Source organism: Mucilaginibacter terrae (assembly GCF_042679325.1).
In the GTDB taxonomy this organism is placed as follows: Bacteria; Bacteroidota; Bacteroidia; order Sphingobacteriales; family Sphingobacteriaceae; genus Mucilaginibacter; species Mucilaginibacter terrae.
On sequence record NZ_JBHTMJ010000003.1, the window covers coordinates 345,610 to 403,280 of the forward strand.

Sequence of the window (57,671 nt, forward strand, 5' to 3'; positions counted from 1 at the left end):
CTCGGTAGTAGCCTGCCCACCCATCATATAGCTATCGTGCAAATAAATACCTTTAATATGGTCGTCGGTTTTGGCTTTTTTAATGCTGGCTAATATATCATTTAGGCCTATGCTCTTGTTTTCATCAAAGCCGAACGCGCTCAGGGCTGCAAATGGATTATTTGGCGTACGCTCGGGTATAGCATTTTTAAAGGATATATTTAAGATAGAATTATCGTCCACCGGTTTATCGCTGTCGCTGCTTGCCGATACTACTATACCCACTACAATTATCAGCATAATAATGCTTACTAAAAATACACCAACAATAGTGGCCAGTACGAACTTGAAAAATTGTTTCATTAACTATTTTAAATAATTTATCTATGCAAACTTAATAATCGGTTACAATATAACGGTTAGAGCTATATATATAATATTTGTTACAACATGATTAATGTTTATTTATTATTGGGCAGCAATTTAGGAAACAGACACTTGTTTTTAAAACAAGCTGCGGCTTATATTGAGGCCCAGGCAGGATCAATTGTACAATATTCAGGCATATATGAAACTAAAAGTTGGGGAAAAACGGATGCGCCCGATTATTTAAACCAGGTTTTATTGATTAATACTGTATTAAAGCCCCTTGCTTTATTAAATAAATTGCTTGAAATAGAATTGTTGCTTGGCCGTAAGCGCGACGAAAAATGGGGATCGCGCACTGTTGACATAGATATTTTATTTTACGACAACCAGATCATCAACGAGCCTGAACTCACCGTTCCACACCCCCAACTGCACAACCGCCGGTTCACCTTAGTGCCATTGGTAGAAATTGCGCCCGAATGGATACATCCCGTACTCCAAAAAGCTTTAATAAAACTTTATAATGAATTGAAAGATGATTTACAAGTAAAAAAATATATTTTTGAATAACAATAGCATATCCATGTCACACACTGTTCCTAACCCCGATCTTGACCTTTCTTTTCTATACGAAATTGCTGATGGCAGCGATGAGTTTATTGTAGAATCGATAGATATGTTTTTGCAGCAAACCCCGCAGTTACTTGCCGAAATTGGGCAGGGTATAGCCTCGCAAAACTGGAACGTAGCGGGCGCTGCCGCTCATAAATTAAAACCCAACCTGGGCTTTTTTGGAATGAATATGCTACAGGGTATGATGCAGGAAATTGAAGTAATGGCCAAAGGCGGTATCCCCGATGCCGCAGCCATTAGCCAAAAGTTTGACACCGCTAAAGTAATGATAGATGAAAACCTGGTTAAGCTGGAACAATTGAAGATTGAAAAGCAGGGATAAACTAATTGTTGTCAATCTATTCGAGTAATTCATACTCCCCGCCTGTTTAAGTGTGCACGCTTAAACAGGCGGGGAGTTGTACTTTAACCTCGCTCCCCCGCACCTCAAACACCGCAACAAATACTAAAAATTCGGTTTCAGTAAATACTTGTCGTAAAAACGGAAGATGTGCTCCACGGCTTCTTCGGGGGTATCTACCAGGCGGTACAGGTGCAAATCATCCGGGCTGATGTTTTTTTCACTTCTCAGCATTTTTTCTTCCACCCATTCAAAGAGGCCTTTCCAGTAATCAACACCCACGAATACGATAGGGAAGCGGGCGATCTTACCAGTTTGTATTAAGGTTATGGCCTCAAAAGATTCGTCCATCGTGCCAAAGCCACCCGGCAGTACAATAAAGCCCTGCGAGTACTTCATAAACATTACCTTGCGCACAAAAAAGTAATCGAACTCCAGTAGTTTATCGCGGTCGATATACTTGTTGTGAAACTGCTCAAAAGGCAGGTCGATGTTTAAACCTACCGATTTACCACCGGCCTCGTAAGCACCTTTGTTGGCCGCTTCCATAATACCCGGGCCACCGCCCGAAATTACGCCGTATCCTTGCTCGCTTAGCAAGCGTGCACATTCTACGGCCATTTGGTAATAAGGATTTTCGTCGGCAGTACGTGCCGACCCAAATATGGAAACACACGGGCCTATTTTGGCCAATTTTTCAAATCCATCCACAAACTCCGCCATGATCTTGAAGATCGCCCAGGAATCCGACACTTTGATCTCGTGCCAGTTTTGGTTTTGGAAGGCGTGTCTTATTTTTTCATCACCTGTCATATTCTCAAATTAATACAATTACAACGCTGCAACTTTGGTTTTAGCCTTCGACGTAAGCAGCAAGCCGGCAAAGGTAATTAAACCATTAACAATGATGAGTTCGTTGTCAAATACATAACCGCCCAGCAGGGTTTTTGATTCGGTACTTAAAAAGAAACATACCGCTGGTGATATGAGGCAAATAAACGGTACAAGTTTGTCGTTTACCTGCCTGCCGCTCATAAACAATCCAAAGCCATACAGCCCCAGCATGGGCCCGTAAGTGTAAGAGGCTACCTTAAATATGGCGCTTACCACTGCATCATTGTTTACCAAGTTAAACAATATAATAGTTACAAACATCAGCAGCGAAAGCCCCACATGCACGTAATGCCGGGTGCGTACCATAGCGGGTGTATTTACGTCGCCGCGTTTGTTAAAGTTTAAAAAATCTACACAAAAAGAAGTAGTAAGTGCCGTAAGGGCCGAATCGGTAGTGGCAAAAGTAGCTGCCGTTAAACCCAGCATAAATACAATAGCCGGTATTACACCCAGGTATTGCAGCGCTATAGTAGGGTATAGGTAATCGGTTTTAGCTACGCTGATGCCGTTTTTGGCGGCATAGATATACAACAAAGCACCTACACTTAAAAAGAAAATGTTGATGACCACAAATACCGCCGTAAAGCTGAACATGTTCTTTTGCGCCTCGCCTATGTTTTTACAGCTCAAGTTCTTTTGCATCAGGTCCTGGTCCAGCCCCGTCATAGCAATGGTGATGAACAAGCCACCTAAAAACGCTTTACTGAAATGAAGCTTACTGCTTAAAAAATCGTTAAAGAAAAAGATCTTAGAATAACTGCTTTCCTTAATGGCATTAACGGCCTCCAGTATATTAAAATCCATACTGCGGCAAATAAAATAGATGGATAAGAACACCGACGACACCAGGAAGAGCGTTTGTAAACTATCGGTAATGATTATAGTTTTTAACCCGCCCTTAAATGTGTACGACCATATAAGCACCAAACAAAACAGCACCGTAGCCCAAAACGGAATACCATAGCTATCGAAAATAAATTTCTGCAGTACAATAACCACCAGGTATAACCTGAACGATGAGCCGATAGTGCGGCTGATTAAAAATATGGTAGCCGCCGTTTTATAACTCCATTGGCCTAAAGCACCTTCAATATAACTGTAAATGGAGGTTAGCTGCAAGCGGTAATACAAGGGCAGCAGCACGGTAGCTATCACAATAAACCCGGCCGCGTTACCCAATACAAACTGGAAGTAAGCGAATTGGTCGCCACTGGGGGCACCTACCTTGCCCGGTACCGATATAAAGGTAACACCGCTTAGTGCCGTACCTATCATACCGAAGGCAACCAGGTACCATTTAGAGTTACGGTTGGCCACAAAAAAGGTATCATTATCAGAGGCCTTGCGCGAGGTAAAGTAGGAGATAAGGATAAGTACTAAAAAGTATCCGGCTATAAATAAAAGTAAAACTCCGGGCGACATAGTAATTAATTAAAATTGGTAAAACTTATTTAAACCCTTGCTTCCAAGTGATGATTTGGTTAGGCCTTAAAACTACAACAAAACGTTTAACCTGCCTAATGCGTAGACGGATTTTGTACAACAGCCAATAAAGAGGTTTGTCTGTTGCCCGCCCTCGCTCGGCTCCGGCCGAGTGAGTACTATATAGCGGCCTCTGGCCGCCCCGCCCAATTTACGAATCTGACATAAAGCAACGCCGGCCGGAGGCCGGATAATAGTTGCCACTCGGCCGGAGCCGAGCGGCGGCAGCAAGTGTTGCCACTCGGCCGGAGCCGAGCGGCGGCGGCGCCAAAAATGGTGCGATTAAAGTCCTCCCTTGCGTGGAGGATTTAGAAAGGGGCTAATTATGAACCTGCCCTGACCGAAAATAAGCTGTAAAAAATGTAAATTTGAATATATGAATTTTTCGTCGAAGTTGTTGGAGAATGCCGTGGCCGAGTTTTCTAAACTGCCTGGGGTTGGACAAAAAACTGCCCTGCGCCTGGTGCTGCACCTGCTTAACCAGGATATGACCGATGTAGAACGCTTCGGTTTGTCCATGATCAAGTTACGTAACGAGATTCAGCACTGCCGTGTGTGCCACAACATCTCCGACCACACCGTTTGCGAAATTTGCACTTCCCATAAACGCGACCGCGCCACCATTTGCGTAGTAGAAGATACGCGCGATGTAATGGCCATAGAGAATACAAATCAGTACAATGGGGTGTACCATGTATTGGGCGGACTGATTTCGCCTATGGATGGCATTGGCCCGTCAGACCTGCAAGTGGACTCTTTAGTGGAACGAATGAGGGCAAATGAGACCAAAGAAGTGATTTTTGCCCTTAGTGCCACTATGGAGGGAGATACCACCATCTTTTATTTGCACAAACGCTTAAAAGATTTCCACATAAACATCTCCACCATTGCACGTGGCATAGCATTTGGAGGAGAATTAGAGTACGTGGATGAAATTACCCTGGGGCGATCAATTACCACTCGCGTACCCTACGAAAACTCGCTTGCTAAATAGAATTCATGAAACTATCTGTTGTTATTGTTAACCAAAATTTGTGCAGGCCTTTGCGGCAGGCTTTAGCTGCTTTAAAGCAGGCTGTACAGCATCTGGATAGCGAGATAACGGTAATAGATAACGCATCGGCCGATCAGTCGGTAAATATGATCATCAACGAGTTTCCGCAGGTTGGTTTAATAGTTAACGAAAAAACGCTGGGCTTTACCAAAGCAGTTAACCAGGGGATTAAAGCATCAACCGGCGATTATGTACTGGTAATGCACCCTAACATGGTAACGGGCGAAGACACGCTGGATAAAGTTTTGAAATTTATGGAAATTCACCCCCAGGCGGGTGGCTTATCTGTACGGATACTGGATGCAGAGGGTAACTTCGTGCCCGAATCTAAAAAGGCTATGCCTCTTGCCTGGATTAACTTTTTTAGGTTCACAGGTTTATCCAAATTATTCTCTAAATCGCAGCTATTCAGTCATCATTATGAGGCAGGTTGGGTAGGAGAGTTTGAAAATACGCAGACCGATGTGCTGAACAACTACTTTATGGTTTTGCGTAAATCTGTTTTAAACGAGATAGGTTTGTTTGATGAACGCTTTCAAGCCTATGGGCAAGATATCGATCTTTCGTACCGCATTAGGCTGGCAGGGTTTAAAAACTTTTACTTTGCCAAAACATTTGTAATACAGCAGCCTATGCCGCAGTCATCTAAAGCCAGCTTAAACTATATCCGAAACTTTTACGGTGCAATGCTTATTTTTGGGGCTAAATATTTATTAAAGATGCCCGAGCTGCGTTTAAAAGCTATGCCGCGGTGGTCTTCCCCGGCTTATGGACTTAAACAATAAAGTAGTAATTATTACCGGTGCTTCATCGGGTATAGGCAAAGCCCTGGCTTACGAACTGGCCGGCCGCGGTGCTAAGCTGGTTTTAGGTGCCCGTCAATACGTTAGCCTTTGCGAAATTACCAGCGATATTCAAAAGCAATACAATACGAAGGCATTAGCTGTTCAGTGTGACGTAAGTGTTGAAGAAGATTGTGCTTTCCTGATCAAACAAACTATATTAACTTTTGGAAAGATAGATGTGCTCATTAATAATGCGGGCATTAGTATGCGGGCGTTATTTAACGACCTCGACCTGAAAGTACTGAAGTCGTTAATGGATGTTAATTTTTGGGGAACAGTTTATTGTACCAAATACGCCCTGCCCGAGATCATCAAAACCAAAGGTACCGTGGTTGGCGTATCTTCTATAGCGGGTTATAAAGGCTTGCCCGGTCGTACGGGTTACTCGGCCTCCAAGTTTGCCATGAACGGCTTTTTAGATGCCTTACGGGTAGAAAATTTAAAGAACGGCGTACACATCATGACCGCTTGTCCTGGCTTTACAGCATCAAACATCCGTAACACCGCACTCAATAAAAATGCACAGCAACAAGGCGAAAGTAGTTTGGAAGAAGACAAAATGATGTCGGTTGAAGAAGTGGCGAAGATCATCGTAAAAGGTATAGAAAACCACAGTCGTACACTTATTATGACGGGTATAGGGAAATTAACTGTACTCTTAAGCAAGTTTCTACCTTCATTTTTAGATCAGATGGTCTACAATAAATTTGCTAAGGAGAAAGATTCGTTGTTGAAATAATAGGTATATTTAGGTTTTGAAAAGCATTCAATACATTACAGATGAAGCAGGTTAAAAATATGCTGTGGTTATTGACCTCAACACTTACGGCGAACAGATCGAAGACTTTTTGGAGGGCTTAGAAGCATTACAGTGTTTTGAAGAACCGGCAGAATACTATAAGACTGTGATGGATAGAATTATTCAAACCCAGGAAACAGATACCTGAATATCAGATCTTCATTAAGAGATCGGCTTAAAAGGAAATTGCTTTATTACCTCTCCATATCATTAAAGCTATTGATGAAATATTTGACAGGTTGCAACTTAAACCAATACCGCATGGTGTTAAAAAACTAAATGGTCATCAAAACTTATACAGGGTTCGTGTTAGCAATTACAGAATAATCAATAGTATTAAAGATGCTCAACTTATCATTCATGTGTTAAAGGTTGGGCACAGAAAAGATGTGTGTACAAACATTTAAATTTAGCATATATAATTTCCTGTGGACATGGAAACTAAGGATGGTGTCAAAACATTTCATGCCCGGTCAAGGGCGGCATGGCGGCAGTGGCTGGCAAAAAATCATCAGTCCGAAACTTCTGTTTGGCTAATTATTTACCGTAAAGAAAGCAAAACATCCAGCGTATATTACCCTGAAGCGGTTGACGAAGCTTTATGCTTTGGTTGGATAGACAGTAAGCCTAACAAGCGGGATGAAGAAAGTTATTACCAGTTTTTTTCAAAGCGTAATGCAAAAAGTAACTGGAGCAAGGTTAATAAATTAAAGGTGGAGAAACTGCTGCAGCAAAACCTGATGATGCCCGCCGGATTGGCCATAATAGAACTTGCGAAACAAAGCGGCACCTGGAACGCGCTCCATTTGGTTGATGAAGTAATGATGCCCGATGACTTGCAGGAGGCTTTTAAACAAGATGCGGAAGCGCTGGCTAATTGGGAGAAATTCTCACGCTCGTCGCGCCGGGGAATATTAGAATGGATATTTAATGCCAAAAGGCCCGAAACACGGCAAAAACGGATAGTACAAACCGTTATACTGGCCGGCCAAAACATCAAGGTCAATCACCCTATTGCAAAGTAATTTTAGTTCATATTTGATAGTTCTTAGATCATATATAGGTGTGATTTATTGATAATAGTTTATAATACTGCACCCGTTTACCACGAACCATCATCTACGAACCATGAACCCCTTCAAAACACCTATCTTCTATATAGCAATTTAGCCTATATTCGGAGATCGCGCTGTTCCAATAAGCGCATAATAAAATGCCGGGTTTTGTGGTGGTGGGAGGTTTCTATGCTATATTTGCCGTACACCTACTTCAACCCATACTTATCGATGAAAAGCATACTACTAACTTTGTTTGTGGCCCTGGTTATAACATCGGCCAACGCTCAAACTATCAACAAAGAACAACGTGCATTTTGGAACGGATTTGTAGATTTTTTGGAGGTTAAAGGCCTGAAAGGATCTGCTAAGTTAGATAAGCCGGGTCATGAAAATTCTGTAGCTCTTTTTAACGAATACTGCAAATTAAAAGGATTAACTATCCCCTATAAAACATTTATTACACAGGTTCAAACCACAATTTCGGTATATCGTGCCGCCGCCTGGTCGCAGGTAGAAAGTGGTAAAGCAATATTTGATGGCAAAGAGGCTGACTTCATGCCAGGGTTATCTGTCATAGATGGCTGGGCCGGTTCCCACACTACTAATTATAAATTCCCTACAGATAGTGTAGCTGTGGTAGCCATAGGTAAACCTGTAGTTTACAAAAAAAATATAATTTATGAAACTATGTCCGAAATAGAAAAGAGAAAGCCTCTCCCAAACCCTCCGCAGGACGGCGGGCTTTAAGAAAGCGATATATAAAAGTCTCCCCACCTGGGGGAGATTTAGAGTGGGCTTTATCCGTTTATAATCTCACCACCATTAACATGGATGATCTGCCCGGTTATATACGAAGCATCATCTGATGCCAGGAATACATAAGCTGGGGCCACTTCGGATGGTTGACCGGCACGTTCCATAGCCACATCTTTACCAAACAGCTGGATCTTTTCCTCATCAAATGTTGATACAATGAGCGGCGTCCAGATGGGGCCGGGCGCCACGCCGTTTACCCTAATCTTCTTTTTAGCCAGGTTGGTAGCCAACGAACGGGTAAAAGTTACTATAGCGCCTTTGGTTGACGAATAATCTAACAAATGCGGCGAAGCGCGATAGGCGGTAACCGATGTAGTGTTAATAATGCTGTCTCCTTCGTGTAAATGCTTTAACGCGGCCGATGCAAAGTAGAAGTGGGAGAAAATATTGGTTCTGAAGGTAGTGTCTAATTGTTCTTCATCAATGGCTTCCAGGTCATCTTTCGGAAACTGAACGGCGGCATTATTAACTAATATATTCAGCTTGCCTAATTCGGCTACTGTTTTCTCAACGGCTTGTTTACAAAAACTACTTTGCTTAATATCGCCTTTAATTAATACGCAACGCTGGCCGGCCTCTTCTACTAATTGTTTGGTTTCTTCGGCATCGGTATCTTCATCAAAATATACAATGGCTACATCGGCACCTTCATAGGCATAGTGTACGCTAACAGCGCGGCCAATACCGCTGTCGCCACCGGTAACTAATGCTACTTTGCCTTTTAAACGTCCCACTGCCTTATAATCCGGGTTAATAAATTCCGGTTTAGGTGTCATTTCGCTTTCAATACCAGGCTGATGATTTTGTGGTTTGTCTGTAAATTCGGTTGGTTTCTGTTTCATGGTGTTTAGTAGTTTTATTACTAAACCGTGTGCTTAATTAATAGTTTATTTTCATTCAAATTATTAACTGTTTGAAATTTTTGTTGGCGTAAAATCACTGATCCGGGTAATATCCAGCGTTACCAGTCCGTTTGGCTCGTCGTAAAACGCGGGATTAAACTTGCCGCCCCAAACCAACTCGTTATACATATAGGAAGTACGGGAGTGTACCGTTTGCGAAAACGTATCATCAAAAGCCTGCAACAAAACTACAAAGCTGGCTTTGCCCGCCTCCATTATTTCGGGTGTGATGCCGTAAAGCGGGCTTTGCTCATTTATAGGATGTACCACCGTCCAGCTTAGTGTTAAAATACTTACCTGGCTACGTTCCAGTTTCAGATTATGAAACCGCCTGATGATCTTACCGTTAATCTCTTCGTTATAAGAGAAGATGATTTCCATAGTAAGATCAATAAGTACCGTACGCCGTTTACTGGCCAGCCTGAGCATTAATCCACTCCCGGTCGGCGTATAGGGAGCAACCAGGATGTTATCGCTATACTCAATTTTGGCCGATGGCCGGGAGATGCGTCCATAAAGTAAACCCGTTGCTATGGCAAAGGCCAGTAAACCCAGCATCGATTCAAAAGCAGCTACAAAATTAGTAGGTATGCCTTTGGGGCTCACATGACCGTAACCCACAGTAGATAAGGTTTGTGCCGAAAAGAAGAAGGCGCTCAGAAACTGGTGCAGGGGCGATTCCATATCGGCCCCGAGTAAGTTCTGAATACCTAAGGTTACATAAATGGTGGCAAACAGGATATTGGTAAGCAGGTACGCACTAATTACAAAAAACCAGAATTTGCCCCAGCCCATGGTGATGAGCGAATTGTAGTTGTCGAACGTGCTTAAATACGGAATTCCCTTGCGTATAATGTTGATGCTTCCATCGCGGTTAATGACTCGCTGCGTCACCGCTTTATTGCCTAAACCTAAGTCGTTTTGCGGATCATCGGGTAAATTATTGGCGGCCATTGGTGCGGAGATAAATTAATATGCGTTTAAGTATGTAAAAATAGAAGTATGATTTGCATTTAGGAAAAACAATAATCATATTTGCCCCATAAAAACAATGAAAATACAAAACAATAACTGGTGGTGGCTTAACGAGAAATCGTAAGGCAATCTTCTGTTTATATAAATAAGATATACTAAGGATTGCCCAACAGGCAATCCTTTTTTTGTGCATGCCCCCCAGCCCCCTGAAGGGGGAGCATGAAATATTCTCAGGGAGATAATAGATTGATCACTTAAAAATACTCCCCCTTTAGGGGGCCGGGGGGCATGAAAGCTATATTAAATCACTTATTCGAACATAAAACCTTTAGTCGCGAGCAGAGTAAAGACATACTCACCAACATTGCGCAGGGTAAATACAACACCTCGCAAATGGCGGCATTTATGACGGCCTATTGCATGCGTACCATTACGGTAAACGAGTTGGAAGGCTTCCGCGATGGCATGCTGGAACTTTGCCTGCCCATTAAACTGGAAGCCGATGAACTGATAGACCTGTGCGGTACCGGCGGCGATGGTAAGGACACGTTCAATATTTCTACGCTGGCCTCGTTTGTGGTGGCCGGTGCAGGATATAAGGTGGCCAAGCATGGTAACTACGGCGTATCGTCGGGTTGCGGCTCATCCAATGTAATGGAGTACCTGGGTTACCAATTTACCAGCGATGAGAGCAAGCTGAACAGCACTTTAGATAAAGCCGGCATTTGCTTTTTGCACGCGCCGCTGTTTCACCCCGCCATGAAAAACGTTGCACCTGTACGTCGCGAGTTGGGGGTTAAAACCTTTTTTAATATGCTGGGCCCGCTGGTGAACCCGGCCAAACCCAACAACCAGATGGTAGGGGTATATAATTTAGAGTTGGCGCGGTTATACGCGTATTTATACCAAAAATCGGCGGTTAATTACACTATTTTGAACGCGCTGGATGGTTACGATGAGGTTTCATTAACAGGTGATTTTAAAACGTTTTCGGCCGAGGGCGAAAAGATTAACAGCATTACAGATTTGGGTTTTGATAAACTGAACGCAGCCGAAATTACTGGCGGTCATACCGTGGCCGATTCGGCGGGGATCTTTATGCAGGTGTTGAACGGGCAGGGTACCACCGCACAAAATAATGTAGTACTGTGTAACGCCGCTTTAGCCATACGCACTATGGAACCTGCTAAAACTTTTGCCGATAGCTTTTACGAAGCAGAGCAATCCTTGTTGGCTCACAAAGCGTTAAATAGTTTTAAACTGTTATTGAATTAGTTAATAGTTATTAGTTCATGGTTGATGGGAGGAAGCATGAGTTATACCAATGTAGAGACACAATACTTTGTGTCTCCTAAAAACAGGCAATGAAAATAAAAGTATGCGGGATGAAGGACCCGGAGAATATTAAGGAAGTGGCAGGCTTATCGCCCGATTATATGGGCTTTATTTGCTATGACCTATCGCCGCGTTATGTGGCTGCTTTACCGCCCGCTGTGCTCGAAGCTTTACCCCAATCGGTTTACAGAACAGCTGTTTTTGTGAATGAAGATGCCGGCAAAATTAATTTGCTGGTAAAAGAGTATGGCTTTAATGCGGTACAACTACACGGTGGCGAAAGCCCTGAATTTTGCCAGGCTCTGCGCAGTAAAGTAACTGTTTTTAAGGCGTTTGGTATAGATGATGCCTTTAAATTTGATCAGCTGAATGCTTACGCAGGTTATGTAGATTATTTAATGTTCGATACCAAAACGGAAGTTCATGGTGGTTCGGGCAAGGCATTTAATTGGGACACCCTGAACAACTATAAACTGGATATACCTTTTTTTATTTGCGGGGGATTAAGTTTGGATAACCTGCAAAAAGTAAAGCAAATTAAACACCCTGCCTTTTATGGTGTTGACCTTAATAGCAGGTTTGAAACCGAACCGGGCATGAAAGATATAACCAAGCTTCGTGAAGCATTTAAAATATTAAGAGATTAAGATGAAATATACCGTTAATGAGCAGGGCTACTACGGCGATTTTGGTGGAGCCTACATCCCCGAAATGCTGTACCCTAACGTAGAAGAACTGCGTCAGCAATACAATGCCATTATAACTGATGCTGCATTTATTGCCGAGTTCGATCAGTTGATGAAAGATTATGTAGGAAGGCCTTCACCGTTATATTTAGCAAAACGCTTATCCGAAAAGTATGGTGCTAACATCTTTCTTAAACGTGAGGACCTAAACCATACCGGTTCGCACAAGATCAACAACGCTATAGGGCAAATATTGCTGGCTCAAAAGCTGGGTAAAAAACGCATTATAGCCGAAACCGGTGCCGGGCAGCATGGAGTGGCTACCGCTACCGTTTGCGCCTTAAAAGGCATTGAGTGTATAGTTTATATGGGCGAGATAGACATGGAGCGCCAGGCACCTAACGTTGCCCGTATGAAAATGCTGGGCGCCAAAGTGGTACCGGCCACATCGGGCAGTAAAACGCTGAAAGATGCTACCAACGAGGCCATGCGCGACTGGATAAATAATCCGGTGGATACGCATTATATTATTGGTTCGGTGGTAGGGCCGTACCCTTATCCCGAAATGGTGGCCCGTTTTCAATCCATTATTTCCCTCGAAACCAAGAAGCAGCTGCTGGAACAAACCGGCAAGGAACTGCCCGAATATGTGCTGGCCTGCGTTGGCGGTGGCAGCAATGCCATGGGTATGTTCTATCATTTTTTAGATGATGAAGAAGTAAAGTTGATAGCCGTGGAAGCAGCTGGTAAAGGTGTAAATAGTGGTCATTCGGCAGCCACATCGGTATTAGGCCGCGAAGGTATTTTGCATGGCAGCCGCACCATTTTAATGCAAACGGATGACGGGCAAGTGGTAGAACCCTATTCCATTTCGGCAGGATTGGATTACCCGGGCATTGGCCCGCAACACGCGCACTTGCATAAAGTTAAACGGGCGCAGTACGTTAACATCACCGACGAGGAATCACTGGAAGCTGGTTTGCTGGTATCGCAACTGGAAGGTATCATCCCGGCTATCGAATCGGCACACGCGTTTGCCTATCTCGAAAAAATGACGTTTGAAAAAACTGATAACGTGGTAATTTGTCTATCAGGAAGGGGAGATAAAGACTTGAGTACTTACATTAAGCATTTCGGCTTTTAAATAGCCATTGCCAGCTATACATCCTTCCCTCGGGAAGGCAGGGAGCGGTTTAACAAAGCGATTTGAAGCGGCGACAAACCCCTCCCTACCATTACACAAACCCAACACACCCCTCCCCAAGGAGGGAAGAAAACACTAAACCATGAACCGGCTTAACCAACTTTTCAATACTAAAAATAAAAATCTCCTCTCCGTGTACTTTACTGCAGGTTACCCGGAACTTAATACCACTGTAGACATCGCCGAAGCATTGGAAAAAGCCGGTGCCGATTTCCTGGAAATTGGTTTCCCGTACAGCGACCCGGTGGCCGATGGACCTACTATTCAAAATAGTTCGCAAAAGGCGCTCGATAACGGCATGAACCTTAACCTGCTGTTTGAACAGCTGGCCGACCTGCGCAAGCGGGTAAGCATCCCTGTATTGTTAATGGGCTATGCCAACCCTATGGTGCAATATGGTGTGGAACGTTTTTGCGCCAAAGCTGCCGAGGTAGGGGTAGACGGTGTAATTGTACCCGATTTGCCTATGTATGAGTACGAAACGCTGTACAAAGACTGTTTTGCCCAGCACAAAATCAGCAACATATTTTTGGTAACACCGCAAACTGCCGAAGCCCGCATCCGTAAGATAGACGAACTGAGCAGCAGTTTTATTTATCTGTTATCATCGGCTTCCATAACCGGTGGCAGTTTGGAATTGGGTGATGTGACCGAAACTTATTTTAAACGCATTAAAGATATGGAGCTGAAAAACCCGCTTGTGATTGGCTTTGGTATTGGTAATAAGGCGGCTTTTGATAAAGCTACAGCTTATGCCAATGGTGCCATTGTAGGCAGTGCCTTTGTGAAATTTTTGGCCGAGGATAATTACCTGCAGCGAATACCTGAGTTTGTGAAAAGCATAAAGGGATAGGGGAAATAGAGACAAGAAATAAGAAACAAGAGACAAGATTTTTTTATATGGTTAAGCGGCTTGCTTGATCGGACATAAGAAAAAGTCTTGTCTCTTGTTTCTTGGCTCTTGCGTCTACTGATTACAAATACATTTCCAAATCGCCTTTACCTTCCCGTATTACCTCAAACTCGCCTGAGGTTACGTCAACAACGGTAGAGGCAATGTTGCCGCCGTAGCCGCCGTCTATAACCAGGTCTACCAGGTTTTCATATTTTTCGTGGATCAATTCAGGATCGGTCGAATATTCCATAATATCGTCATCATCTTTAAGAGATGCCGACAGAATAGGGTTACCCAATTCCCTTACTATCTCGCGGGCTATATTATTATCGGGCACACGTATGCCTACCGTTTTTTTGTTAGAGCTTAACAGTTTGGGCACACTGCCACTGGCATTCAATATAAAGGTGAACGGACCAGGCAGGGCTTTTTTGAGCACCCGGTAAGTGGCATTATCCATAGGTTTGGTATATTCGCTCAAATTGCTCAAGTCATGACATACAAAAGAGAAGTTGGCCTTATCTGGTTTAATTTGACGTATGCGGGCAATAGTTTCTATAGCTTTTTGATTTTTAATATCGCAGCCTAATCCATAAACCGTATCGGTAGGGTATATGATCACACCGCCCCGGCGTAGTACCTGCACTACCTGCTCAATGGCTTTTGCGTTAGGGTTTTCGGGATAAATTTTAATAAGCATAATAGTTAAGCAATTATAGGCATAACTTGGTTTTAAAAAAGAAAAAGCCCCACTCCGGCCCTCCCCGGGAGGGAGGGAGGGAGAAATGAAGCTTTTCTTGATTATTTAAGTCCTCCCTCCCGGGGAGGGTTTGGGTGGGGCTTTTACGCTTGCTTGGTAAACTGCGCGTTAATGATCAGTTTAATATCTTCGCCAACTACTATGGAACCGGCTTCAGTAATGCCATCCCAGGTTAAGCTAAAATCTTTACGGTTAATTTTGCCGGTGATTTCAAAACCTGCTTTGGTTTGTCCGTAAAAATCAGCTGCCGATCCGCCAAATTCCACATCTAAAGTAACCGGTTTGGTTACGTCTTTAATGGTAAGATGACCATCAAGCTTGTAATCGCTGCCGCTTACTTTAGCTAATTTAGTTGATTTGAAGCTGATTTTTGGATAAGTAGCCGCATCAAAAAACTCGGCACTTTTTAAATGCTCGTCACGGGCTTCCTGGGTGGTATCAATACTGTTTACATCTAACGAAAAGCTAACTTCCGAATCGGTGAAGTCTTCGCTTTCGGTATGCACTTCGCCTTCAAATTTGCGGAACGAACCGGTTACGGTAGAAATTACGAGGTGCTTAACCTTGAATTGTACTTCTGAGTGCATTGGGTCTAATACCCATTTTGTAGTTGCCATAGTTTTATGATTTTTAGATGATTACGCAATTATAAACATTTATATGTTTAAACACGCAAATATTTATTCTTAAATTTATGATACAAAAAAAGGGAACTTTTTAGGTTCCCTTCATAATGTAGATTAAGAAATAATTTTTTATGCTAAAACTTCTTTAACTTTTTCGGCAGCTTCTTTTAATAGAATGGCCGAGAAAACTTTTAAGCCCGAGTTATCGATCAGTTCTTTAGCTTCGGCAGCGTTTGTGCCTTGTAAACGAACTATAATAGGTACAGGGATGTCGCCAATTTCCTGGTAAGCGTCAATTACACCCTGGGCAACACGGTCGCAACGAACAATACCACCAAAAATGTTAATCAAAATTGCTTTAACCTTAGGATCGCTCAGTATAATGTTGAAACCTGCTTTAACAGTTTGTGCATTAGCGGTTCCGCCCACGTCTAAAAAGTTAGCAGGCTCGCCACCGGCAATCTTAATAATATCCATGGTAGCCATTGCTAAACCTGCACCGTTAACCATACAGCCTACGTTACCATCTAATTTAACATAGTTAAGGTTAGAGTGACTGGCTTCAACTTCAGTAGGGTCTTCCTCTTTAGTATCGCGCATGGCTGCAAAATCAGGATGGCGATATAAAGCATTATCATCGATATTTACCTTAGCATCAACCGCTAAAATTTTATTGTCGGATGTTTTTAATACCGGGTTAATTTCAAATTGTGAAGAATCGGTAGCATCGTATGCTTTGTATAAGGCAGCAATAAACTTCACCATATCCTTAAACGCATCGCCGCTTAAACCTAAGTTAAACGCAATTTTACGAGCCTGGAAACCTTGTAAACCAACTTTAGGATCAATTTCTTCCTTAAAAATAAGGTGAGGAGTAGAGTGAGCTACTTCTTCAATATCCATACCGCCTTCGGTTGAGTACATGATAATGTTACGGCCTTTAGCACGGTCTAACAATACGCTCATGTAATATTCCTTGGTTTCACTATCACCAGGATAATAAACATCCTGTGCAACTAATACTTTGCTTACCAGTTTACCTTCGGGACCAGTTTGCGGGGTAACCAGCTGCATGCCTAAAATATCGCTTGCTCTTTGTTTAACCTCATCGAGGTTTTTTGCCAGTTTAACACCACCACCTTTACCACGGCCACCAGCATGTATCTGGGCTTTAATAACTACCCAGCTCGAGCCGTAATCTTCTTTCATTTTTTGGGCCGCTTCAACAGCTTGTTCCACAGTGTCGGCTACAATGCCTTCCTGTACTCTGACGCCAAAACTTTTTAGTATGGCTTTACCCTGATATTCGTGAATATTCATGTCTTGTGAAGAATTTGCGGTAAATCTACAATTTCAGTTGGAGTTATAAAATTGAAAACACATTTTATCTTTAATAAAGCCCCTCCCAAACCCTCCTCAATAGGGAGAGCTTTAAAATCATATCAAAATATTGTATAGAGTAATATTAAGAGTTTAGTCTTGGTTCTTGATTCTTGGCTCTTGCTTCTTATTTAGTTACATTTGTATTATGCTAAAAGCACTGGGTATCCAAAAAAAGTACGGTGATCTTCAAATTCTTAAAGGCGTTGACCTGGAGGTACAACAAGGCGAAATTGTGACTATTGTAGGTGCCTCGGGTGCCGGAAAAAGTTCGCTGCTTAATATTATTGGTACGTTAGATAAACCCGATGCCGGTGATTTATATGTAAATGATCAGCAAATTAATACCTTAAACAGCAAGCAGCTCAGCCATTTCCGCAATACGCAAATTGGGTTTATCTTCCAGTTTCACCATTTACTGGCCGAGTTTAATGCTATTGAGAATGTATGTATCCCTGCTTTTATTGCCGGAACACCAAAGGCTGAAGCCGAAAAACGTGCCATTACTTTGTTAGAAATGTTGGGTTTAAGTGGCCGTATTCACCACAAACCCAGTCAGCTATCGGGCGGTGAGCAGCAGCGTGTGGCCGTGGCCAGAGCACTGGTGAATAAACCTTCACTCATTTTGGCCGATGAACCTTCGGGCAACCTGGATTCGGCCAACGCTCGCGATCTGCATGAATTGTTTATTAACCTGCGTAACGAGTTCAACCAAACCTTCATTATTGTAACCCACAATGATGATTTGGCTGCCTTGAGCGACCGCAAGGTGATCATGAAAGATGGTTTAATAGTTCAATAATAAAGATAGTGTACAGTTTAATTACAGCCGCCAGTACGGCAAAAGCATATCAGTTAAAAAATAAGCTGCAAAATGGTCATGTGTTGCTGGGTGATCATTTGGATTTGCCCGATGTAATGGTTAAAGCCGGTAATATGCTTCAATTGCCTAATCCGAACAAAGAGGCTTACCCGCATCAAATGCTGGCATTATGCCTCGACCATGAGGTAGATACTTTGTACATAATACGTAGCGAGGAAGCTATTCCGCTGGCCGAATCTGAGTTGTTATTTGACGAATATGGCATTAAGTTAGTATTTGTAGATGATCAGGTACAGTGATATAGACCCGCGCATTAAAGCTTTTATTTTTGAGCTTGATGATGTGTTGTTCGCTGAAAAAGAGTACCTGTACCAGGTTTATTACCTGTTTGCAGGCTTTTTAGAATATACAGAACTGCTGGACGCCAAAGTAATGGTAAACCTGATGGTGCAAACACATGAGCAGGAGGGAGCCGGGTTTGTATTTGATACGCTAAAAGACCGGTTTAAGCTGGATGAAAAGTATCGCTTTAACTTTGAACACCTTCATACCGCGGCGCAGCTTCCTTTAAAAATTTTATTATACCCGAGTATGCTAACTCTGCTTCAAGATATTGTGGTAGACCGCAAGCAAATCTTCCTTGTTACCAATGGTAACCCGCAACAGCAGCTTAACAAAATTAAACATACCGATTGGCAGGGTTTGGAGCAATATCTTACCTGCTACTTTGCTAACGAAATAGCTCCCAAGCCCGAACCCGATATGGTGCACCTACTATTGAACAAGCACCAGTTACAGCGCCGCGATACTTTAATGATAGGTATTACCGATACTGATAAACTATGTGCAGAAGCCTGTGGTGTTGATTATATAGGGCTGTAAATTTACACAACTTTTAGCGCTGGCAATTTGTATAATATATTGTTATATTGCACGTTATAAAGAAAAATTATTAATTTTTAGATGAAAAAAACTTTACTTTCCATAGCCTTTTTAGCCGTTGTAATTAGTTCTTGTAAAAAGGATAAAACCAGTGAAATTGATGAGCTGAAAGATAAGGTATATGAATACGCACAGGAAGTGTACCTGTGGTATGATGCCTTGCCCGCTGCCAACTCTTTTAACCCGCGACAATTTAGTGGTAGTTCCGATTTGAATGCATTGCAAAATGAAATTGATGCGCTTTCACAAATTAAAATCAATCCATCAACAGATAAACCTTACGAGTATGATGCCAGTTTTCCGGGCACGGCAAAGTATTCTTATATTGATGGGGGAGAGGCCGCAACATCCATTGGCGGTACCGGTACCGATTTTGGCTTTTCCCTGTCTTATGCCAATGCCAGCTACAATGATCTGAGAATACGTTATGTGTACCCTAATTCATCGGCAGCTACCCAAAACCTGTTACGTGGTTATAGAGTGCTGGCTGTTAATGATGGTTCGGTAACAGCCACTACCGGTAGTAATTCCGATCCGGTTATTATTAGGTTAAACCAGGCTTTAAGCAGTAATTCCATGAAATTAAATGTACAGCGTTTTGATGGTACTACATTTACCACTACGGTAACCAAGGGAAGTTACACCACTAACCCGGTTATTAAATATAGTACTATTACCAGTGCTACCGGTAAAAAAGTAGGGTATTTTGCTTTTAGCCGCTTTACCGTATTAGATAATGCAAAGCCAAAAATAGATGAGGCTTTTTCCAAATTTGCTGCAGATAATGTAACTGAATTGGTTATTGACCTGCGATATAACGGCGGCGGCTCAGTTGAAACGGCCGAATACCTGGCCAACTATATGGTGCCTGCAGCCATGAACAATACCATAATGTTCACCGAATATTATAATAACAAGATGCAAAGCGGCAATCACCCGGTGTTATCAAAAGATTATAATGTAAAAGCAGGGCAGTTTAGCCTGGCCTCAAACACCTATAAGTTTTCTAAAATAGGAGGTTTAAATTTAAACCAGGTATTTTTTATTGTAACCAGCCGCACGGCATCAGCCAGCGAACTGGTGATTAACAACCTGAAGCCGGCTTTACCACAGGGTGTAAAACTTATTGGCCAAACCACTTACGGTAAACCGGTAGGCTTTTTTGGAATTAAAATAGGTGATTATGATATGTACCTGGCCGAATTTGAAAGCCGTAATGCCGAAGGTAAGGCCGATTTTTACCAGGGTATGATACCGGGTAGTAATTTTGCGGGCTACATTGCCAGTGATGATGTAACTAAAGATTTTGGTGACCCGACCGAAAATTTATTATCGCGAGCTATAAGTTATATTGATAAAGGGACATACATAGTAACCAATGTTAAAGGGCAAAACAGTATATCGGGTACCGAGGAGGCGAAATTAAGGGGTGTAAACCAACTGCTGGATAACAAGCACGATTTTAGCGGTGCCGTACATGATAGTAATTTGAAACGTATTCAATAAATAGCCTTTAATATTTCGGTAAGGTGCTCTGCATCATGTTTGCCATTATTTTACTTATATAATAAGCACTCTTTTTTGTAAAATAATAAAGCCGCACCAACTACAGTGCGGCTTTATTATTTTATTGGCAGTAATTACTGCCGCATGAGCGGAGAGAACTTGGTTTGGTAATGGGCCAGGTGTTGCTTTATGCGGGGGTTAACAGTTAGTTGTTTATACCGGTTACCTAATATGGCCATCTCATTTAGCAAGGTCAAACCCATTTGCACATCGCGCAAATTTACCGTATCGGCATCTTTTTGTAATTGATGGTAATTGTAATCCAACTGATCTTTCAGGTACGCATCAATACTGGTCAGCATTTTGTTGGCTAATTTAAAATCTTGCAGGTGGCAAGCTGTATCGGCAATATAAAACTTGCGTGTGGCAACGTCAATGTATGGGTAAATATCGGGCATTACCTTATCGTATTTTCGCAGTGCTTTTGTCGCCAGGTCTGGGCGCCCTTCGTTAGTTAAGTTTTGGCTCAAGGTTAAAAATGTGGTAGCTACAAAAGGATAGAATAATGCAGTTGACTGCTGATCTAAATAGGTGGCGTTCTTCATGTTCCCCCATTTAAATTTGTTCATCACGTTGTTATACATCACCATGGTATTGGTTTTATCCAACTGTTGAGCCGAGGTGTCAGGCTTCAAAGGCAACAAGCGATAGGCGAAGCCTTCGTTGTACAAATAGGGGCGTAAGCCAATAATGCTTTCATCAGGGGCCGAGTTGGTAAAATAGACCGGCCGTTTCCAATTGTTGTGCACCAAAATATCCATCAGTGCTAAATGATCTTTAGTTACATAATTAGCCGGATATTTCCATTCCATAGTTTGGGCAATACGGTTGCTCTGACTGGCGGGAACAGTGCCTGTACTCACTACCTGCTTAGCATTAATGCTCATTTTAAAGTTTTTGGTAGGCAGGTAATTACTGGTGGTGCCGTTTTGGTATTGTAGTTTCGCGTCGCTGTTCTCCGATGTTATAAAGTCGAAGATCTCTTTCAGTTCAACCGAGTCAGGAATTTTAGCATCCTGGTAAGAAAGGTAATCGCGCACGCCATCCTTAAACTGCTCATCGTTCATGCTAATAGGCAACGGTGCCGATTTGTTCATACTTTTTTTCATTTGTCGGATATACCAGTCGGTACCAAACAGGCTTAAATTTACCAATCGTACATCGGGTCTAATGCCTTCTACTTCCTGGCAATACCATAACGAGTAAGTATCGTTATCGCCATAGGTAAACAAGATGGCGTTAGGTGCGCAAGAGTTTAAGTAGTTGAATGCCATATCATGCGGCGTGGTCTTCGTAGAACGGTTGTGCGCCCCCCATTCTTGCACAGCCATTAATGCGGGTGCCGCCAGCAGGCATAAAACGGTAGCAGCCATGCCGGCATACCTGGCGTTAACTTTCTGCTGCATAAATTGTGCAACACCGAGTACACCCAAACCAATCCATATAGCAAACGCATAAAATGAACCAACGTAGGAGTAATCGCGTTCGCGGGGTTGTACCGTTGGCTGGTTAACATATAATACGATGGCTATCCCCATAAAAAAGTAAAGCAGGGCAATAACCGAAGCATCTCTTTTGCTGCCCTTAAAGTGATAAACCATACCAATTAACCCTACAATAAGCGGCAATGCATATAATGGCGTATAGGTATTGCTTTGGGTAATAAATTTTGGCAGATGCCTGCCGCCATCGAACCAGCCCGATGTCCAGTTGCCATCTAAATCCTTAGTGCTGGTTTGGCCGTCCTGGTCATTATAGCGGCCTACAAAATTCCACAAAAAATAGCGGAAATACATTTGATACAATTGCCAGCTAAACAGGAAGTTGATGTTGTCTTTAAATGTTGGAGCCTGACCTTCGCCTAATTGCAGCCACTGCTTGTAAAATTGCGCATCACGGTCTTCGTTGCTGTAAATACGTGGCAAAATGGTGTTATGATCGTACTCGAGTTTTTGCTTTTTACCCACCACTTCATATTGGGTTTTGCCCTTACGGTAAATGGTAGCACCCTCTGTTTGATCAATTGCCTGGGCATCAAAGTATGGACCATACACCAGTGGAGGCGCAATGTACTGCTCGCGGTTAAGATAGCTTTGCAGCTTAAAGGCATTATCGGGGTGGCTGTTATTTAAGTTAGTACCCGCATGCGCTCTGATTGGGATCATTACAAATGATCCGTAACCCAGGTAAATAAAGGTTAGGCAGATAAATATGAGATTAAGTACCGGCTTGTTTTTACGGATGCTAAAGATGATACCTGCCAAAAGAACACTCATAAGCACTAACAAAAATACCAAAACACCGCTGCCAAAGCCCATGTGCAACGTGTTCACAAAAAACAGATCGAAGTAAGCGGCTAATTTAACGGTGTATTGTATAACACCAAATTGTACCAGCGCTAACAGGCCTATCCCGGTAAAGAGTGCTACAAGGGTGCCCTTGGTGCTGGTTTGATTACTTCGGCGGAAGTAATAGACCAATGTTAATGCCGGTATGGTTAATAAGTTAAGCAGGTGAATGCCGATGGAAAGTCCCATTACATAGGCGATCAATACCAGGTAGCGGTCGGCACCGGGTTCATTGGCATGAGCATCCCATTTTAAAATGGCCCAAAACACAACCGATACGCATAGGGCCGCCTGGGCGAACACAATAGTTTCTACGGCCGAATACCAAAACGTATCACTAAATGTAAAGGCCAGCGCGCCAACTAAACCGGCCCCCATAATTAATAGCTGGTTGGGCCGACTCATTTCAGCACTGCGCTTAACCAATGCTTTTTTAGCCAGAGCGGTTATGGTCCAAAATAAAAACATTACCGTAGCGGCGCTTGCCAGTGCCGAAGCCATGTTGGTAAAATAAGGCACCTTGGCATTGTTACCCATCGATAAGAGGGAGAATGCTTTCCCTATCATGGCAAACAGCGGATAGCCCGGCTGGTGCGATACCTGTAGCCTGAAAGCACAGGATATAAATTCACCACAGTCCCAAAAGCTTACGGAGGGTTCTAACGTGAGGATGTAGGTAGTAGAGGCTACGGCAAAACATAGCCAGCCCAGGAGGTTGTTAATTTTATTGTAATGCATAACATAAGGAGTAAAGGTGTTACCATATTGCTAATAGTAAGCAAGTTCAGTTTTATTACTTAAAGCGCCATGAGCCTTAACAATCTTTAACATTGATGAATAAAGCAGGGGATGCAGCAGGTATCAGGTATATGAATTTCGGTACAAAAAATAATTAAGATAATTTTGTTTCGTGTTAGCGGTTGACTATCAAATGTATAAGAGGTTAAAGTTACCTGTTATACTTATCTATAATGTAAACTACCCAAATTGCATTTGCATTTATACAATTCTGCGCTATATTTGCAGCATATTTGTGAGATTGATTAACAGCAAAATTGATTTTAGATCTCTTATAATTAGTAAATCGGATAAATAATTGTGTTGTTAATCGGGAATTGATTTTTTAACAATATAAGTTCTTAAAAAGTATTTGCAAGTGTGTTAATTAATCATAACTTTGCAAACCCAAACGGGATGTAGCGTAGCCCGGTATCGCGCCACATTTGGGATGTGGAGGCCGCAGGTTCGAATCCTGCCATCCCGACTAAAGCGATACCAACCAGTATCAAAAAGCCTTTAAATCTATGATTTAGAGGCTTTTTTGTTTTATTCCAGCCCAATTCATTCAAGTTATATCAAGGAAAATGTGCCCTATTCGGTGCCCCAAATTTTAAATTTATATTTGGGCACAAATAGCATATTAAGTATTTGATAGTCAATTGATTACTTAGTTTATTTTGATTGTTTTTAGCCCTTTTTGATATGGGTTTAGAAACCCGGCAAATTGCCCAATTGCAAAAGCCGCTAAAGACCGTCAATCTGATACTATTTGTAACTTAATAATTGACGAATATGAAAACAATGAACAACACCTTTGGCGTTATCTTTTATTTGAGAAAGTATAAAGCCACAAATGACGGCAAAGCCCCCATCTATGCGAGGATCACAGTAAACGGCAGTAGAATTGACTTATCGGTTAAACGCTCCATCGAGCAAGATAACTGGAATGCCAATAAAGGCATGGCAAGAGGCAGCAGGGAGGAAATTGTAAAACTCAACAACTATTTGGAGCAATACCGTTCCGGCATCGTAGAAAGCTACCAACAACTTTTATTGCAGAAGAAATTTATTACCACGGAACTCCTAAAAGAAAAATTTACAGGGGAAGATCAAGCCAAGTTTACACTCTGTAAATTAATGGAGTATCATAATTCCGATCAAGGGCAGTTATTGGAGCCAGGCACGATGAAGAACTATTATACTACGCAGAAGTATATTAAAGAGTTCATCAAAGAACGGTTTAAAACCAGTGATAAATACCTGTCCGAGTTGAGTTACAAGTTTATTACGGACTTCGAGTACTACCTGCGCAACAGAACGCCGGAGAAAGGCCAAAAAGGCCTAAATAACAACGGCCTTATGAAACATATTGAAAGGTTTTGCAAGATGATTAATCTTGCTGTAAGGTTGGAATGGATAGACCGTAATCCCTTTCACGCTTACCAGTTGAAATTTGATAAGGTAGAACGGGAATACTTAACCAAAGACGAACTGGCAAGGGTTGAAGCCAAGAAATTTAACATTGTACGGTTACAAGTAGTTCAAGACCTTTTTATTTTCAGTTGCTACACAGGGCTGGCTTATATTGATGTGTTTAATTTAACGCCCGCTAACCTGATCGAAAAATCCGAGAATACCATTTGGATTGCGACCAACAGGCAGAAGACGAACGAACCTGTAAGAGTGCCATTGTTACCTAAAGCTCTGGCGATCATAGAAAAATACAAAGGGCATCCACAGGCATTGGCCGAGGGCAAGGTATTGCCAACGCTAAGTAATCAGAAGCTAAACAGCTATTTAAAGGAGATTGCCGATACGTGCGATATTATCAAACCCCTTACCTTTCATATTGCCCGCCACACTTTCGCCACTACGGTAACATTAACCAATGGCGTACCTATAGAAACGGTAAGTAAATTATTGGGACACAGTAAGCTGACTACAACACAGATTTATGCCAAGGTAGTAGAGAGCAAATTAACAGATGATATGGCGCAGCTTAGTAAGCGACTACAAGCCTAACCACAAAAAGCAATGATAAGCCCTGCACCTAAAAGCGCAGGGTTTGTTTTTATAAACCGTTTTGGTAGCTTTATACATAGCCTGGCTTTTTCAGCAATAACAATGCACAAGAAATAGGCATCTTGTTTAAGGCCGGTTGTTTTAGCTTAATTTATTATTAACATACCAAAGCGATATGAGGCCACAGTATTTTAAGCATAGAGCTTTATTCGACTTCGATCAGCAAACTAATGATGTAGGTTTCCCATTGCCCTGGACGAAAGGCAATGAAGATAATCACTTCCTTTTTCGTTTGTATAAGAAGAATAAAGAGCAATACGAACCTTTCTATCAATACCAGCTTAACTTCTTTTTGGGCCGTTATGCAGACGCAAGTGAAGAGGAGTTCTTTAATCACGTCAAACAAATTATCAGCGATGCCATCAGCGAGCTTATAAACAAAGACCGTTATACCTCAAAGCATGTGCGGGAGCGTCAAAACCGCTTGAAGTTGCAGGAGTTTTTGGATTACTTGAACTCAATTGACCAATGGTTCATTCAGTCAACCGATCAGGAAACAATCAAACGCCAATTGGAAGAAATCGCCAAACTGAACGCTGAAAATAAAAAACTTAAAGGGGAAAATAAGAAGCTTCGGGAACTGGAAACCAAAGACTATATCGACATTCGCGAGGGCAGACACAGAACGCTTTACCATCTGATATTACAGATCAGGGAACTTAAACTTGACGATAATAAAGAACTGGTCAACGCAACGACATTGAATATTTGGAGTAAGATGATCGCTAAGTATTTTAGAGCCGGAGGTAAGGAAATCAGCATCGAGAGCGTAAAGCGTTATTTCCCGCCTGATAACAACACCGACAATACCAAGTACAAGGATGTACCACAAAAAGACAAGCATTTTACCATTGTTCCGGCGAAAAAGAGAAGTTTGTAAAAATAGCACTTATCCATCTCTATAACAACTCCCACCATTCAATAACTAATTGTATTATAACCCATTAGTTATTGTTCTATCTTGTCAATAACCTCTCCAATATGACCTCCAAATTTTTGGAGGTCAGTCTTGCGCTGCTTTTCTGCCTTCATTTGCAGCATGGAAATAATCAACCACGAAGTCCTAAGCCGGTGTATCAGGGATGCAGTCAGGGCAGAATTACAGGAACATTTTAAAACGGGTGGAAGCCCACCGCAGGATGAACGGCTACTATCCAAACAAGAACTGTCCGAAGAATTAGGCGTGTCGTTAGTAACGCTTACGGACTGGATGAAAAAGGGGCTGCCCTTTTTGCGCCTGCACAAACGGGTGTATTTCAAAAAGAGCGAGGTACTCGCCATTATGCAACAAAAAACTAAAGGTTAACAAGGAGGGAAAGATGAACATCGAATTTATCACTAAGGATGATTTAAAAAAGTTGGAGAATTTACTTTACGAGATCAAAGGGCTTATAAAGCCTGGTCAGGGTCAAAGTAAACAATGGCTGAAAAGCTATGAGGTCAGGAAGCTGCTAAACATATCGCCAGGCACCTTACAGAATTTGAGGGTCAACGGAACGCTGCGTTATACCAAAATTGGCGGGCTGCTTTACTACAAGTTAGAGGACATTGAAAAGCTATTGGAGGGGAACAGCAAGTGAGGAGAAAAAGAGCAGCTTCGATGCGAAGCATCGGGAAGAACAACGTGTGAATATCAAAGCCGTCCGCCAATTCGGCGGCGGTTACAGTTCTAAAACGCGTCCTTTTCTTTTAAAAGAAAAGGAGCAAGCGGAAGTTGGGCAGAGCCCTACTTTGCTTGCCCTACGCGTCGCTACGGGGGTTTTACGTATCCTCCGGGGATACTTTAGGGCGTTTTTGCTGGTGAAAGAAAAGAAAACAGGATACTTAGGGGTATCCTGTATATCGGTACAGCGGCACAGCTGTGTAAACAGCCATGCCAGTTAAAAGAAAGGATTTACAATGGAAGATATAAATGTGAGATCAGTGAGATACCCTATTACGGTTGATCAGAAGTTTGAAAAGATCGCCCTTAAACTGGGGCGTACGAAGCGCCAGGTCTTTATCCAGATGGTCGATTACTTTTATAAAAGCAAGAAAGACCCGCTAGACCTAAATGATGAGCTCTTGAAGAATGCGCTGATGAAGAACCACAAAGATTACATCGGCTTCATCAGAAAGCAGGAAGACATGCTGCTGATCCCGATCAAAACAGAAACGGACAGGATGATCGCCTCGCAGAGCCAACTCATCGACCGCTTCAATACTCAGGTGCTTAAAGCTAACGTAGACCTGCTGAATAATCAAAATGCTCAGGTCCGAAAGTTCACCGAGATGGATACGCTGATGGAGACGATCAGGAAAAACCAAAAGGGCAAGGAACAGCTGAAAGCGCAGTTCCTGTTTATCATGGACAGCTATATCAAATCCAGGGATGCGTTTGGCATGATGACCCCAGGCAGGGAAAAAGAAGAGCTAATCTCGGTTACCAAATCGCAGATCAGCTTACTCTAACCATAGATGCATTTTCCCTTTAGGGAGTTAGGAGGCTTTATGTTTATCAATATATCAGACAATAAAGAAGCGGCGAACAAAGGCAGCAGTAGCGGGCTGGTGCACTACCTCGAAAAAGAAAACAGGCAGGATCATAAACAACAGCCTGAGTATTGGTTTAACGGTCAGCAGATCAGGGTCGAACCGTATGAGGTCATGCGGAAGATCGATGGTAATATTGCCAAACTGGGTAAGGACGATGCCAAATTCTTCCTGGTCAATATTAGCCCGAGCCAGAAAGAGATCGCGTTTTTAAAAGAGCAATACGGCGAGGACGGGGCTAAAGAACAAATGAAAGGGTTTGCCGTCCGCGTAATGGATACCTACGCACAGAACTTTAATCGGGATGGTGTGAACAGCCATGAAGACCTGGTATGGTTCGCCAAGCTGGAAAACTACCGTTATTACGGTCACAAAGATCCGGAGGTGAAACAAGGGATTAAAAAGCGCGGCGATCGTAAAGATGGCGAACAAATGCATGTACAGGTTATTGTCAGCCGTAAGGATGCGACCAATAATATTAAACTCAGCCCGATGAATAACTCACGGGGGAAAAATGTAGAGCACTCTAAAAAGATGGGGCAGTTTGATCGGGTAGCTTTCAAGCAGAGCGGGGAAACGCTTTTTGACAGCTTGTTTTCGTTCGACCGGCAGCTAAAAGATACTATGGCCTACGCTAATGTCCAGAAGAATGGCAAACTGGCGCAGCGGGAACAGCTGAACATCTTGACCGAGGGTACTTCGCAGAATTATCAGAGCAAATCGGTCGCTAACGAGCTTGCCCAGGGTGTTGCTGAAGGTTTGTTTCAAACTACTGGTGATATGCTGGCAATGGTAGGCAAGACAGCGGCGGGTTTCCTGGAGGTAATGCTGGAACCGGTGTACATGCCGGGAGCTAATATCGTCCCGGATCACGAAGACTGGCAAAAGAAAAAAATGAAAAAGAAGTCCACAGGGCACCAGTATAAGCCTTGATATTCCGCCGGACACCGTAGCTGCCAAAATAGGAAGTTGTGAAACGCGCTACGCTTGTAATGTACTGCTAGGCCACACGCACAATATGCATAGACTTAAACGTAGCCACAAATTAGCACCGCTGGGAAACCGTCAAGGGTATATGAAATGGTCAGATATTTTTTGAGCCCCATCCTTGATAGTTTCTCTGCTTACTACTGTCCGGTTAATTAAGCGTTGTAATTTGTTATGTATGCAGATCGTTTCGAAAAAAGATTCTAATCAACTACAAAATTGATGTCTATCCAGTTTGTAGTTGAATTTAAAATAAAATAAAATGGAGTAATTATTAAATAATAAATATTTGCTAAATTAAGCCGAAATTAAATATTAAGCATAATAAGATTTAAATATCGCTATCTTAAGTTAATCGACTTTATTGCTGATTTTAGTAAGCTTAGTTTACACTTGTAATAGGTGTCTCTTTATAATTTTTTAGGTTCTATGTATTTGGCGGGAGTGCATTCATTAAATTCCTGTTTTGTTTTTATCTAAAGACACTTGTAAATAATTGTCTATTGTATTCTCAAGTATTTAATAATGTATAATTAAATATTGTCACATGCTAAAACGCTACTATCTGTTGTTTTGGATGGCACTGATGCATTTAGGAAGCATTGCATCCGCCCAAAAACTCACCTTCAGCTATGATGCCTCCGGAAACCAAACAGAGCGCCGATGGGTATGCATTAATTGCCCTGTTGCGCGTTCGACATCTTTAGCCAGCTCGAAAATCAGTAGCACCGATAGTGGTGGCGAACTGGTAAGTGAGGTTATCACGTCACGCTCTTTAAAAATTTCGCCCAATCCAGTTGAACAGACACTTAGAGTGATGTGGAAAACCCCGGATAAGCTGTATATCAATAAGATTGAGATTTTTAGTATGAGCGGCGTCCGTGTCTATGGAGCGAATTATAAGCAGGATCAGCGCGAAGATCAAATTTTCTTGTCAAAATTACCTCCAGGTGCCTATATACTTGTCGGCTACTATTCCGATAATAAAACTGAAACGATCAAATTGATAAAGATCTAAACCGTAACTCCTGAACCATGAAATTGCAATTAACTTTCGTTTTTTTGGTCATAGCTATCTGTCATGGACTAGCGCAAACACCAACCTTTACAAAGATTGATACGGCCAAGCTAAAACCCGGCTGGGCTGCCATACAGCAATCGGAAGAGATTAAATCTGAAAAGAAATCGGCTCCTGAATTTAAGGTCAATTCACCGGAAATTAAAGCAGGAACAGGGGCTAAAAACGGAGTAACCCAAGGAGTTAAGACAAATGGCTCAGCATCCTCCAGGGTTTCTTCCGCAACCATAGATGCGGGAAGAACCTCTTCATCAATAGATGTTTCCGGTATGGGCGGCTCTGTTTTCAATATTCCTATTACTTTACCTCCGGGTATCGGGAATATTGTGCCTCAAATAGGACTTTCTTACAATAGCCAGGCAGGAAATGGAAATGCCGGGTATGGATGGAATGTTTCAGGGCTTTCGGCAATTACGAGATTGACATCAACGAACTATCATGATAATATGATCAAAGGTGTGAACTTTGACCAGAATGACCGCTTTGCATTAGACGGGCAGCGATTATTGTTGAAAAGTGGTATTTACGGTGGAGATGGAGCAGAGTATCAAACAGAGAATTATTCCAATGTACGTATCATCTCACATGGTATATCCCCATACGGCGCCAATTATGGACCTGAATCTTTTGAAGTACTTTACCCGGATGGGTCGAAAGCATGGTATGGCTATGATGCTTATTCCAAAACACAAACGGACTATGCCATTTCCTTTATGGAAAATCCGCTCGGTGTACGGATAAATTATAATTATATGATTGTTGAGAATGTCATATACATCTCGGGTATCGGTTACGGTGGTATCGGTGTAAATGGACTTAACCTGAATTATATCTGGTTTTTATACAAGGAGGCAAGCAGGGCTGAGCATGTGTTCACGGGTGGACTTTCGTTACGTAGAAGTCAGATCCTGGATAGGATCCAGGTATCTGCAAACTTTGGCTATTATCGAATGTATGTGCTCAGTTACGATGAGATGACTACGTTGAAATATCAAAGACTGACCAGTTTGCAGGAGTTGACGGGAGACGAAACCAAGGGTTTTGAACCTATCTATTTCAGTTATGAGAATACCGGCGATGTGATATCAAGCCATACGATAGCTAACCTCAGCCTTTCGGGCATTGCTGCCAATAACTCCCAGGTAGTCACCGCCGACTTTACCGGTAATGGTACGATGGACTTTTTGCTATATCCCAATGCAAAGAATAAATTCTGGGCCTTTTATGATATAGAGCCCGGATCTCCATACATGCAGTTGGGTTATGAAATTAATACCGGGCCTTTCCGGGAATTGTTTCCTGCCACAGAACTGACTTACAATAATAAGATACTTCCCGGGCAAGGTATGGCCTTGGTGAAAGATAATGGTTACAACGGATTGAAATTCAGTGTCTATTCATCAGGTACGGTTGCCCCGGTTTATTATCAGTATGAAAAGGAATGGAATGATATTCCACTTGGTCAGGGTTATTATTCAGCCTGTGATGATCAATATCATGACGGCAGCCCGGTAAATTTCGATTTTATTTCTGGAGACTTTAACGGGGACGGGATGACAGACGTTATCAGCGTTGGAAAATCAAATTCAGTTATAGTTTATGAATACATGGACGATACCGGCAATCCTGGGGAAAATTGGCGTTCAACTCCTGATCAACTTGATCGACCGATTGGTATCGGCAACTGTGTTCAACAATACAGTGAGTCAGGCTCTCCTGTTCACTTCATCAATCTTGATCGCAGGCTCACAACCAATTTTGTGACAAATCTGGGGCAAATCTACCCGTACTATCAATCCGGTGACAAAATTTATGCAGCCGATGCCAACGGCGACGGCAAAACAGATCTTATACTCGTTAAAAGCGGGGTAATGACCGTTTATACGCTTAATCAAAACAATTACCTGGAATACCTATGGCAGACCAATGACAGCCGCATCACTAATGCTCAGCCGTCTGTCTTGGGCGATTTCAACGGTGACGGTAAGATTGATATCATGTTCTCTACTGGCAATAATAACCTGTATGCATTTTTCATGTCTACAGGTAAGGGGTTCTTTAAGCACGAGGGCTACCAGCCTTTTGCTAATGTTGCCGGTACTTGGGATGGAACTCCGGGCGTGGAGCGTTTGCAGTTGCACTATATTATAGCCAATGATGTAAACGGTGACGGAAAGGCCGATATTATATCAGCTCAAACCACTACCCGTAATAATAACGCTTATGGGGTAATCGATGTTACGGTACATCATAACCTTGGCAATTCTTATACTTCAGCTCCGTCCTTTAGTTCAGGAACAGGGAGTAGTACTTATACTAATTTAAGGCACTATCCCATTCCAATCTTCCTAAACCCGTCAAGGCCAAATAATAATTTGGAGTTTGGATTTATGAGTGACAATAGTGTTTCCCTGTTTAAATTTGGAAAAGATTTTAAAACAGAATCGCAAATAGCTTATATCTCTCAGGATGGCGTTTCTCATCATATAGAATACAAAGATCTAAGAGCTGACGCCAGCAATGAGGATATTACCTTGTACCAGAGTAGCTATGACCGAACTTACCCGTACATAGATTTGCATGACGTACCGGGACTTAACGTAGTCAGTAAAATTACCCGCTACTTCGGTTTCGAGCAAGTGAGTCAGATCTTTGGTTATGGTGGAGCAGTCAGTCATGCAGAAGGACTTGGCTTTTTAGGTTTCAGTGAACTGATAAGAAGTAATTGGCATACGAGTAATGGTGACCAAAGCCGAATTTTCAGTACCAGCATACAAGACCCTCTGTTACGTGGAGCAAATGTTAGGTCATTTAATTCTAAATCAGCCTACATTAATCCGTCAATTAAGAATATGGCGTTTACAAGTATGCCTTCGTCGTCTGGAATCGCAGACGGCGCTTCGATAAACGACTACATCAGCCGTAACGATCAACTATATTCAACACAGCTTCTTCCTAATAAAGTCTTTCTTAACCAAGCGATTGCGTCATCAACCAAAGATATGTTGACAGGCATTTACACCACGCAGTCATTTGAATATGATGTATATCAGAATCTCACAAAAACAACCAGTAATTTAGGAGGGAATGCAACGAAAATGGTGGAGACGTCCTATGATAACAACCCTAATGGGTATTATATCGGTAGGGTATTATCTCAACGAACTTCTTTGAATAATGGTGCAGATGTCTTTAGCAGTTTAGTTGAATACACTTACAACGGATCACTACCGACGGAGATAAGGAAGAAAAGCAATAATGCCCCATGGTTGACCGAAAATCTCACTTACGATTCATTCGGTAATATTGTTCAAAAGATTACTACAGCACCGGGTGGGGCTCAGCGCACAGCTTCATCGCAATATGATCCTACAGGACGATTCGTTATTCAAGAGACAGATGTGAATGAAGTACAGACGTCGTACACGATCGATTCGCAGACGGGAAATGCAATGACTAAAACAAGTACCTCTAATAGTAATGAGAGTTACCTGTATGACGCCTGGGGTAAGCAGATACAAATTACAGATCATCTTAATCTGGTTACCAATCGTGCATACCAGAAAAATGGCAGCAACATAGAAATTGTAGAAACTGATACCGAAGGGCGTTATACTCTTACATCTTCAAACGCCTTAGGCCAGATTACAGAGACGAGAAACAAAAATGTGACAGGGCAAATTATAGGTTCGGCATTTCAATACGATGTCTACGGAAGAGCCATTGGACAAAGCCAACCCGGACAGCCGGGCAATTACAACCAGTGGAATACCACGGAATTTGATGAATACGGAAGAATTAAGCGGGTTGGTGGATACACTGGTAAAATGATCAATTATAATTATGCTGGTCTGAGTAGGACTGTAAACGACGGAACAAAGAGTGTAACGACCACCAAAAATGCACTAGGTCATACAGTCGGTATTCAGGATCCTGGGGGTAATATAAGCTATGAATATTTTGCTAACGGAGAACTTAAAGCAGCTCATTATGCAGGTATGACAATGAGTATCGAGCGGGATGATTGGGGACGAAAAACCCGCTTAAATGACCCGACCGCTGGCGTATTTACCTATGAATATGACGGCTTTGATCAGTTAACAAAAGAAAGCTCTCCAAAAGGTGTGACACAGTATACTTACGACAATGTTGGAAAAATATTAGAGAAAAAGGTAACAGGGGATGAAACCAGCTTACAGATGAACTTTACTTATGACCTGACTTCGAAGCTCGTCACTGGAATGACGCTGATTAACGGAGATGGTAACAATGCAGGATATACTTATTCCTACGATGCCCAAAAAAGACTTAGCAGTCGTGTCGAGGATAATCTTCATGCACGTTTTCAAAAAAATCTAACTTACGATTCATATGGAAGGATATTCACAGAAACACTCATCGCCACTAATAAATTAAATAATATTACGGCCCAAAAGACCATCGAGTATACTTATCAAAATGGAGAGCTCATCCAAAAGACCCTACAGGGGACAGGTCAAATTCTATGGAAACTAGGAAGTGTTAATAGCAAAGGACAGTTGAGTGGTGATTTGCAAGGTAGTAACTTAAAAACTACCTATGTGTATGATGCGTTCGACTTCCCACAACAGTATGTTGTGGAGAAAGTAGCTGGCGGCGTACAATCGTTGATGACCTTGAATTATACGGTTGATGCACCAAGTGGCTTAATGACAAGCCGTAGTAATACTGAATTAAGCTGGAGCGAGAATTTTGGATACGATAACCTTAATCGCTTAACGTCATACAATGATAACAATGGTAATAATTCACAAAGCTATGATGCAAAGAGCCGAATAAGTAATAATAGCCAATTAGGTGATTATTATTATGATGGCGACAGCTATAAACAAACCGAATTAAATAATATCAGTGCCACCGCTGATTCCTACTACCAAAGCCGGGCATTGCAGCAAATCACATACAACACATTCAAAGCTCCGGTTGAGATTATTGAGCAAGGGCATGAGCGTTTAAGTTTCCAATATAACGCAATTCTTGGCCGCGCTCATATGTATTATGGTGATGAGCAGGCGGATAAAATGACTCGCCGGTTCCGGAGGCATTATGCAGAGGATGGCAGCGTTGAAATTACTAATGACATACAATCAGGTACTACGAGCTTTGTATTTTACCTGGGCGGTGACGCTTATACAGCGCCGGCTCTTTATAAGGAGGTTCATACAGGTGTTTCAACATCAAGTGCACTTTATTTTCTTCACAGAGACAATATAGGAAGTATTGTTTTGATCAGCAACGAACTTGGCGATGCTGTAGAAAAAAGGCAGTTTGATGCATGGGGTAATATCGTAAAAATAACAGATGGAGCCGGAAATCCACTCTCTGCATTTGTTATCACTGATCGGGGGTTCACGGGACATGAACACTTGTTAGGCGTTGGTCTTATTAATATGAATGGTCGCTTATATGACCCTAAACTTCATCGATTCCTATCGCCAGATAATTTTATTCAAAATGCCTTGAGTACTCAAAACTATAATAGATTCGGTTACGCATTAAATAATCCATTAATGTATACCGATCAAAATGGAGAATTCCTTCATCTTATTATTGGCGCTTTGGTAGGTGGAATAGTGAACTGGGTCGCACACGGTGCTCAGTTTTCATGGAAGGGACTAGCTTATTTTGGAACCGGAGCTGTTTCCGGGGCTCTTGGGGCAGGAGTTGGTGCAGGCATAAGTTCTGCTCTGGGTGGCGGCTCCTTCGGCGCCGGGTTTATCGGCTCATCGGCGGCAAAAGCAGTTGGTACAGGATTTTTCTCTGGTGCCGTTATCGGTGGTGGGGCAGGGTTAGCAAGCGGTTTCGTATCTGGATTTGGCAATTCGGTTTTTGATGGCCAATCGTTCGGTTCGGCTTTGCGATCAGGTCTGAGGTCGGGAGGAATGGGAGCGTTAGGTGGTGCTTTTGTAGGCGGCATGGTAGGCGGCATCGATGCCGCTATCGATGGACGTAATTTTTGGACAGGAGAAGGCATTAAAGTGGAAGAATTCTCTTTGTCATCAAATTCGTTTGGTGATGGCGAACAGTATACCAGCACAGAGGAAATGAGGACAGATTATAACAATCAGATTGGAAGTCGAGACAATATGCTTATAGAAGACGTAGAGGCTAAATTGAACACCTCCGTATCTCTAGCGGATAATAAAAGTTTAGCCAATGGCTATAATCTTAATCTTGACGGGTCAATTAGCACTCCTTCAGGCCAGACTGCCGGAGCTGTAACTCAAAAATCGTATAGTGGTTTGTTTACAAAAAGCACAACCAGCAAGGTGCTAATAGCTCCAGGCGTGAAGCAATTTGAACTTGCAGGTAAAAACTTGGTTTTCAAGCATGAGTTTATGCACGCGTGGCACATGAATACGCAAAGTACATTTGCGTATAACAAGTATTCAGAACCGGCTGCATCGTCATATTCTTACGCGTATATAAAAGCTCTTGGTGCACCTATGGCTCATTTCTCGCTGGCAGAATTTAAATCAGCTATTATACCCTATCCTTCAAATTTCTCTTGGTTGAAGTTGAATAAAATTGTACCCTTATGGTTAAGAAAGTAAGATTACTGATCTGTTTGATTTGTATGACAGGCTGTACTTTTCAAAACAGTAAAAATGAATATAAGACTGGCAATTACAATATTTGGTTTTACTACAATGACTTTATTAAAGTCGATTTGAATTCGAAGAAGATTGTAGTGGATTATGATGACTTACATTATAAAGCGAACCTCCGCTTGTCCGTTTCTGATATTCACCTTATCGAAAAGGCATTTAACAAATATAAACTTTATGAAGCTTCTGGAAAGGTTGATTATCATAGTGATGAGTATGAAATAATGCCTACATCCTTTCTTGTAATCAAAATTTTTGAGAGAGGGAAGGGTACAGCGGAAATACGCGTAAGTGACCAACTACAGCAACATTGGCTCTACAACTCCGAGACGAAATATGAGATGGCTTCATTCAGGGATTTGGTTGTAAATATCTTAAGTAAAAATGATGGCTTTAAACAGGCGGTTGCTATCTTAAAGAAACAACGACTAAAGCAACCGTCACTTAACTTGTGAAAAATCAATCTAAAGCAACGGCTATAGTTTAAGTTTTAGAATCGATAGTAAGTCTTAATAATGATAACCCTATGAATAATGCAGTACTGATTTTGATTCTAATACTGTTTGGTTCTGATTATATAGTCGGTCAGACAAAACCTACCACCCGTGTAGATGGTAGCCGACAAAGCAATGTATTAACGGCCGTGCCGTTTTTACTTATTACCCCACACCCCAAAGCCGGAGCAATGGGAAATGCTGGAGTTGCTGTTGAAGCTGATGCAAACGCAGCGGCAGTAAATAGCTCTTCACTTGCTTTTCTACCCGAGGGTACGAAAGGCGTATCCGTTTCTTACAGCCCCTGGCTTCGAACTATAGCGCCAGGAATGAGTTTATCCTACTTAGGAGCCTATGCTCGGTTAGACAAACGCAGTACTATTGCAACATCCTTACGGTATTTTGATGTTGGAGATGTAAATTTTACTGACAATAATTTTGGAGATCTTGGCTTGTTGAGTCCGAGTGAATTTGCTTTTGATGTAAGCTATATCAGGAGTTTCGGACCACGGTTTGCTTTAGGGGGAACAGTACGCTACATCCATAGCAGCCTGTTCAGCGGACAGGCCGCGTCTGGTCGATCAGTAGAAGCTGGTAAAGCAATCAGTGTTGATGTGTCTGGCATATACAAGAACAACAGTTATTTTCTATCCTTACCTGCTGCTTTTTCAATAGGACTTAATTTATCCAACATTGGTACAAAAATAAACTATGGTATAGGAAGAGAATCATACTTCTTGCCAGCAAATTTCCGGCTTGGAACGGCTGTGGCATTAACAGGAGAAGACGGGGTATTTACCGTAGCACTGGATATAAATAAGCTAATGGTACCAACACAGCCGATATATGATCAGGAAGGAAATATTGTAAAGGGAAGAGATCCAAACCGTTCAGTTACTTCTGGAATCTTTAGCTCATTCATAGACGCCCCTAACGGGTTTTCGGAGGAGTTGAAAGAAGTTGGCATATCAACAGGCATAGAATATAAGTTTAAAGATCTTATTGCATTCAGGACAGGTTACAATTATCAAAACCCTCAAAAAGGGAATAATAGTTATTTCACAATAGGAACAGGTTTAAAATATCAAGCATTAACATTCGATTTCGCTTATCTATTGGCTTCAACATCTACTAGTGCATTAGCCAACACGTTAAGATTTGGATTGCAAGTAGACCTTAGTAGAAAGGTTAAGTAGATCGCTTAATCTTTTACCGATATATAAGATCACTTTGCTTGATTCTATATTATAATATATTCATGTCAATCACATAGTTGAAAACTATGTGAGTAAATTAATGCGCTATTCACAAAGCACCATCAACTAATTGATATATAGCTGCTTGTAGAAAACCAATCATCCTGCAGCCCGACTAAACCAAAAAGAAATGGATAATCCTTTTAATTAACAAATAACTAGCGGGTCTTTTTGTCTTTAAACCCGGTAGCCAATATGGTTATGGAGCAAAGCGCTATAATCGCAGAGGGTAATTATTAACAAAAAGTCAATTGGACTGCGAAACTCCGTAGTTGTAATCAAATAAAATTTTGCAATGTTTTAATTTTATATCAGTTTGGTTGACTAGCTAAATTTTGGAAAATTATAAATTTCAGATGATATAGATATGATTGGGTGGAACTTGAAGCCGAAAAATGATTATCTATCCTTTAACAAATCAATTTTTTCTTTTTCAGCCTGTAATAGACGTTCAAGCAGCGCAACTTTCTCATCGTACAAGGCTACAATTTTATCAATTGGATTGAATGTAGGAAAGTAATTAATGCCGTTCACGGTAGAATGGGTAAATGTATTTGCAATAATATTAATCATTGCTTCCTCTGAAAAGTTTTTGATCGCATCCGCCGGAACGCCAAGCACTTTAGCCACCTTTTCCAAAACATCATCCTCTATAGTTTCGCTTTGCTCCAGGCGTGAAACTGTCTGTTGGCTCACGCCTAAATCAGCGGCAAGCGCTTCCTGCTTGATACCACGCATTTCGCGAATGCGACCGATTTTCCTACCGATATGATTGTTTGAGGGTTTAGCAGATGTTTCCATAACCAAATATACAAAGAATTTATAACGGTAAAGATAATACCCTTGTGAGTATAACACACGCTGTTTGGGTTCGGTTTACATAGACCTCTGCTATTAACCGAATCAAGCGACCGGACGCTATTGATAAAGCCAGGAGATAATTCAGTGAACGCTTACGCTTTGTGCTTTGCACCTGATGTTTACCGTAACCGTAACTACCCGATAGTCATACGATTTCATGGCAAGACTGATAAGAGCGGGTTAAAAGTAAGTGCCTTTACAAGATTCAGCCTACCTGATAAGGAACAGAAGCTATCCGAAGATCGCCCAAACGAACAGCAATTAGATGAGAACAGTAAAACCATGTATGAAATCATGAGGCCGCTAACCTACAAAAGCGAGTTGCGGGATGAACCAGTTTGGTGCGAGGCAAAAGCGACGATCTTTACTTTATGGAAGAAAGCTTTGCCCTTACTTACTGATAATCCTTATAATCACACATATCTATTATACTGGCTTAAATATTTAAGGGAAAAGCCAACCAAATCATTTATGTAGGCATGTAGATATAGTTTGGAATGCCCCACGTTGTCATTTATGTTAACATTTCACAAAGACCGCTTTAATCTTTCAGTAGAGGTTATTATTGGTAGTAGGATAATACCAGTAAAGCATAAACCGCATTTTTTCATTTTTGATGAGCAGACAGGTACTTGTTACCTCATGAACAGCATTGAGAATGACAGTTTGCTAAACTTGATGCTTGATAACAAAACTAAGATCACCGTTCTAAAGGAGAATTTTAAAAAATTTAACGAAGATTTTCTAAAGCGTCTTGCTGGATGCTATCCGATATTCTTTGCAGATGAACGAAGATGTAGGACGGCCTACGATTATAATCTCCTAAAACCAAAGTTAGACTGGTGAAAAAAAGAAAATCAGCTGCGGCAAGCGGCTCCATACTTACGCCGCCAGCCTCGCTGCAAGAGCAAATCGCAGTTGCCGTTTGCAGAAAAAGCAATGGGTTTCCACCCAATCACCATAGCCGCAAAGGTAGCCCACGCCGGAATGAAACGTAAAGGCTATACAAGCGGGCAAGTGTGTTTTGTTTTTAGCGGCTTGCCCGTATTCTAAGACTTTACCAAATGAAAAGTAAAAAATAATTTTAGTATTATGTGAGAACGCTAAGGGATTTCAGGGTGCCTGACCAGTTAAATAAGTACCTATTTATTATAAGCCTAAATATATAGGCGATAATGCCCACACTCGCTGTTTGGGGACTTTCTTATAAATAATCAATAAATTTCCCGGCGTGAGCTTATAATATTTGAGAATTTGTAATTTGCAAGTATTAATTAATGGCAGGCATGATATCGCATGAATTTAACTTAACTTTTTCAAAGTCATGGTCAGAGGCTAAAGGAATAACTTATCATGTCAGCACTGAAGACGCACGTCGGACTGAATTAGCTATTCATCTGGAAAATAGCAGCTTTGAAAATACGGTTAGCCAGATCGAGGTGCTGAACCAAAAGAGTGACATCAAGCGCATCGCGAAACAATGGCGCGAAGTTTCAGGTTCTAAATCCTTGATTTATCTTAAGAACAGTACTATTAAGATCGGAAATTCAACTATTTCTGTGGATGAACTGAAACATATTCTACAGGACTGGTTGACACATATACAACCCTTCAGCGTTGAAAATGAAGCTACTAAGGTATCAAAGTATCTTATGTTGCCTATTACTCAGATAACGTTTGATGACCGATTTCCTTTAAATGAACCTTACGTCGATGAGAACTGGGACTTTATAAAGCTTAGGGCTAAGCTTTATTCTCAGGAACAATATATTGGAGAGATTCCATATATGATCAGCCACTTTGGACCGATGTATGATACCGGTGAACGGGAATTGATTGACTGGGAAGGGCTTACCGGGATGTTTAGGCAAGAGTTATTCGCAGTGATATTAAAGCAAGAACCCGCCGCTGTTGCTTTAGAAAGCAGTAGTTATGGCACCTTATTGGTAAAAGATGGGGACGGAAAAACTCTCAAGTTAGCCTATTGCCAATATATTGATAGCCAATGGCAAGTCATCCTTACGGATTTAGGTAGCGTAGTAAAGAGTAAAAGTATCTCAGTCGTGCTAAAAGTCCCACCTCCGCTAATTCTTTAATTAGGGGGAACATTTCTTCATCTTAACTCGACAACAAAATTCTCATTTTGGCCGGAACCCGTCAAGGGTGTATGAACAGCGCAGCCGCACAAGCCCGCCCTTCGCTGCCCTTGACAGAACCCGTCCAAAATAAGGAGAGTTGTTTAAGAGTTTAGATGATAAACCCTAAGCTGCATATTTCATCAGATCCACATAGCCCGAGCCGCGATTGACAACAGCAAACATTCTGGAAATGATCTTATTGCGTATAACATTTAGTGTACTCATCTTATTTTTCCCCTCGCTCACTCTTCTTTTATAATAGCTTTTCATCTCTGGATTATATGCGCAGGCACTAATGGCTACCATGTGGATTAATTTTTTTAGCTGCTTGTTGGATAAACTGCTGACTCGCGTTCTTCCCTTTATACTGGTACCAGACTGGTGCTCGAAAGGAGCGGTTCCCACATAACAGGCGAACTTCCGCCAAGTAGAAAAACGGGTGAAATTGTGCGTATAAGCAATCATATTTGCGGCCATCACTGGACCTACGCATTTAATGCTGGTTAGCAGTTGATAGTTGGTTTTAACTGCTTCATCACTTTCTATAACCGCCTTAATTTGTTGTTCAATCTTTTTAATTTGAACCGTTAGGCTCTGTATCAGACTTTTATAAACTTGAAATATCTCTTTATGCTCTTTTCCTTCTAATGCCTTTTTCTGTTCTTTCCATGTGGCTTCATACCCACCACGATCACATACCATACGGTTCCGTAATGTCAGCAGCGATTGAAGCTTGAGAATACTTTTGGCTGGTAATACAGTTGCCTGAATGGTTTCGCGATGTAACCAAGCATATTCAGCAATTCTTTGCGCATCAATTTGGTCATTCTTTCCTCTTCTGATCCCGATAGATTGTTTGATCTGAAGCGCAGGAAGCATAGCGAATGGGATTTCGATATAATTTAGATAGGTGGCAAGTTTAATTGAATACATACCGGTATGCTCGAAGCATATGATCATTTCCGAATGTTTACTATGCTTTTTTACCCAACTCAAAAGTGAAGCAAATCCTTTTTCCTCGTTACTGAATGTTTTGGAAGCCCCGATTGCATGCAGGTGGGCATCAATAGTAAGCTTTGATACATCGATGCCGACAAATACTTTGTATTTCATACTAAATAAATTAATGTGATGTACTCAGACTAAAACCTTTATCAGACCTGGTGTCTAAAATTCTAACTTGTCATTGACATCAACTTGTGACTCGGAACAGGGACTAATACGGGCCATAGGTCTTTAGCCTGGGCCTTGACTTGGTTCACCCCATTCTTTGTCAGCAAGATAGTTCTAATAGTAATCACAAATAAATCATCTCAAGGACTTGGAAAAGGGACTAATACGAAGCATAGGTCGTTAACCTGGGCCTTGACTTGGTTCACCCTTTCTTTGTCCAAGATATTTTAATAGTAATCACAAAGCAAATCTAAAGGGCCTTGACATTTCATCCGCCTTTCGCTTTTGGTGCCTAAGCGTTGAAAATGGGGTGGTATGTTTGCATTTTCATGATCGTATAAAATCATCGATTTACATAGAAATAAAAAATTTAATCATTTATTAAATTTACATTTGAATAGTATTCTTTCGAATCGCTCTTTCACTTTTCAAATCACTCTCATGGCTAAAATTAATGATAACCAGTACATTATAGCCATTGGCGCTTCTGCCGGAGGATTGGAGGCTATTTCCGCTTTTTTCGATTACACCCCGCTTGATGCGGTTTCTTACATCATCATACAACATCTTTCATCTGATTTTAAAAGCCAGATGGCTAAAATCCTTGCGCCCCACAGTAAATTAAAAGTGATAGAGGCGGTTGAAAATGCAATGATCGAGCCTAACACCGTTTACCTTATTCCAAGTTCTAAATTCATGGTTGTGGAGAACGGCAGGCTGTTATTATCAGATAAAATAGAACAGCCGCGGCCTTACCTGACCATTGATTACTTTTTCACATCTCTTGCAAAGGAGCGCGGCAACAAAGCCATAGGCGTAATATTATCCGGCACTGGCAGCGACGGTTCAAAAGGTATCGAGGCGATAAAAAAAGCCGGAGGCATCGCTTTTGTCCAGGACCCTAATACCGCAGGATACAATGGTATGCCGTTGGCAGCAATTGCAACGGAATGTGCAGATATGATCCTGTCTCCAGAATCAATGCCTCAAATTATAGAAGACTATGTGAAAGACGGAACACTTGAATTACTTACAGACGATAAGCAAGAACATATCAGCGAAGCGGAGCTTGCAAAAATATTTGATTTAATCAAAGGAAATTTACCACTGGATTTTTCCGAATACAAGCGACCGACGATCATCAGAAGGATTAAAAGGCGGATGATCGAGCATAATTTCTCTAAGGTTAATAAATATTATGATTTTCTGAAGGACAATAGCGTGGAGGTAAAATTACTGGCTAATGATTTTTTGATCAGTGTTACCGCATTTTTTAGAGATACTGAAGCCTTTAAGATTATACAGGAAACAGTTATACCAGACATTATTGATAAAAATGAAAATGATGTTTTAAAAATATGGGTGGCTGGTTGTGCGACTGGCGAAGAGGCCTATACGATGGCCATTTTGGTTAAAGAATATTTGATTCGTTATCCCAATAGTATTGAAGTAAAGATTTTTGCCACGGATATCAACAAAGCAGCTTTGGACACAGCATCTAAAGGCATTTATGCTGAACACATAGAAAAATCTGTGTCAGATGAACGTTTGAAACAATTTTTTACAAAGGAAGGCAATTCTTACAAAGTAAAACACGAGATCAGGAAAATGCTGATTTTTGCGCAGCATGACCTGGTTAAAAACCCACCTTACTGTAATATAGACCTCATCAGTTGCCGTAATTTACTTATCTATCTTAATACGACGCTCCAAAATAAAGTGTTTTCACTGATGCATTTCGGCTTAAAAAAAGGTGGCTATTTGTTTTTGGGTCCAAGTGAAAATGCCGCGATAATAAAAGATGATTTTGAGGTAATCAACATTAAATGGAATATACTAAAAAGTATCAAAACGGGCCGTACTGTTAAGTTTGATAACTTTTCATCCCATTTGATAGCTGGGATAAAAACAACTACACTGGAAATGAGTAATAATATCCTTTCACCAGTTTCCAAACCCGTTACTGATAAGATCAGCTCAGGTGTGCTTGCGGCTTTGGATTTTGTCGGTGTGTGCACTGATGAAAATTTAATTGTCATTCAGTCTTTTGGCGATACCAGCCCTTATCTTAGGAACATTAATTTCAATCATAATCTGATTGATTTATTGCCGGAAGACATTTCCATTGTTCTTAAAGCGGCTACACACAAAGCTTTAAAACTAAATGAAAAGATAACATTGAACAAATTGGCTCTGCCAAATAAACAAAAATCTAAAGCGAGATCATTAACAATCAACATCAGTCCTTTTTATAGTGAAAAATCTGAAAGATTATTGTTCATCAATTTTACGGAAACTATAACTAAAGCCTCTGTAAAAAACATAATCAATATCAGCGATATCATTGAGGTAACTAACGAACATGTGATCAGCCTTGAACAAGAGAATGCAGAATTAAAGCAACTTCTTTCGATAGCTAAGGAGCGAATTGAGACATCAAATGAAAACACACAGTCGTATAATGAAGAATTGCAATCAGCTAACGAGGAAATGCAGTCTGCAAATGAAGAAATGCAAAGCACGAACGAAGAATTACAGTCCGTTAATGAAGAACTTCAAACCATCAACAAAACTCACCAACTAACTATTGATGAATTAACCGATCTGAATGATGATTTAAACAATTATTTTAGGAGCAATATCAATGGGCAATTATTTGTTGATAGGGATTTATTACTTAGAAGGTATTCGCCGGGAGCAGTTAAGCATATTAATATAAGGGAAAGTGATATTGGACGCCCGTTAAGTGAAATTACGACCAATATTAAATTTGAGACATTAATTGGCGATATCGAGGATGTTATATTAAATGAAAATACTATCACAAAAGAAGCAGAAGCCACAAATGGTAAAATTTATCAGGTAATGACCATGCCTTACCTTAAAAAGAATAGCAAAAAGGCAAATGGTGCAATTGTTAGCTTTTATGACATAACAGAATTAAAAAAGCTGTTAAAAGAATTAAATATCAGAAATGAAAGTCTCCGCAGAATAAACGACGACCTCAATAACTTTGTTTATGGGGCATCACATGATCTCAATGCACCGCTCTTAAACATAGAAACGGTAATGGGCATACTTAACAAGAAACTTGATACCTCAAACCCTGATGTAGTTAACCTGTCAGAAATGATGAATACAGCTTTGATCAATTTCAAAGAAGTTATTAAAGAATTGGGGAAAGTAGGTGCCCTGGAAGCTGAAACAATGGAAGAAGCAAACTTGGAAAGCTTTGAGGTTATATTTAAAGAGATTGAAGAATCTATATCTGAAAGAATTAAACTCGCTGAGGCCAAAATCACTACAGATTTCGGGGTGAAAGACGTTCGGTTCTCCAAAAAGAACTTAAGAAGCATCTTGTTAAACCTGACCACGAATGCTATAAAGTTTCATTCTCCGGACAGGTTACCCGAAATCTCGATAGCAACAAAAAAAACCGATGGTTTTGTAATGTTAATGGTGACGGATAATGGGATGGGAATTAAAAAAGAAAGACTCGATTTTGTGTTTAAAATGTATAAGCGGATTAGTGATGATATTGAAGGCCAGGGTGTGGGACTTTATTTGGTTAAGAAAATCATTAATGCATCCGGTGGTAAGATAGAAGTAGAAAGTGAAATAGGTAAAGGCAGTACATTTAAGATATATTTTAAAATTTAAGCAGATGGATATGGTGAAACGGATACTTGTTTTTGATGACGATAAGAATATTTCTTCGATCATTCAATATATTCTGGAAGAAAAGGGATGGGAAGTAGTTTGTAGCCACAATAGTAATGATGCGGTAGAAAAAATAAAAACAACACAACCTGCCATCATTATGATGGATAATAATATTCCTGATATTGGTGGCGTGGTTACTGTTCAACGGATAAAACTTGAAGAAGAATTGCAACATATTCCTATCATTTTTTTTACAGCAAGTTCAGATGCGGAATCCCTGGCTAATGAGGCTGGTGCGGACGCTTGCCTACCTAAGCCATTTGATCTGGAAAAACTATACCATGTAATAGAATCATTATTGCCCCTGCCTGTCGATGGTAATTAGGCAATAGGTAGATTGATAAGATTAGGCTGCTCCTTTAATAGTGATTTGACCTGAATTCTAACTCTTGAAATATCCTCACTGATGATTGCCTTTAATTTCTGATCGAAACGTCCCATCAATAAACGTGAGCGATGATACTCTAACTTCTTAATTACTGCATCTATACTTTGCATAGGATAATCTTTCAGATTTATTATTGGATAATTAAAGGAACTAATGGTGTTATTGGATAATTTACATCTTCTACTGTTTTCTGACTTTCTCTATTAAGGTGAATAGGATTATCAATATGCTTTACAACATTCTTTGATAAATTCCTGGCAATTGAGATCATCCAGGCATAGATACCACCAGGCTGAGACTGATATTGGTCAATAGAATTCCAAATCTTAATAAAGGTCTGTTCTAAAATATCTTCTGCTAATTGCTGATCTTTTACGTAGCAATAAATTACTTTAAATAGTGTAGCAGCATAGTTATCATATAATGTTTCAGCACCTATCCTTGTGCGGGTTTGAACCACAGCAATCAAATTTTTTTCAGATAATCTGGCTTTCATTGCTACAGTCTTTTAATCATTAAACTATTGCCAAAGGAGTGCCAAAATAACAAAAATCAATTTTTAACCTCCATGAAATAAATTATCGGCGTAATACATTATTCGATTCTGATAGTTGTATTCTGGCGACTAAATTAAGTCGTCTCTTTAGGTCGTTTACTGAATTGGATTTTCTTTTATAGTCGATATAATCAATTGATTTTCAAAAATTTATATATTTTGATATTGAAACTTAATTGCAAACACGATGTTGTTCACTCATATTAATTAAAACGTAAAAAAATGAAAAAAGGATTAATGGCCTTATTGGTTATGGCGATCAGCTTTAGCACAATGGCACAAACGAAAATGAGTAATTCAAAAATGCACGATGGTGTGATGATGAAGCACGGAAAAATGATGATGATGAAAGATGGTAAATCCATGATGATGGACAAAGACATGACGATGTCCAATGGCACTATGGTGATGATGGACGGTACCGTTAAAATGAAAAATGGTAAAACCATGAAGATGAAAAACGGTCATGGAATGGACATGAGCGGCATGATGATGCCGATGAAAATGAAAAGCATGAAAATAAAGAAAGATACTTCGATGAAAATGTAATCGTTCGAAGGCTGTTCCAGGATGGATGGAACAGCCTTTATTAATTACTTTTATAAATTAATACACACCCTCTTGTTTCTGTCATGAAAAGTTTGAATAGGTATTCGGCTATTTCTTAGTTGGTTAAATTCCTTTTCAGGTCCTCTCTTTAAAACAAAATTTGTAATAAATTGTCTATACAAAGGATTGAAAAATTCATTGTTAAGAATACACAGGCCAAGGTAAAGCGATATAAATACCTGCTCCGATCACAATAATTACTTCAATACGAGGAAAGAAAGCAAATTAGCGAAAGTTTGTTTTTTCATTTTTGTTGATTCAACAACTACAAAAAATGAAATATGAACACTCCTGATTATAAAGCTTTATTCGATAGTTCTCCTGAATTATTATTAATTATTGATGCAAATCTTACTATCATTTCCGCAACGTGTGCCTATTTGAAAGCGGTTAATAAATTAGATCAAGCGATTGAAGGGGGAAATATATTTGACTTGTTTACGAATGAGGCTGCCCACGAAACAATTGGCGGTAGCATAGATAATATAAGGGCTTCTTTAAAACGTGTGCTTAAAGATAAAACAGACGACACTTCAACCATACCTTTTTATAGCGTCGAAAAACCTGGAGCAGCTATTAAATTAAAGCATTATCGACTTACTCACTCACCTGGATTGACCGAGTCGGGCAATATAAAATATATCACCCAGCGCCTTGAAGATGTGACAGAAATAGAAACATTGAAGGCACTGGTCGAAAGAAAAATAAAATCCATAGAGCAGATAGCGGCCAGCGAGAAGCGGTATTACATGATGCTAATGAAGTCTCCATTTGCATTTTGTATTATGAAGGGTGAAGACCTCGTGATCACCCTTGCAAATGACCTGATGAAAGATTTTTGGGGTAAAGGCAGGGATGTGGAAGGTAAAACACTGCTCCAGGTGTTGCCTGAAGTAGAAGACCAACCATTTCCGGGTATGCTACTGTCTGTTTTAAAAACGGGAACTCCTGTTTATGTGAACGAAATACTTGCCCGGCTAAAGTATCAGGATAAAATGGAAATCCGGTATTTTAATATTGTTTACCAGCCTTATCACGAAGAAGATGGAGCTATTTCGGGCGTAACCACTATCGCTTACGATGTAACCGAACTGGTAACATCCCGAAACAAAATAGAAGAGAGCGAACACCGTTATCAGGAAATGATATTTTCCTCCCCTTCCCTGATTGCGATTTTAAAAGGGAAAGAAATGATAATCGATATAGCCAACGATGCTATTTTAGAAACCTGGGGGAAAGGAAAAAATGTGATAGGCAAGCCATTGTTAACTGCTTTGCCGGAATTGGTTGGACATGGGTTTGATGATTTATTTAACGGGGTTTATACAACCGGCCAACCCCATTATGCTTACGAAATGCCGGTTTATTTTCTGCGTAATGGTCAAAAGGAATTATCCTATTACACCTTTATCTATCAGGCGCAAAGAGATACCGGGGGCAATATAAATGGTGTGGCGGTTATCGGCAGGGAAGTAACCCCGGAGGCACTGTTAAACCAAAAGATAAAAGAAAGCGAAGAGCTTTTTAGGAAGCTCTTAGATACCATGCCTCAAATAGCCTGGACAAATACAACTGATGGCGAAATAACTTTTTACAATCAACGATGGTATGACTATACCGGGTTAGATCATAAGCAAACCAATTTATTAGGATGTAAAACGGTCATTAACCCTGATGATTTACAGATTGCTTTAAACGAATATCGTTCAATTCGTGAAACAAGCGATGGCGGGGAGTTTCAAATCCGTGGTAAGAGTGCCGACGGATCTTACAGATGGCATTTGATCCGTTTAATGCCAATAAAAAATAATAACGGAGAAGTACAATTATGGATAGGTACAGCAACTGATATACAAGAACTTAAGTTGCTGCAACAACAAAAAGATGATTTTATCAGCATTGCCAGCCATGAACTTAAAACACCTATCACCAGTTTAAAAGCTTCCCTGCAATTCATGAATAGAATAAAAGATACTCCTACTAATATAATGTTGCCTAAACTTATTGTACAAGCAAACGAAAGTTTAGATAACGTTATCGTACTGATGGATGACCTGTTAAACGCAAGTATTGCAAATGAAGGCCAACTCCATATCAATAAAAAACTGCTTAACCTCTCTGAAATTATAGAAGAGTGCTGCCCGCATGTGCGCGCCGAAGGTATTTATACCATCAAAACTGAAGGGAACATGGATGTTGAGGTGTATGCTGATGCTGCGCGAATTGACCAGGTGGTGATTAATTTTGTTAACAATGCCATAAAATATGCGTCTGATTCAAAAGAGATCAGGATTGTTATTGAAAGAGTAAACGATTTGGCCAAAGTATCGGTTATAGATACCGGGCCCGGCATTCCACCAGATAAATTACTTCATTTATTTGATCGTTATTACCGGGTAGATAGTAGTGGAAGTCAATATTCGGGATTAGGGCTTGGGCTATATATATCAGCGGAAATCATCAAAAAACATAATGGCCAGATTGGCGTTGACAGCGAATTGGGCAAAGGAAGCACGTTTTGGTTTACCTTGCCTGTTGCCTAAGTTGAGATAATATTTGTTCCTTGTAATGCCCAATAGTATTACCTAAACCCTTGTTCCCTATTCAGTGCGGTCTCCACCGTCACGTAATGCCTATCGTTGACGAGCAGACCCCATTACCGGCGAAGTTCAGATTTGACAATATGAACGTGCTTAGTATTTTGATTAGCTAAATCTCTTTTGCCATATACCAATTCTTCTTTTCAGTAAGCTGATTATATTTTTTTAATTAATGATAAAATATCTCCAACTTGTTTCATATAAATTTTTGTTAATGGTTTTTATTTAAAAAAAGGATTTTTCTATAATACATTCATTATATTTGTTTAACGAGTTCATTGACTATCGTTATCCTGTAAATAGGCTGCAAAAGTCACCAAACTAAAGCACATTAAATGTGCCCAATTCGGTGCCCGTTCCTGTTTTATTTTGATATAACGTGCTGAATATAATAGATTTAAATGACTGGACTATCGTCCTGCCATCCCGACGAAATGCGATACCATCAAGTATCAAAACCCTGTAAATGTCTCATTTACAGGGTTTTTTGTTTTATTCAAATCCTTTTCAGTACATACTATTCCTTGCTTTATGTGAACAATAAGGTGAACAGAATCCATTTTTTAGATTTGTTCACCAGAAAGGGTCTAACCTACTGATGTAAAGTAATTTGCATCAATAAAATTTAGATCAAAAAGGGCGCATTTAGATCACTTTTTTTCTTTCCGGTGAACAGTTTTGGCTATAAGAGTTCAAAACAATTTATCTATTAATCTAAAAATCTGGAAAAGATGAGGACAAGTAATACATTCGGAATTCACTTTGTATTGAGGGAAAACCGTGGAAAGAATGGATTATCAGCTATTTACATGCGGATCGTGGTTAACAAAAGCCGCTCAGAAGTAGCATTAAAGCGGCAGGTGGCTGCTACTGACTGGAGCGAAGCCAAAGGTTTGGCGAAGCCTAAAAACGACGAATTGCGTAAATTAAATACGCACCTGGAACAGCTTCGCGGCATGATGGCCGGCCATTACCAAGAACTTCAGTTACAGAAAAAAGTAGCGACTACCGAAGTTTTGAAGAATCTTTTTGCCGGTGTTAAAGATTCGGAACACCCCTTAATAATATTGTTGCTTACCACAATGCCACCATGAAAGATGTGCTGGCCCCCGGCACTATGAAAAATTACTACACTACTGCCGGGTATCTTAAAGAGTTTGTGCAGCAACAATTCAGGCGTTCTGATATTTACCTTTCAGAACTTGATTACAGTTTTATCAGCAAATTGGAACACTTCCTTAGAAGGCGGCAACCGGATGATCATCAAAAGAAACTGGAAAATAATGGGCTTATGAAACATTTGGAACGTTTTCGCAAAATCATTCGACTTGCCGTTAAAATGGCCTGGCTGGATAAAGACCCGTTCTCCATGTTCCAACTCAAATTTAACAAAACGGAGCGTGGTTTTCTGACCATCGCAGAATTGAATAAGATTGAGAATAAAAAGCTGACGATAGAGCGTATAGCATACGTACGTGACCTTTTTGTATTAAGTTGCTATACAGGACTTGCATACATAGATGTGATGGAATTAACACCTAATAAACTGGTTCAGGGAATAGACGAATATCAATGGATAAAAACCACCCGTGAGAAAACGAGAATTCCTGTTAATGTTCCTTTACTCCCCCAGGCAGCCAAGATCATTGAGCGTTACAAACAGCATCCAAAAGCTATTGCAAATGGAACATTGCTGCCGCATATCTCCAATCAGAAGCTGAATAGCTATTTGAAGGAAGTAGCCGACATCTGTGATATTAATAAGACACACTGACCTATCACGTAGCCCGGCATACCTTTGCAACGGCTGTAACGCTATCTAATGGCGTTCCTATAGAAACAGTAAGCAAGATGCTTGGGCATACAACTATCAGAACCACCCAGATATATGCCAAAGTCGTTGAACGAAAGGTTAGTGACGATATGAATGTGCTACGGGATAAACTAGGTCCTGCGCCGGTACGTCGCTAATCGTAAACCTAAATTCAAAACCAAACTTAAAAAAGTCAGCTGATGAAACCCATAGAAATTAAGACGCTTTTTCAAACAGTCAAGGAATTGATTGAAGACTCACGCAGTCAGGTGGTGCGTAATGTTAACACGATCATGATCTATACTAATTTTTCGATTGGTAAAATGATCGTTGAAGAAGAGCAAAATGGAAGCATACGCGCAAATTATGCAGAAACCATTGTAAAGGATCTAAGTAAATCATTATCCAAAGAATACGGTAAAGGATATTCACAACGAAACCTGGATTACTTTAAACAATTCTATTTATTATACCATGACCGAATTGCGCAGACACTGTCTGCGCAATTCGGAGAAACGGATCAACATCTCGGTCAGCGTACTTTATTGATCGTTTTCGCTGATCAGTTCAAAGTCAGTTGGTCGCTTTATATTCAGTTAATGAAAATCCAAAACCTTGAAGAGAGACACTTTTATGAAATTGAAGCTATTGAATGTAATTGGTCTTACCGTGAGTTTCAGCGGCAATATCATTCAGCACTATACGAAAGATTATCAATAAGTAGGGATAAAAAAGGTTTAAGGAAAATTAATGAAAAAGGCAGAATTAACGAAGACGCCATTAATGTACTAAAAAGTCCTGTTGTACTAGAGTTCCTTGATCTTAAAGAAGACAACCGATACTCTGAAAATGATTTAGAAACGGCCATCATCAATAAACTTGAGCATTTTATGATGGAGTTGGGAAAAGGATTTCTGTTCGAAGGTCGTCAAAGGCGTATTAGTTTAGACGGTGATCATTACTGGGTCGACTTGGTATTCTATAATAGGCTTTTAAAGTGCTTTGTATTAATCGATCTAAAAATCGGCAAACTAACCCATCAGGACATTGGGCAGATGCAAATGTATGTCAACTTTTATGATCGTAGGATAAAACATAATGATGAGAAGCCTACTTTAGGCATCATCCTTTGCAAAGCGGACAATAAATCTGTTGTCGAATTTACATTGCCGCTGGATAATGAACAGATTTTTAGCAAAGAATACAAGTTATATCTACCAAGTAAAGAGGAATTAAAAAAACAATTAGAATAGTTTTTTTAGAATAATTGCTGCAAATGATCTAAATATTTGCATGTCTCCACTTTTCAAGATTGTTAAGGATTTACCTGAATGGCACATATATTTGTCAGTTTAAAAATCACCAATCAACTTACGTTTTAAAAAATTACAGCGTACCAAAATATTTTAAGGGGTCACATTTGTAACCCCTTAAAATATTGTCATCAGTTTTTCAAGGTATTCACAGTTAATCAGCAATCGCCTCACTACTAAAATTCAAGAGGCTAATTCCCGTCAACGCCATCAGTCCTTATATTGTGAGTAGATGTGCTTTCTATTCACCAATCGTTAAGAGAAAGATTAATCAGCTGGAACCAGAACTTTCATGACATATTACCATGGACTGATTCCCGTATCCGGAGCGTTGTCGTCGCTGAAAAATTGACCGGTTAGCCCATCTACACCCAGTGTGGCTGCTTTTACTACTCTCGCAGCGGCTTCAGGAATGGTTCCGGGACCGGTGTGGTTGTTAAAATCTGTTGCAGTGTAGCCCGGATCAACGGCGTTTACTTTAAAAGCAGTATCGCGCAGTTCGTAGGCCAGCACAATAGTATAAGCATTTAGCGCTGCTTTTGACGACACATAAACGGTTGGCTTTACTTTATAATAATGCCATTCAGGATCATTATGTAAGGTGAGTGAACCAAGACCAGAAGTAACATTGACTATTCTTGGTTCCGGCGATTCCTTTAGCAGGTCGACGAAAGCCTGCGTTACTGTTATGACGCCAAAAAAATTGGTTTCGAACACGTGCCTGAACAAGCTGATTTCCGTATCCAGCGGTGCCTGCGGCATGCTGCCGGAAACGCCGGCGTTGTTGATCAATACGTCCAGTACGTTAGTTTTATTACCAACCACTTCGCGGGCGGCCTGTATGGAATTGATGTCATCTACATCAATCTCTACAGGCTCTACCTGGTTTAAATTCTCTGCCTGCAGCAGTTTAACCGCCTCGCGGCCTTTTTCAATATCACGGCATCCCAAGTACAAATAGTATCCTTGCCGTAATAATTGCCTGGCTGTTTCAAAGCCAATGCTTTTGTTCGCTCCTGTAATCAGTGCTGTTTTCATGGTATGTTTATTTTAAATGTTTATTGTTCATTTCATCAGCCGTTTAAGTAATCCGGCGATTGCTGATGGTTCTCTGGGTTGAGCCGAAGGCGAATCAATCAGTTAAACGACTGTCTGAAATTAAGCGGTGATAAGTTTGTTTTAGCTTTGAATAACTTACTAAAAGATGGCAGGTGCTCAAAACCTAACTGGTAAGCGATCTCGCTGACAGATAAACTGGTAGATGAGAGCATTTCTTTCGCTTTTTCAATAAGTTTTTGGTGTATGTGCTGTTGCGTGTTCATACCTGTCAGTACCTTTAGCAATCCACTGAGATAATCTGGCGATACATGCAATTCATCGGCAACAAAGTGTACGGTAGGCAGTCCCTTATCAATTATATCCTCACGCTCAAAATAAAGATCAAGCAGGTTTTCTAACCTGGCCAATAATTGATGATTGACTATTTTTCGCGTAATAAACTGGCGCTGGTAATACCTTTCTGCATAAGAAAGCAATAATTCAAGTTGCGCAATGATAATGTTTTGACTAAAGACATCAATGTTAGCGTGGTACTCTTGCTGTATATACTGCATAATACCCGTTACTATGCCTTCTTCTTTTTCGGATAGAAAGAGGGCCTCATTGACAGCATAATCAAAAAATCCATATTGCTTGATGGTCAAAGCTAAAGACGTATTCCAAAAAAAATCAGGATGGATCAATAATAACCAGCCGGAATGATTTACGGGCTCATCTTTGTTTATTTCAATGCGGAGCGTTTGCCCTGGCGACATAAACGTCATAATGCCTTCATCAAAATCATATTCCTGCTGTCCATATTTTATTTTACCGTTAAAATCATGCTTCAAGGCAATGGAATAAAAGTCAAACACCCTGCTTACAGGATTCTCGTCTGGCAAAGGCCTGATGAGGCGAAAATCGATCACACTGATCAGCGGGTGCTCTGGTTTGGGTAGGTTATGTTCCTGATGATATTCCCTGATCGACTTTATCCGTTTTGGCTGCTTCTTTTCCATGACCTATTGTTATTTCGCGTTAAAGGCAGCAGCAAACTCTTTTGCAAAATCAGCCAATTTTATTTTTCCCATGCGCAACGGCGGATGCAGGTCATAGTCTTCCCGCATGATGCCGCTATGTATAGCTGCGCCCAATTCGACCAGCATTTTTGCCACATGTTCGGACATGCCGGTTTTTTGCAGCCCTTCCATTGTTTGCTCATCAGTAAGGGTTACCCATTTTAATTCCGGTTTGCCGATGGCTTTGCCTAAAATTCGAGCCGCTTCAGTGGCGGTTATATCCTCGCTTGCAATATAGCGCACTTTATTGCTACCCGCTGTATTGATTAATTCTTCCGCAGCCGCATCTGCGATATCGGCCGGGGCAGCCATTACCACTTTATCATCGTCACCATAATTTGACCCGATAAAGCCGACCTGTTTGATCATATCGGCAAAACTATAAAGGTTATAAAAAAATGAGCCGGGACGCAGGTGGGTAATTTCAATGCCGGATAGTTTATTCAAAATAACTTCCACATCATGAGAGCCGCCGATAAAGCCAGTACCTTGCTCCAGGTGCGCTCCCCAACTGCTGAGATGGACGATACGTTTAACACCCGCCTGTTCAATGGCCCTGGCATAGCTATGGCCAACGTTTTGGTAATGCGCCCTGGCATCAGGCGCAGCATAATTTGAAGGTACCATTAAATAAGCGGCATCCGAACCTGCAAAAGCAGATTTTAGGAAATCGGGATCTTCTACTGAACCAATAGCTGCTATAGCGCCTAAAGCTTCGATTTCCTTTCTTTTTTCCGGGTTATTGCTGATAACGGTAACCCCGTGACCCTGGGCGATGAGCTGGCTGGCAAGCGGTTTACTAACGTTGCCTAACGATCCTGTTAATGTAATTTTCATAGTTTCAAAATTTGATATAACAAAGGGACCTAAAAAAATGCAAAAGAATTTAGTCGAAACCGTCATTATGTTAGTTGAAAACCTGCATATAAAAATTTAATACGTCGATTATAGACTTTTAAAAAAGCAAGGGCAGTCAGATATTAAATCTTAACTGCCCTTACATATCCAAGTCCGTTTGATTATCAACTGAGACTTATTTCCAATTCTGGAATCGAAAGAACTTTATACAACAGGAAGCGAGCCACCGTCAATGGAATAGATGGTTCCAGTAAGGTAAGCAGCAGCCGGTGATACCAAAAAATGAACCAAAGAGGCCACCTCTTCCGGCTCCGCCATCCTGCCCATAGGTATGCCGCCGGTTTGACTTAGCAATTGCTTGAGTGCTTGTTCAGCAGGAATTCCCGATGATGCAGCAAAATCTTCTATAAATTTTTCCATTGGCGGGGTTTTGGTCGCGCCCGGCGATACGGTAAGTACACGTACACCTTTATCAGCAAGTTCCATAGCCAGTGCTTTGCTGTAATTATTTAAGGCCGCTTTCGAAACCGCGTAGGCCAAATTGACATTCCACAAAGGCTGTCTGCCAGAAATTGAAGAGATATGAATGACCACACCACTTTTCTTTTCAATCATTTTGGGCAACAGCGCTCTATCGAGTCGAATTCCAGAAAGTAAATTTAATTGCAACTCGCTCTCCCAATCTTCATCAGTTAAGGCACTAAAGCCTCCGCTTGGCGCGGTAAGCCCTCCGACGTTGTTAATCAAGATGTCAATACCGCCAAACTTTTCGTTGATCTCCTGCGTCAGTTTAGCAACCTGTGCTGGTTGGGTCAAATCTGCCACTATAAAATGATTGGACGTGTCAGACTCCTCCGGCTGATTTCTGGCACTGACAATTACCTGCGCACCTGCTTTCGTTAATCGCTCGGCAATTGCTTTTCCAATGCCTTTGGTGCCACCTGTTACCAAGGCG

54 protein-coding genes, 1 tRNA gene and 1 pseudogene (2 of these 56 only partly in view) are annotated in these 57,671 nt (G+C 40.9%); 39 read left to right on the forward strand and 17 right to left on the reverse strand.

From position 1 onward, the window contains the following. Positions 1–342: the start of a signal peptide peptidase SppA gene (gene sppA / locus ACFQ3S_RS03595; RefSeq protein ID WP_377161328.1), read on the reverse strand. The gene continues 1,443 nt to the left of window position 1, outside the view; only the first 342 of its 1,785 coding nucleotides appear in the window; the start codon lies at positions 340–342; its stop codon lies beyond the left edge, outside the window. An 87-nt stretch (positions 343–429) separates the two neighbouring features. Here sppA and folK point away from each other — a divergent pair, with 87 nt between their 5' ends. Both folK and ACFQ3S_RS03605 read left to right on the forward strand, forming a co-directional pair. After that, the gene (gene folK / locus ACFQ3S_RS03600) at positions 430–918 is read left to right on the forward strand and encodes a 2-amino-4-hydroxy-6-hydroxymethyldihydropteridine diphosphokinase (RefSeq protein ID WP_377161329.1); all 489 of its coding nucleotides are present in this window, start codon (positions 430–432) and stop codon (positions 916–918) included. A gap of 13 nt (positions 919–931) precedes the next feature. After that, complete coding sequence (locus tag ACFQ3S_RS03605) at positions 932–1,303, forward strand: Hpt domain-containing protein (protein ID WP_377161331.1); 372 nt, start codon at positions 932–934, stop codon at positions 1,301–1,303. Between the two features lie 123 nt (positions 1,304–1,426). Here the strand turns inward: ACFQ3S_RS03605 and ACFQ3S_RS03610 are convergent, their stop codons facing one another. Both ACFQ3S_RS03610 and ACFQ3S_RS03615 read right to left on the reverse strand, forming a co-directional pair. Next, positions 1,427–2,134 carry an LOG family protein gene (locus tag ACFQ3S_RS03610; protein WP_377161333.1) on the reverse strand — a complete coding sequence of 236 codons (708 nt, stop codon included), beginning with the start codon at positions 2,132–2,134 and terminating at the stop codon, positions 1,427–1,429. An 18-nt stretch (positions 2,135–2,152) separates the two neighbouring features. Continuing rightward, positions 2,153–3,637, reverse strand: coding sequence for a sodium:solute symporter (locus ACFQ3S_RS03615; protein ID WP_377161334.1), 1,485 nt, complete (start codon positions 3,635–3,637; stop codon positions 2,153–2,155). Between the two features lie 436 nt (positions 3,638–4,073). Between ACFQ3S_RS03615 and recR the strand changes: the two genes are divergently transcribed. The 6 genes from recR to ACFQ3S_RS03645 all read left to right on the forward strand — a co-directional run bounded on the left by recR (position 4,074) and on the right by ACFQ3S_RS03645 (position 8,200). Beyond that, entirely contained in the window at positions 4,074–4,691 is a 618-nt protein-coding gene (recR, locus tag ACFQ3S_RS03620) for a recombination mediator RecR (RefSeq protein WP_377161336.1), read from the forward strand. 5 nt (positions 4,692–4,696) lie between these two features. Beyond that, positions 4,697–5,536 (forward strand): glycosyltransferase, encoded by an 840-nt coding sequence (locus ACFQ3S_RS03625; protein WP_377161338.1) that lies wholly within the window; start codon positions 4,697–4,699, stop codon positions 5,534–5,536. Beyond that, on the forward strand, positions 5,520–6,335 hold the full coding sequence (locus ACFQ3S_RS03630; RefSeq protein ID WP_377161340.1) for an SDR family oxidoreductase: 816 nt from the start codon (positions 5,520–5,522) through the stop codon (positions 6,333–6,335). Before ACFQ3S_RS03625 ends, ACFQ3S_RS03630 begins: the two co-directional genes overlap by 17 nt. A gap of 269 nt (positions 6,336–6,604) precedes the next feature. Next, positions 6,605–6,802, forward strand: a complete 198-nt coding sequence (locus ACFQ3S_RS03635) for a type II toxin-antitoxin system RelE family toxin (RefSeq protein WP_377161844.1) — start codon at positions 6,605–6,607, stop codon at positions 6,800–6,802. A gap of 27 nt (positions 6,803–6,829) precedes the next feature. Next, positions 6,830–7,420: a YdeI/OmpD-associated family protein gene (locus tag ACFQ3S_RS03640; protein WP_377161342.1), complete on the forward strand. Its 591-nt coding sequence runs from the start codon at positions 6,830–6,832 to the stop codon at positions 7,418–7,420. A gap of 261 nt (positions 7,421–7,681) precedes the next feature. Then, the gene (locus tag ACFQ3S_RS03645; protein ID WP_377161344.1) at positions 7,682–8,200 is read left to right on the forward strand and encodes a hypothetical protein; all 519 of its coding nucleotides are present in this window, start codon (positions 7,682–7,684) and stop codon (positions 8,198–8,200) included. A 50-nt stretch (positions 8,201–8,250) separates the two neighbouring features. Here the strand turns inward: ACFQ3S_RS03645 and ACFQ3S_RS03650 are convergent, their stop codons facing one another. Further along, positions 8,251–9,111 carry an SDR family oxidoreductase gene (locus tag ACFQ3S_RS03650; protein ID WP_377161346.1) on the reverse strand — a complete coding sequence of 287 codons (861 nt, stop codon included), beginning with the start codon at positions 9,109–9,111 and terminating at the stop codon, positions 8,251–8,253. 63 nt (positions 9,112–9,174) lie between these two features. After that, positions 9,175–10,125 carry an ion channel gene (locus ACFQ3S_RS03655; protein WP_377161348.1) on the reverse strand — a complete coding sequence of 317 codons (951 nt, stop codon included), beginning with the start codon at positions 10,123–10,125 and terminating at the stop codon, positions 9,175–9,177. Between the two features lie 309 nt (positions 10,126–10,434). Here ACFQ3S_RS03655 and trpD point away from each other — a divergent pair, with 309 nt between their 5' ends. The 4 genes from trpD to trpA all read left to right on the forward strand — a co-directional run bounded on the left by trpD (position 10,435) and on the right by trpA (position 14,224). Next, positions 10,435–11,421 carry an anthranilate phosphoribosyltransferase gene (trpD, locus tag ACFQ3S_RS03660; protein ID WP_377161350.1) on the forward strand — a complete coding sequence of 329 codons (987 nt, stop codon included), beginning with the start codon at positions 10,435–10,437 and terminating at the stop codon, positions 11,419–11,421. Between the two features lie 89 nt (positions 11,422–11,510). After that, positions 11,511–12,128 carry a phosphoribosylanthranilate isomerase gene (locus ACFQ3S_RS03665; protein ID WP_377161352.1) on the forward strand — a complete coding sequence of 206 codons (618 nt, stop codon included), beginning with the start codon at positions 11,511–11,513 and terminating at the stop codon, positions 12,126–12,128. A 1-nt stretch (position 12,129) separates the two neighbouring features. Continuing rightward, positions 12,130–13,311 carry a tryptophan synthase subunit beta gene (gene trpB, locus ACFQ3S_RS03670; RefSeq protein WP_377161354.1) on the forward strand — a complete coding sequence of 394 codons (1,182 nt, stop codon included), beginning with the start codon at positions 12,130–12,132 and terminating at the stop codon, positions 13,309–13,311. A 142-nt stretch (positions 13,312–13,453) separates the two neighbouring features. Continuing rightward, entirely contained in the window at positions 13,454–14,224 is a 771-nt protein-coding gene (trpA, locus tag ACFQ3S_RS03675) for a tryptophan synthase subunit alpha (protein ID WP_377161356.1), read from the forward strand. 121 nt (positions 14,225–14,345) lie between these two features. Here trpA and ACFQ3S_RS03680 read toward each other — a convergent pair whose 3' ends face one another. The 3 genes and pseudogenes from ACFQ3S_RS03680 to sucC form a co-directional block, all read right to left on the reverse strand. Next, entirely contained in the window at positions 14,346–14,966 is a 621-nt protein-coding gene (locus ACFQ3S_RS03680) for an L-threonylcarbamoyladenylate synthase (protein WP_377161358.1), read from the reverse strand. Positions 14,967–15,109: 143 nt separating this feature from the next. After that, positions 15,110–15,643 carry a YceI family protein gene (locus tag ACFQ3S_RS03685; RefSeq protein ID WP_377161360.1) on the reverse strand — a complete coding sequence of 178 codons (534 nt, stop codon included), beginning with the start codon at positions 15,641–15,643 and terminating at the stop codon, positions 15,110–15,112. A 138-nt stretch (positions 15,644–15,781) separates the two neighbouring features. Next, positions 15,782–16,975: pseudogene (gene sucC / locus ACFQ3S_RS03690) on the reverse strand (ADP-forming succinate--CoA ligase subunit beta); the annotation flags it as partial. Between the two features lie 205 nt (positions 16,976–17,180). On the opposite strand from sucC, the gene ACFQ3S_RS03695 reads away from it, so the two are divergent. From ACFQ3S_RS03695 to ACFQ3S_RS03710, 4 genes are all read left to right on the forward strand, one after another. Continuing rightward, positions 17,181–17,834, forward strand: coding sequence for an ABC transporter ATP-binding protein (locus ACFQ3S_RS03695; protein WP_377161362.1), 654 nt, complete (start codon positions 17,181–17,183; stop codon positions 17,832–17,834). A gap of 8 nt (positions 17,835–17,842) precedes the next feature. After that, positions 17,843–18,154, forward strand: a complete 312-nt coding sequence (locus ACFQ3S_RS03700; protein WP_377161364.1) for a hypothetical protein — start codon at positions 17,843–17,845, stop codon at positions 18,152–18,154. Next, a complete protein-coding gene (locus tag ACFQ3S_RS03705) occupies positions 18,138–18,737 on the forward strand; it encodes an HAD family hydrolase (RefSeq protein WP_377161366.1) in 600 nt (199 codons plus the stop codon). Before ACFQ3S_RS03700 ends, ACFQ3S_RS03705 begins: the two co-directional genes overlap by 17 nt. 81 nt (positions 18,738–18,818) lie before the next feature. Further along, positions 18,819–20,303 (forward strand): S41 family peptidase, encoded by a 1,485-nt coding sequence (locus ACFQ3S_RS03710; protein ID WP_377161368.1) that lies wholly within the window; start codon positions 18,819–18,821, stop codon positions 20,301–20,303. 134 nt (positions 20,304–20,437) lie between these two features. Here the strand turns inward: ACFQ3S_RS03710 and ACFQ3S_RS03715 are convergent, their stop codons facing one another. After that, complete coding sequence (locus tag ACFQ3S_RS03715; protein ID WP_377161370.1) at positions 20,438–23,449, reverse strand: glycosyltransferase family 117 protein; 3,012 nt, start codon at positions 23,447–23,449, stop codon at positions 20,438–20,440. Positions 23,450–23,901: 452 nt separating this feature from the next. On the opposite strand from ACFQ3S_RS03715, the gene ACFQ3S_RS03720 reads away from it, so the two are divergent. The 12 genes from ACFQ3S_RS03720 (at position 23,902) to porV (ending at position 38,507) form a co-directional block, all read left to right on the forward strand. Further along, a tRNA-Pro gene (locus ACFQ3S_RS03720) sits at positions 23,902–23,975 on the forward strand. A gap of 308 nt (positions 23,976–24,283) precedes the next feature. Beyond that, positions 24,284–25,513, forward strand: coding sequence for a site-specific integrase (locus ACFQ3S_RS03725; protein ID WP_377161372.1), 1,230 nt, complete (start codon positions 24,284–24,286; stop codon positions 25,511–25,513). 175 nt (positions 25,514–25,688) lie between these two features. After that, positions 25,689–26,453 carry a hypothetical protein gene (locus tag ACFQ3S_RS03730; protein ID WP_377161374.1) on the forward strand — a complete coding sequence of 255 codons (765 nt, stop codon included), beginning with the start codon at positions 25,689–25,691 and terminating at the stop codon, positions 26,451–26,453. A 159-nt stretch (positions 26,454–26,612) separates the two neighbouring features. Beyond that, entirely contained in the window at positions 26,613–26,879 is a 267-nt protein-coding gene (locus ACFQ3S_RS03735) for a helix-turn-helix transcriptional regulator (protein ID WP_377161376.1), read from the forward strand. A gap of 13 nt (positions 26,880–26,892) precedes the next feature. After that, complete coding sequence (locus ACFQ3S_RS03740; protein WP_377161378.1) at positions 26,893–27,153, forward strand: helix-turn-helix domain-containing protein; 261 nt, start codon at positions 26,893–26,895, stop codon at positions 27,151–27,153. A gap of 46 nt (positions 27,154–27,199) precedes the next feature. Then, positions 27,200–27,457, forward strand: coding sequence for a hypothetical protein (locus ACFQ3S_RS03745; protein ID WP_377161380.1), 258 nt, complete (start codon positions 27,200–27,202; stop codon positions 27,455–27,457). Positions 27,458–27,472: 15 nt separating this feature from the next. Further along, the gene (locus ACFQ3S_RS03750) at positions 27,473–28,024 is read left to right on the forward strand and encodes a BfmA/BtgA family mobilization protein (RefSeq protein ID WP_377161382.1); all 552 of its coding nucleotides are present in this window, start codon (positions 27,473–27,475) and stop codon (positions 28,022–28,024) included. A 39-nt stretch (positions 28,025–28,063) separates the two neighbouring features. Beyond that, positions 28,064–29,038 carry a DUF5712 family protein gene (locus ACFQ3S_RS03755; protein WP_377161384.1) on the forward strand — a complete coding sequence of 325 codons (975 nt, stop codon included), beginning with the start codon at positions 28,064–28,066 and terminating at the stop codon, positions 29,036–29,038. A gap of 601 nt (positions 29,039–29,639) precedes the next feature. Then, on the forward strand, positions 29,640–30,110 hold the full coding sequence (locus tag ACFQ3S_RS03760) for a T9SS type A sorting domain-containing protein (protein WP_377161386.1): 471 nt from the start codon (positions 29,640–29,642) through the stop codon (positions 30,108–30,110). 17 nt (positions 30,111–30,127) lie between these two features. Then, entirely contained in the window at positions 30,128–36,763 is a 6,636-nt protein-coding gene (locus ACFQ3S_RS03765; protein ID WP_377161388.1) for an FG-GAP-like repeat-containing protein, read from the forward strand. Further along, on the forward strand, positions 36,748–37,272 hold the full coding sequence (locus ACFQ3S_RS03770) for a hypothetical protein (RefSeq protein ID WP_377161390.1): 525 nt from the start codon (positions 36,748–36,750) through the stop codon (positions 37,270–37,272). Before ACFQ3S_RS03765 ends, ACFQ3S_RS03770 begins: the two co-directional genes overlap by 16 nt. 71 nt (positions 37,273–37,343) lie before the next feature. After that, positions 37,344–38,507, forward strand: a complete 1,164-nt coding sequence (porV, locus tag ACFQ3S_RS03775) for a type IX secretion system outer membrane channel protein PorV (RefSeq protein ID WP_377161392.1) — start codon at positions 37,344–37,346, stop codon at positions 38,505–38,507. Between the two features lie 459 nt (positions 38,508–38,966). Here the strand turns inward: porV and ACFQ3S_RS03780 are convergent, their stop codons facing one another. Next, positions 38,967–39,368, reverse strand: a complete 402-nt coding sequence (locus ACFQ3S_RS03780) for a helix-turn-helix domain-containing protein (RefSeq protein ID WP_377161394.1) — start codon at positions 39,366–39,368, stop codon at positions 38,967–38,969. Between the two features lie 120 nt (positions 39,369–39,488). On the opposite strand from ACFQ3S_RS03780, the gene ACFQ3S_RS03785 reads away from it, so the two are divergent. The 3 genes from ACFQ3S_RS03785 to ACFQ3S_RS03795 all read left to right on the forward strand — a co-directional run bounded on the left by ACFQ3S_RS03785 (position 39,489) and on the right by ACFQ3S_RS03795 (position 41,524). Continuing rightward, positions 39,489–39,905: a hypothetical protein gene (locus tag ACFQ3S_RS03785; RefSeq protein WP_377161396.1), complete on the forward strand. Its 417-nt coding sequence runs from the start codon at positions 39,489–39,491 to the stop codon at positions 39,903–39,905. 365 nt (positions 39,906–40,270) lie between these two features. Continuing rightward, the gene (locus ACFQ3S_RS03790; protein WP_377161398.1) at positions 40,271–40,426 is read left to right on the forward strand and encodes a hypothetical protein; all 156 of its coding nucleotides are present in this window, start codon (positions 40,271–40,273) and stop codon (positions 40,424–40,426) included. A gap of 279 nt (positions 40,427–40,705) precedes the next feature. Then, positions 40,706–41,524, forward strand: coding sequence for a hypothetical protein (locus ACFQ3S_RS03795; RefSeq protein ID WP_377161400.1), 819 nt, complete (start codon positions 40,706–40,708; stop codon positions 41,522–41,524). Between the two features lie 165 nt (positions 41,525–41,689). Here ACFQ3S_RS03795 and ACFQ3S_RS03800 read toward each other — a convergent pair whose 3' ends face one another. Beyond that, the gene (locus tag ACFQ3S_RS03800; protein ID WP_377161401.1) at positions 41,690–42,679 is read right to left on the reverse strand and encodes an IS110 family transposase; all 990 of its coding nucleotides are present in this window, start codon (positions 42,677–42,679) and stop codon (positions 41,690–41,692) included. Positions 42,680–43,180: 501 nt separating this feature from the next. Here ACFQ3S_RS03800 and ACFQ3S_RS03805 point away from each other — a divergent pair. Then, entirely contained in the window at positions 43,181–46,399 is a 3,219-nt protein-coding gene (locus tag ACFQ3S_RS03805; protein ID WP_377161403.1) for a CheR family methyltransferase, read from the forward strand. Positions 46,400–46,403: 4 nt separating this feature from the next. Beyond that, entirely contained in the window at positions 46,404–46,787 is a 384-nt protein-coding gene (locus ACFQ3S_RS03810; protein ID WP_377161405.1) for a response regulator, read from the forward strand. Here ACFQ3S_RS03810 and ACFQ3S_RS03815 read toward each other — a convergent pair. Further along, a complete protein-coding gene (locus ACFQ3S_RS03815) occupies positions 46,784–46,960 on the reverse strand; it encodes a hypothetical protein (protein ID WP_377161407.1) in 177 nt (58 codons plus the stop codon). The two genes, ACFQ3S_RS03810 and ACFQ3S_RS03815, sit on opposite strands and share 4 nt — an antisense overlap. Before the next feature lie 20 nt (positions 46,961–46,980). After that, the gene (locus ACFQ3S_RS03820; protein ID WP_377161409.1) at positions 46,981–47,346 is read right to left on the reverse strand and encodes an RNA polymerase sigma factor; all 366 of its coding nucleotides are present in this window, start codon (positions 47,344–47,346) and stop codon (positions 46,981–46,983) included. A gap of 333 nt (positions 47,347–47,679) precedes the next feature. Between ACFQ3S_RS03820 and ACFQ3S_RS03825 the strand changes: the two genes are divergently transcribed. The 6 genes from ACFQ3S_RS03825 to ACFQ3S_RS03850 all read left to right on the forward strand — a co-directional run bounded on the left by ACFQ3S_RS03825 (position 47,680) and on the right by ACFQ3S_RS03850 (position 53,681). Then, on the forward strand, positions 47,680–47,955 hold the full coding sequence (locus tag ACFQ3S_RS03825; protein WP_377161411.1) for a DUF6799 domain-containing protein: 276 nt from the start codon (positions 47,680–47,682) through the stop codon (positions 47,953–47,955). A gap of 341 nt (positions 47,956–48,296) precedes the next feature. Further along, positions 48,297–50,558 carry a PAS domain-containing protein gene (locus ACFQ3S_RS03830; RefSeq protein WP_377161413.1) on the forward strand — a complete coding sequence of 754 codons (2,262 nt, stop codon included), beginning with the start codon at positions 48,297–48,299 and terminating at the stop codon, positions 50,556–50,558. Positions 50,559–51,346: 788 nt separating this feature from the next. Then, a complete protein-coding gene (locus tag ACFQ3S_RS03835; protein WP_377161415.1) occupies positions 51,347–51,709 on the forward strand; it encodes an Arm DNA-binding domain-containing protein in 363 nt (120 codons plus the stop codon). Next, positions 51,706–52,389 (forward strand): site-specific integrase, encoded by a 684-nt coding sequence (locus ACFQ3S_RS03840; protein ID WP_377161417.1) that lies wholly within the window; start codon positions 51,706–51,708, stop codon positions 52,387–52,389. Before ACFQ3S_RS03835 ends, ACFQ3S_RS03840 begins: the two co-directional genes overlap by 4 nt. Beyond that, on the forward strand, positions 52,386–52,586 hold the full coding sequence (locus ACFQ3S_RS03845; RefSeq protein ID WP_377161846.1) for a tyrosine-type recombinase/integrase: 201 nt from the start codon (positions 52,386–52,388) through the stop codon (positions 52,584–52,586). The genes ACFQ3S_RS03840 and ACFQ3S_RS03845 overlap by 4 nt, the downstream gene beginning before the upstream one ends. A gap of 42 nt (positions 52,587–52,628) precedes the next feature. Next, complete coding sequence (locus ACFQ3S_RS03850) at positions 52,629–53,681, forward strand: PDDEXK nuclease domain-containing protein (RefSeq protein WP_377161419.1); 1,053 nt, start codon at positions 52,629–52,631, stop codon at positions 53,679–53,681. A 360-nt stretch (positions 53,682–54,041) separates the two neighbouring features. On the opposite strand, the gene ACFQ3S_RS03855 is transcribed toward ACFQ3S_RS03850, so the two are convergent. The 4 genes from ACFQ3S_RS03855 to ACFQ3S_RS03870 all read right to left on the reverse strand — a co-directional run. Continuing rightward, positions 54,042–54,779 carry an SDR family oxidoreductase gene (locus ACFQ3S_RS03855; RefSeq protein WP_377161420.1) on the reverse strand — a complete coding sequence of 246 codons (738 nt, stop codon included), beginning with the start codon at positions 54,777–54,779 and terminating at the stop codon, positions 54,042–54,044. Positions 54,780–54,877: 98 nt separating this feature from the next. Then, the gene (locus ACFQ3S_RS03860; RefSeq protein WP_377161422.1) at positions 54,878–55,798 is read right to left on the reverse strand and encodes a helix-turn-helix domain-containing protein; all 921 of its coding nucleotides are present in this window, start codon (positions 55,796–55,798) and stop codon (positions 54,878–54,880) included. A 9-nt stretch (positions 55,799–55,807) separates the two neighbouring features. Further along, the gene (locus ACFQ3S_RS03865) at positions 55,808–56,695 is read right to left on the reverse strand and encodes an NmrA family NAD(P)-binding protein (RefSeq protein WP_377161424.1); all 888 of its coding nucleotides are present in this window, start codon (positions 56,693–56,695) and stop codon (positions 55,808–55,810) included. A gap of 225 nt (positions 56,696–56,920) precedes the next feature. Continuing rightward, positions 56,921–57,671, reverse strand: the 3' portion of a protein-coding gene (locus tag ACFQ3S_RS03870) for an SDR family oxidoreductase (RefSeq protein ID WP_377161426.1). It continues 44 nt past the right edge of the window; only the last 751 of its 795 coding nucleotides appear in the window; its start codon lies off the right edge, out of view; it ends in the stop codon at positions 56,921–56,923.

Bases quoted from the DNA above. Each gene is read 5' to 3' on its own strand.
- folK (WP_377161329.1), top strand. From the start codon at position 430: ATGATTAATGTTTATTTATTATTGGGCAGCAATTTAGGAAACAGACAC.
- ACFQ3S_RS03605 (WP_377161331.1), top strand. From the start codon at position 932: ATGTCACACACTGTTCCTAACCCCGATCTTGACCTTTCTTTTCTATAC.
- ACFQ3S_RS03610 (WP_377161333.1), bottom strand. From the start codon at position 2,134: ATGACAGGTGATGAAAAAATAAGACACGCCTTCCAAAACCAAAACTGG.
- ACFQ3S_RS03615 (WP_377161334.1), bottom strand. From the start codon at position 3,637: ATGTCGCCCGGAGTTTTACTTTTATTTATAGCCGGATACTTTTTAGTA.
- recR (WP_377161336.1), top strand. From the start codon at position 4,074: ATGAATTTTTCGTCGAAGTTGTTGGAGAATGCCGTGGCCGAGTTTTCT.
- ACFQ3S_RS03625 (WP_377161338.1), top strand. From the start codon at position 4,697: ATGAAACTATCTGTTGTTATTGTTAACCAAAATTTGTGCAGGCCTTTG.
- ACFQ3S_RS03630 (WP_377161340.1), top strand. From the start codon at position 5,520: ATGGACTTAAACAATAAAGTAGTAATTATTACCGGTGCTTCATCGGGT.
- ACFQ3S_RS03640 (WP_377161342.1), top strand. From the start codon at position 6,830: ATGGAAACTAAGGATGGTGTCAAAACATTTCATGCCCGGTCAAGGGCG.
- ACFQ3S_RS03645 (WP_377161344.1), top strand. From the start codon at position 7,682: ATGAAAAGCATACTACTAACTTTGTTTGTGGCCCTGGTTATAACATCG.
- ACFQ3S_RS03650 (WP_377161346.1), bottom strand. From the start codon at position 9,111: ATGAAACAGAAACCAACCGAATTTACAGACAAACCACAAAATCATCAG.
- ACFQ3S_RS03655 (WP_377161348.1), bottom strand. From the start codon at position 10,125: ATGGCCGCCAATAATTTACCCGATGATCCGCAAAACGACTTAGGTTTA.
- trpD (WP_377161350.1), top strand. From the start codon at position 10,435: ATGAAAGCTATATTAAATCACTTATTCGAACATAAAACCTTTAGTCGC.
- ACFQ3S_RS03665 (WP_377161352.1), top strand. From the start codon at position 11,511: ATGAAAATAAAAGTATGCGGGATGAAGGACCCGGAGAATATTAAGGAA.
- trpB (WP_377161354.1), top strand. From the start codon at position 12,130: ATGAAATATACCGTTAATGAGCAGGGCTACTACGGCGATTTTGGTGGA.
- trpA (WP_377161356.1), top strand. From the start codon at position 13,454: ATGAACCGGCTTAACCAACTTTTCAATACTAAAAATAAAAATCTCCTC.
- ACFQ3S_RS03680 (WP_377161358.1), bottom strand. From the start codon at position 14,966: ATGCTTATTAAAATTTATCCCGAAAACCCTAACGCAAAAGCCATTGAG.
- ACFQ3S_RS03685 (WP_377161360.1), bottom strand. From the start codon at position 15,643: ATGGCAACTACAAAATGGGTATTAGACCCAATGCACTCAGAAGTACAA.
- ACFQ3S_RS03695 (WP_377161362.1), top strand. From the start codon at position 17,181: ATGCTAAAAGCACTGGGTATCCAAAAAAAGTACGGTGATCTTCAAATT.
- ACFQ3S_RS03705 (WP_377161366.1), top strand. From the start codon at position 18,138: ATGATCAGGTACAGTGATATAGACCCGCGCATTAAAGCTTTTATTTTT.
- ACFQ3S_RS03710 (WP_377161368.1), top strand. From the start codon at position 18,819: ATGAAAAAAACTTTACTTTCCATAGCCTTTTTAGCCGTTGTAATTAGT.
- ACFQ3S_RS03715 (WP_377161370.1), bottom strand. From the start codon at position 23,449: ATGCATTACAATAAAATTAACAACCTCCTGGGCTGGCTATGTTTTGCC.
- ACFQ3S_RS03725 (WP_377161372.1), top strand. From the start codon at position 24,284: ATGAAAACAATGAACAACACCTTTGGCGTTATCTTTTATTTGAGAAAG.
- ACFQ3S_RS03730 (WP_377161374.1), top strand. From the start codon at position 25,689: ATGAGGCCACAGTATTTTAAGCATAGAGCTTTATTCGACTTCGATCAG.
- ACFQ3S_RS03735 (WP_377161376.1), top strand. From the start codon at position 26,613: ATGGAAATAATCAACCACGAAGTCCTAAGCCGGTGTATCAGGGATGCA.
- ACFQ3S_RS03740 (WP_377161378.1), top strand. From the start codon at position 26,893: ATGAACATCGAATTTATCACTAAGGATGATTTAAAAAAGTTGGAGAAT.
- ACFQ3S_RS03750 (WP_377161382.1), top strand. From the start codon at position 27,473: ATGGAAGATATAAATGTGAGATCAGTGAGATACCCTATTACGGTTGAT.
- ACFQ3S_RS03755 (WP_377161384.1), top strand. From the start codon at position 28,064: ATGTTTATCAATATATCAGACAATAAAGAAGCGGCGAACAAAGGCAGC.
- ACFQ3S_RS03760 (WP_377161386.1), top strand. From the start codon at position 29,640: ATGCTAAAACGCTACTATCTGTTGTTTTGGATGGCACTGATGCATTTA.
- ACFQ3S_RS03765 (WP_377161388.1), top strand. From the start codon at position 30,128: ATGAAATTGCAATTAACTTTCGTTTTTTTGGTCATAGCTATCTGTCAT.
- ACFQ3S_RS03770 (WP_377161390.1), top strand. From the start codon at position 36,748: ATGGTTAAGAAAGTAAGATTACTGATCTGTTTGATTTGTATGACAGGC.
- porV (WP_377161392.1), top strand. From the start codon at position 37,344: ATGAATAATGCAGTACTGATTTTGATTCTAATACTGTTTGGTTCTGAT.
- ACFQ3S_RS03780 (WP_377161394.1), bottom strand. From the start codon at position 39,368: ATGGAAACATCTGCTAAACCCTCAAACAATCATATCGGTAGGAAAATC.
- ACFQ3S_RS03795 (WP_377161400.1), top strand. From the start codon at position 40,706: ATGGCAGGCATGATATCGCATGAATTTAACTTAACTTTTTCAAAGTCA.
- ACFQ3S_RS03800 (WP_377161401.1), bottom strand. From the start codon at position 42,679: ATGAAATACAAAGTATTTGTCGGCATCGATGTATCAAAGCTTACTATT.
- ACFQ3S_RS03805 (WP_377161403.1), top strand. From the start codon at position 43,181: ATGGCTAAAATTAATGATAACCAGTACATTATAGCCATTGGCGCTTCT.
- ACFQ3S_RS03810 (WP_377161405.1), top strand. From the start codon at position 46,404: ATGGATATGGTGAAACGGATACTTGTTTTTGATGACGATAAGAATATT.
- ACFQ3S_RS03815 (WP_377161407.1), bottom strand. From the start codon at position 46,960: ATGCAAAGTATAGATGCAGTAATTAAGAAGTTAGAGTATCATCGCTCA.
- ACFQ3S_RS03820 (WP_377161409.1), bottom strand. From the start codon at position 47,346: ATGAAAGCCAGATTATCTGAAAAAAATTTGATTGCTGTGGTTCAAACC.
- ACFQ3S_RS03825 (WP_377161411.1), top strand. From the start codon at position 47,680: ATGGCACAAACGAAAATGAGTAATTCAAAAATGCACGATGGTGTGATG.
- ACFQ3S_RS03830 (WP_377161413.1), top strand. From the start codon at position 48,297: ATGAACACTCCTGATTATAAAGCTTTATTCGATAGTTCTCCTGAATTA.
- ACFQ3S_RS03835 (WP_377161415.1), top strand. From the start codon at position 51,347: ATGAGGACAAGTAATACATTCGGAATTCACTTTGTATTGAGGGAAAAC.
- ACFQ3S_RS03840 (WP_377161417.1), top strand. From the start codon at position 51,706: ATGAAAGATGTGCTGGCCCCCGGCACTATGAAAAATTACTACACTACT.
- ACFQ3S_RS03850 (WP_377161419.1), top strand. From the start codon at position 52,629: ATGAAACCCATAGAAATTAAGACGCTTTTTCAAACAGTCAAGGAATTG.
- ACFQ3S_RS03855 (WP_377161420.1), bottom strand. From the start codon at position 54,779: ATGAAAACAGCACTGATTACAGGAGCGAACAAAAGCATTGGCTTTGAA.
- ACFQ3S_RS03860 (WP_377161422.1), bottom strand. From the start codon at position 55,798: ATGGAAAAGAAGCAGCCAAAACGGATAAAGTCGATCAGGGAATATCAT.
- ACFQ3S_RS03865 (WP_377161424.1), bottom strand. From the start codon at position 56,695: ATGAAAATTACATTAACAGGATCGTTAGGCAACGTTAGTAAACCGCTT.